The 48,127-nt window shown below is 59.7% G+C and carries 47 protein-coding genes (1 of these 47 running past the window's edge); 16 read left to right on the top strand and 31 right to left on the bottom strand.

Going from position 1 to position 48,127, the window contains the following annotated elements:
* The 7 genes from ACTRWK_RS15120 to ACTRWK_RS15090 form a co-directional block, all read left to right on the top strand.
* On the top strand, window positions 1–373 hold a 373-nt coding region (locus ACTRWK_RS15120), incomplete at its 5' end, for a VirB8/TrbF family protein (RefSeq protein WP_462844029.1).
* 1 nt (window position 374) lies between these two features.
* Entirely contained in the window at window positions 375–1,070 is a 696-nt protein-coding gene (locus ACTRWK_RS15115) for a TrbG/VirB9 family P-type conjugative transfer protein (RefSeq protein ID WP_462844028.1), read from the top strand.
* A complete protein-coding gene (locus ACTRWK_RS15110) occupies window positions 1,067–2,446 on the top strand; it encodes a TraB/TrbI/VirB10 family type IV secretion system protein (protein WP_462844027.1) in 1,380 nt (459 codons plus the stop codon). Before ACTRWK_RS15115 ends, ACTRWK_RS15110 begins: the two co-directional genes overlap by 4 nt.
* Window positions 2,447–2,450: 4 nt before the next feature.
* Window positions 2,451–3,437 (top strand): ATPase, T2SS/T4P/T4SS family, encoded by a 987-nt coding sequence (locus ACTRWK_RS15105; RefSeq protein ID WP_462844026.1) that lies wholly within the window; start codon window positions 2,451–2,453, stop codon window positions 3,435–3,437.
* Complete coding sequence (locus tag ACTRWK_RS15100; protein WP_462844025.1) at window positions 3,434–3,628, top strand: DUF4177 domain-containing protein; 195 nt, start codon at window positions 3,434–3,436, stop codon at window positions 3,626–3,628. The genes ACTRWK_RS15105 and ACTRWK_RS15100 overlap by 4 nt, the downstream gene beginning before the upstream one ends.
* Window positions 3,625–4,035, top strand: a complete 411-nt coding sequence (locus tag ACTRWK_RS15095; RefSeq protein WP_462844024.1) for a hypothetical protein — start codon at window positions 3,625–3,627, stop codon at window positions 4,033–4,035. Before ACTRWK_RS15100 ends, ACTRWK_RS15095 begins: the two co-directional genes overlap by 4 nt.
* A gap of 12 nt (window positions 4,036–4,047) precedes the next feature.
* On the top strand, window positions 4,048–5,124 hold the full coding sequence (locus ACTRWK_RS15090) for a TrbL/VirB6 family protein (RefSeq protein ID WP_462844023.1): 1,077 nt from the start codon (window positions 4,048–4,050) through the stop codon (window positions 5,122–5,124).
* A gap of 275 nt (window positions 5,125–5,399) precedes the next feature.
* Here the strand turns inward: ACTRWK_RS15090 and ACTRWK_RS15085 are convergent, their stop codons facing one another.
* The 3 genes from ACTRWK_RS15085 to ACTRWK_RS15075 are packed head-to-tail and all read right to left on the bottom strand — an operon-like array spanning window position 5,400 to window position 8,064.
* Window positions 5,400–6,290 (bottom strand): hypothetical protein, encoded by an 891-nt coding sequence (locus tag ACTRWK_RS15085; protein ID WP_350139636.1) that lies wholly within the window; start codon window positions 6,288–6,290, stop codon window positions 5,400–5,402.
* Window positions 6,291–6,311: 21 nt separating this feature from the next.
* The gene (locus tag ACTRWK_RS15080; protein WP_088652245.1) at window positions 6,312–7,226 is read right to left on the bottom strand and encodes a nucleotidyl transferase AbiEii/AbiGii toxin family protein; all 915 of its coding nucleotides are present in this window, start codon (window positions 7,224–7,226) and stop codon (window positions 6,312–6,314) included.
* The gene (locus ACTRWK_RS15075; RefSeq protein ID WP_350139641.1) at window positions 7,216–8,064 is read right to left on the bottom strand and encodes a type IV toxin-antitoxin system AbiEi family antitoxin domain-containing protein; all 849 of its coding nucleotides are present in this window, start codon (window positions 8,062–8,064) and stop codon (window positions 7,216–7,218) included. Before ACTRWK_RS15075 ends, ACTRWK_RS15080 begins: the two co-directional genes overlap by 11 nt.
* Before the next feature lie 111 nt (window positions 8,065–8,175).
* Here ACTRWK_RS15075 and qatA point away from each other — a divergent pair, with 111 nt between their 5' ends.
* The 4 genes from qatA (at window position 8,176) to qatD (ending at window position 13,107) form a co-directional block, all read left to right on the top strand.
* Complete coding sequence (gene qatA, locus ACTRWK_RS15070; protein WP_462844022.1) at window positions 8,176–10,122, top strand: Qat anti-phage system ATPase QatA; 1,947 nt, start codon at window positions 8,176–8,178, stop codon at window positions 10,120–10,122.
* 233 nt (window positions 10,123–10,355) lie between these two features.
* On the top strand, window positions 10,356–10,997 hold the full coding sequence (qatB, locus tag ACTRWK_RS15065; RefSeq protein ID WP_462844021.1) for a Qat anti-phage system associated protein QatB: 642 nt from the start codon (window positions 10,356–10,358) through the stop codon (window positions 10,995–10,997).
* Window positions 10,994–12,358, top strand: coding sequence for a Qat anti-phage system QueC-like protein QatC (gene qatC / locus ACTRWK_RS15060; protein WP_462844020.1), 1,365 nt, complete (start codon window positions 10,994–10,996; stop codon window positions 12,356–12,358). Before qatB ends, qatC begins: the two co-directional genes overlap by 4 nt.
* Before the next feature lie 5 nt (window positions 12,359–12,363).
* A complete protein-coding gene (gene qatD, locus ACTRWK_RS15055; RefSeq protein WP_088652251.1) occupies window positions 12,364–13,107 on the top strand; it encodes a Qat anti-phage system TatD family nuclease QatD in 744 nt (247 codons plus the stop codon).
* Between the two features lie 60 nt (window positions 13,108–13,167).
* Here qatD and ACTRWK_RS15050 read toward each other — a convergent pair whose 3' ends face one another.
* The 9 genes from ACTRWK_RS15050 to ACTRWK_RS15010 form a co-directional block, all read right to left on the bottom strand.
* Window positions 13,168–14,781 carry a hypothetical protein gene (locus ACTRWK_RS15050; protein ID WP_350139650.1) on the bottom strand — a complete coding sequence of 538 codons (1,614 nt, stop codon included), beginning with the start codon at window positions 14,779–14,781 and terminating at the stop codon, window positions 13,168–13,170.
* A 104-nt stretch (window positions 14,782–14,885) separates the two neighbouring features.
* The gene (locus ACTRWK_RS15045) at window positions 14,886–16,313 is read right to left on the bottom strand and encodes a phospholipase effector Tle1 domain-containing protein (protein WP_088652254.1); all 1,428 of its coding nucleotides are present in this window, start codon (window positions 16,311–16,313) and stop codon (window positions 14,886–14,888) included.
* A gap of 190 nt (window positions 16,314–16,503) precedes the next feature.
* Window positions 16,504–18,504 carry a type IV secretory system conjugative DNA transfer family protein gene (locus tag ACTRWK_RS15040; RefSeq protein WP_462844032.1) on the bottom strand — a complete coding sequence of 667 codons (2,001 nt, stop codon included), beginning with the start codon at window positions 18,502–18,504 and terminating at the stop codon, window positions 16,504–16,506.
* A gap of 8 nt (window positions 18,505–18,512) precedes the next feature.
* Window positions 18,513–20,846: a relaxase/mobilization nuclease domain-containing protein gene (locus ACTRWK_RS15035; protein ID WP_462844019.1), complete on the bottom strand. Its 2,334-nt coding sequence runs from the start codon at window positions 20,844–20,846 to the stop codon at window positions 18,513–18,515.
* Window positions 20,833–21,426, bottom strand: coding sequence for a transposase (locus tag ACTRWK_RS15030; RefSeq protein WP_462844031.1), 594 nt, complete (start codon window positions 21,424–21,426; stop codon window positions 20,833–20,835). The genes ACTRWK_RS15035 and ACTRWK_RS15030 overlap by 14 nt, the downstream gene beginning before the upstream one ends.
* 518 nt (window positions 21,427–21,944) lie before the next feature.
* Window positions 21,945–22,151 (bottom strand): hypothetical protein, encoded by a 207-nt coding sequence (locus ACTRWK_RS15025; RefSeq protein ID WP_007120662.1) that lies wholly within the window; start codon window positions 22,149–22,151, stop codon window positions 21,945–21,947.
* A gap of 538 nt (window positions 22,152–22,689) precedes the next feature.
* Window positions 22,690–23,619, bottom strand: a complete 930-nt coding sequence (locus tag ACTRWK_RS15020; protein ID WP_462844018.1) for a DUF2493 domain-containing protein — start codon at window positions 23,617–23,619, stop codon at window positions 22,690–22,692.
* 593 nt (window positions 23,620–24,212) lie between these two features.
* Window positions 24,213–24,698: a PIN domain-containing protein gene (locus ACTRWK_RS15015; RefSeq protein WP_462844017.1), complete on the bottom strand. Its 486-nt coding sequence runs from the start codon at window positions 24,696–24,698 to the stop codon at window positions 24,213–24,215.
* A 7-nt stretch (window positions 24,699–24,705) separates the two neighbouring features.
* Window positions 24,706–25,767, bottom strand: coding sequence for a helix-turn-helix domain-containing protein (locus ACTRWK_RS15010; protein WP_462844016.1), 1,062 nt, complete (start codon window positions 25,765–25,767; stop codon window positions 24,706–24,708).
* A 285-nt stretch (window positions 25,768–26,052) separates the two neighbouring features.
* On the opposite strand from ACTRWK_RS15010, the gene ACTRWK_RS15005 reads away from it, so the two are divergent.
* From ACTRWK_RS15005 to ACTRWK_RS14995, 3 genes are read left to right on the top strand one after another with little or no spacing between them, the layout of a single operon-like run.
* The gene (locus tag ACTRWK_RS15005; RefSeq protein ID WP_462844015.1) at window positions 26,053–27,039 is read left to right on the top strand and encodes a CBASS cGAMP-activated phospholipase; all 987 of its coding nucleotides are present in this window, start codon (window positions 26,053–26,055) and stop codon (window positions 27,037–27,039) included.
* Window positions 27,036–28,235 (top strand): nucleotidyltransferase domain-containing protein, encoded by a 1,200-nt coding sequence (locus tag ACTRWK_RS15000; RefSeq protein WP_462844014.1) that lies wholly within the window; start codon window positions 27,036–27,038, stop codon window positions 28,233–28,235. Before ACTRWK_RS15005 ends, ACTRWK_RS15000 begins: the two co-directional genes overlap by 4 nt.
* A gap of 5 nt (window positions 28,236–28,240) precedes the next feature.
* The gene (locus tag ACTRWK_RS14995) at window positions 28,241–28,717 is read left to right on the top strand and encodes a hypothetical protein (RefSeq protein ID WP_462844013.1); all 477 of its coding nucleotides are present in this window, start codon (window positions 28,241–28,243) and stop codon (window positions 28,715–28,717) included.
* A gap of 232 nt (window positions 28,718–28,949) precedes the next feature.
* Here the strand turns inward: ACTRWK_RS14995 and ACTRWK_RS14990 are convergent, their stop codons facing one another.
* The 7 genes from ACTRWK_RS14990 to ACTRWK_RS14960 form a co-directional block, all read right to left on the bottom strand.
* Window positions 28,950–29,678, bottom strand: a complete 729-nt coding sequence (locus ACTRWK_RS14990) for a DUF736 family protein (protein ID WP_462844012.1) — start codon at window positions 29,676–29,678, stop codon at window positions 28,950–28,952.
* Window positions 29,679–29,802: 124 nt separating this feature from the next.
* Complete coding sequence (locus tag ACTRWK_RS14985) at window positions 29,803–30,108, bottom strand: hypothetical protein (RefSeq protein ID WP_462844011.1); 306 nt, start codon at window positions 30,106–30,108, stop codon at window positions 29,803–29,805.
* 100 nt (window positions 30,109–30,208) lie between these two features.
* Entirely contained in the window at window positions 30,209–30,670 is a 462-nt protein-coding gene (locus ACTRWK_RS14980) for a DUF6915 family protein (RefSeq protein ID WP_462844010.1), read from the bottom strand.
* Window position 30,671: 1 nt separating this feature from the next.
* On the bottom strand, window positions 30,672–31,058 hold the full coding sequence (locus ACTRWK_RS14975; protein WP_037240036.1) for a DUF6878 family protein: 387 nt from the start codon (window positions 31,056–31,058) through the stop codon (window positions 30,672–30,674).
* 121 nt (window positions 31,059–31,179) lie between these two features.
* On the bottom strand, window positions 31,180–35,436 hold the full coding sequence (locus ACTRWK_RS14970) for a strawberry notch-like NTP hydrolase domain-containing protein (protein ID WP_462844009.1): 4,257 nt from the start codon (window positions 35,434–35,436) through the stop codon (window positions 31,180–31,182).
* Window positions 35,437–35,538: 102 nt separating this feature from the next.
* Entirely contained in the window at window positions 35,539–35,691 is a 153-nt protein-coding gene (locus tag ACTRWK_RS14965; RefSeq protein WP_462844008.1) for a StaA, read from the bottom strand.
* A gap of 548 nt (window positions 35,692–36,239) precedes the next feature.
* On the bottom strand, window positions 36,240–37,382 hold the full coding sequence (locus ACTRWK_RS14960; protein ID WP_180829211.1) for an HPP family protein: 1,143 nt from the start codon (window positions 37,380–37,382) through the stop codon (window positions 36,240–36,242).
* A gap of 204 nt (window positions 37,383–37,586) precedes the next feature.
* On the opposite strand from ACTRWK_RS14960, the gene ACTRWK_RS14955 reads away from it, so the two are divergent.
* Window positions 37,587–38,045, top strand: a complete 459-nt coding sequence (locus ACTRWK_RS14955) for a GNAT family N-acetyltransferase (protein WP_462844007.1) — start codon at window positions 37,587–37,589, stop codon at window positions 38,043–38,045.
* Window positions 38,046–38,129: 84 nt separating this feature from the next.
* Here the strand turns inward: ACTRWK_RS14955 and ACTRWK_RS14950 are convergent, their stop codons facing one another.
* The 7 genes from ACTRWK_RS14950 to ACTRWK_RS14920 all read right to left on the bottom strand — a co-directional run bounded on the left by ACTRWK_RS14950 (window position 38,130) and on the right by ACTRWK_RS14920 (window position 43,769).
* A complete protein-coding gene (locus tag ACTRWK_RS14950; RefSeq protein ID WP_462844006.1) occupies window positions 38,130–38,786 on the bottom strand; it encodes a DUF6927 domain-containing protein in 657 nt (218 codons plus the stop codon).
* A complete protein-coding gene (locus tag ACTRWK_RS14945; RefSeq protein ID WP_386176698.1) occupies window positions 38,786–39,379 on the bottom strand; it encodes a regulator in 594 nt (197 codons plus the stop codon). The genes ACTRWK_RS14950 and ACTRWK_RS14945 overlap by 1 nt, the downstream gene beginning before the upstream one ends.
* A 76-nt stretch (window positions 39,380–39,455) precedes the next feature.
* Complete coding sequence (locus ACTRWK_RS14940; RefSeq protein ID WP_462844005.1) at window positions 39,456–41,438, bottom strand: ParB/RepB/Spo0J family partition protein; 1,983 nt, start codon at window positions 41,436–41,438, stop codon at window positions 39,456–39,458.
* Between the two features lie 156 nt (window positions 41,439–41,594).
* Entirely contained in the window at window positions 41,595–41,984 is a 390-nt protein-coding gene (locus ACTRWK_RS14935) for a DUF3768 domain-containing protein (protein WP_462844004.1), read from the bottom strand.
* 87 nt (window positions 41,985–42,071) lie between these two features.
* Entirely contained in the window at window positions 42,072–42,281 is a 210-nt protein-coding gene (locus tag ACTRWK_RS14930; RefSeq protein ID WP_007120641.1) for a DUF6330 family protein, read from the bottom strand.
* Between the two features lie 23 nt (window positions 42,282–42,304).
* Window positions 42,305–43,258 carry an ArdC family protein gene (locus ACTRWK_RS14925; RefSeq protein WP_462844003.1) on the bottom strand — a complete coding sequence of 318 codons (954 nt, stop codon included), beginning with the start codon at window positions 43,256–43,258 and terminating at the stop codon, window positions 42,305–42,307.
* A 40-nt stretch (window positions 43,259–43,298) separates the two neighbouring features.
* Window positions 43,299–43,769: a hypothetical protein gene (locus tag ACTRWK_RS14920; RefSeq protein ID WP_237273230.1), complete on the bottom strand. Its 471-nt coding sequence runs from the start codon at window positions 43,767–43,769 to the stop codon at window positions 43,299–43,301.
* A gap of 367 nt (window positions 43,770–44,136) precedes the next feature.
* On the opposite strand from ACTRWK_RS14920, the gene ACTRWK_RS14915 reads away from it, so the two are divergent.
* A complete protein-coding gene (locus ACTRWK_RS14915; RefSeq protein ID WP_007120638.1) occupies window positions 44,137–44,430 on the top strand; it encodes a hypothetical protein in 294 nt (97 codons plus the stop codon).
* 28 nt (window positions 44,431–44,458) lie between these two features.
* Here the strand turns inward: ACTRWK_RS14915 and ACTRWK_RS14910 are convergent, their stop codons facing one another.
* From ACTRWK_RS14910 to repA, 5 genes are all read right to left on the bottom strand, one after another.
* Complete coding sequence (locus tag ACTRWK_RS14910; RefSeq protein WP_462844002.1) at window positions 44,459–44,875, bottom strand: hypothetical protein; 417 nt, start codon at window positions 44,873–44,875, stop codon at window positions 44,459–44,461.
* Window positions 44,868–45,158 carry a type II toxin-antitoxin system prevent-host-death family antitoxin gene (locus ACTRWK_RS14905; RefSeq protein ID WP_237273908.1) on the bottom strand — a complete coding sequence of 97 codons (291 nt, stop codon included), beginning with the start codon at window positions 45,156–45,158 and terminating at the stop codon, window positions 44,868–44,870. Before ACTRWK_RS14905 ends, ACTRWK_RS14910 begins: the two co-directional genes overlap by 8 nt.
* Window positions 45,159–45,822: 664 nt before the next feature.
* Complete coding sequence (locus ACTRWK_RS14900; RefSeq protein ID WP_462844001.1) at window positions 45,823–46,872, bottom strand: helix-turn-helix domain-containing protein; 1,050 nt, start codon at window positions 46,870–46,872, stop codon at window positions 45,823–45,825.
* Between the two features lie 155 nt (window positions 46,873–47,027).
* Window positions 47,028–48,098 (bottom strand): plasmid partitioning protein RepB, encoded by a 1,071-nt coding sequence (gene repB / locus ACTRWK_RS14895; protein ID WP_462844000.1) that lies wholly within the window; start codon window positions 48,096–48,098, stop codon window positions 47,028–47,030.
* Window positions 48,098–48,127, bottom strand: the 3' end of a protein-coding gene (gene repA / locus ACTRWK_RS14890) for a plasmid partitioning protein RepA (protein ID WP_037930882.1). It continues 1,158 nt past the right edge of the window; the window shows 30 of its 1,188 coding nt (coding positions 1,159–1,188); the start codon falls outside the window, past its right edge — the gene reads right to left on this strand; it ends in the stop codon at window positions 48,098–48,100. The genes repB and repA overlap by 1 nt, the downstream gene beginning before the upstream one ends.

Below are 48,127 nucleotides of genomic sequence, written 5' to 3'. Positions count from 1 at the left end.
GGAGGTCTATAACCAGCTCGACAACGATCTGCGCATCCGCAGCGTCCTGCGCCGCTCGGACGGAGCTGCCGAGAGCGGGCTGCGCCAGATCTGGAACAGCGCCAACGAGAATTACCCGCCGACCGTCTATGGCCCCAATGCTCGGCTCGACGTGGAAATCCTCAGCATCAACCGGATCGGAACCAACCGCGCGACGGTCCGCCTGCGCAAGCGCCTGACGTCCATTAACGGCACCCAGACCGGCCTCTTCACTGCGACGCTTCTCTTCGAGTTCCGCCCGGAGACCCGCCGCTCCATCGATGAGGTCTGGACCAACCCCTTCGGCTTCACCGTGCGCGAATATTCCATCCGCTCCGACAGATTGGAGAATTAGTTTGATCAATAAGTTCTTTGTTGCTGCCATATTTGTTTTGCTGCCTGCCCTTGCATTTGCCGAAGCGATCCCGCGCGGTGGTCCAAATGACAGTCGTGTGCGGCTGGCCACCTACCAGGAAGGCCAGGTCTACCGGATCAGCGTCTCGCTCACCCATGTCACCACCATCGAGTTCGGGATCGGCGAAAGCATCCGCTCGATCATCGCGGGCGACACTGAGGGCTTCGAGATCGACGGCGTCCCGGGCGGTCAGGCCTTCGCGATCAAGCCTGTGGCGCGCGGGGTGCATACCAATGTGACAGTCTATACGAACCGCCGGAGCTACTACTTCAACGTCGAGGAGGCCCGCAGCCCAACCTTCTACGTGGTGCAGTTCCGCTACCCTGACGACGCTGCGCGCCCGACCCGGGCCATCGCGGCCCGAGCGCCGAACTACAACTACGGTGCCAGCGCGCGGACCGAGTTTACGCCAACCCGCATCTGGGATGACGGGACGTTCACGTATTTCGCCTTTCCAAGAAACGCACCTGTGCCAGCGATCTTCCGCTACGCGGGCGGCCGTGAACGCACGGTCAACACGCAAACCCCTGAGGACGGCGTAATCCGAGTCAACGGCGTGAACCGCCAATGGGTCCTGCGACTTGGCGAAGAGGTGGTCTGCATCGAGGCGATCGCGCCCGCGGAGGCCGCTTCATGAGCGATACCGAGAACACTGAGCTGGAAAAGCGCCTCGCCGCCCTTGAGAAAGGCAGTGCCCGCGCCCCCACGGCCGCGCAGCGCCGGTCGCCCCTTCTTGCGCTGATCGTGGTCCTCGTCATCGGCGCCGGTGGAGCCCTGCTTTATCTCCTCTCACAGCCCGACGAAGAGGAAGTCTTGCCGACGGCCACCCCGGACGTCTTCCAAAACGAGGGGGACGGCTTTGGCACCATCGAGACCTTGCCCCCGCCCGAGCCCGAGGTCGTGTTCGTTGCGCCGGATCCGGTCGCGCCCAACGCTGAGCTTCTGGCGCAGATCACGGCCCTGCAGGCTCAGATCGAGGAATTGCGCAACGCCCCCGAACCGGTCGTCGAGGAAGACACCGCCGCCGCAGAGGCGATCGACGCGCTGACCACTCAGATCGCGGCGCTGCAAGCTGCCTCGGAAGCCGCACAGCAACGGTTCCAGGACGAACTGACGGAGCGGGATCGAAGTCTCGAGCAATTACGCATGGATCTGGAACTGGCCCAACTCGAGGCCAGCCGACCGCAACCCGCGCCATCAGGCCCCACAGAAGATGAGCTGCGCGCACGCGAGCAAGAGCGACTGCGCCGCGAGGAAGAGGCCCGGCGCATGGCCGAGCTGGAGCGCCGCGCAGCGGAGGAACGCGCCTTTCAGGAGCGGCGCATCGCCTCGCCCACCATCGCGTTTGGCGGTGCCTCCGGAGCGAATGAAACGGCTCTGACCGAACGCACTTTTGGAGAGGTGACGGATTTCGTGCTGAACGGGGCGCTGCCCTCGACGGTGACGCAGGCCGAGGTGATCGCCAATCCCTCCAACACGATTCTACAGGGTACCATGATCCAGGCCGTGATGGAGACCGCCCTCGACAGCTCCCTGCCCGGCCAGACCCGTGCCGTGGTGTCCGAGGATGTCTACAGCGTGGATGGCACGCGCCTTTTGATCCCCCGCGGATCCCGTCTCATCGGGCGCTACCGCGCCGGCGTCGATATCGCGCAGCGTCGCGTCACCATCGCGTGGGACCGGATCATCCTGCCCGACAACCAGACCGTCCAGATCAGCTCCTTCGGGGGCGATGAACTGGGCCGCTCCGGCGTCACCGGTTTCATAGACACGCGCTTCGCCGAGCGTTTCGGGTCGGCCGCCCTGATCTCGCTGATTTCCGCCGCGCCAAGTGCCGCCGCCTCCGAGGTCCAGGATGAGACTGCCGCCGACGTTCTCGAAGACGTTGGCGATGCTCTGGCAGATGCGACGGACAGCGTCATCGGTGACTATCTCTCAATCGGCCCCGTCATCTATGTCGACCAGGGCGCCCGCGTCACCGTCATGGTCGACCGCGATCTGGAGATATTCTGAGCCCATGTCACTAAGCTATCTCGAAACCTCGCTCGACCGGATCGATGCCGCCGCCCGCGAAGATGTCATCGAGATCTGCATCAACCCCGACGGGACCTGTTGGGGCGAATTCCAGGGCGACCACTTCATGCGCGCGCTGGACCAAAGGCTTACGGGCGTTCAGGTCAGGGACCTCGGCAACCAGATCGCCTCCTCGGCCAATACAACGATGAGCAAGGACCGCCCCATCGTCTCGGTCTCGATCACCTATAAGGGTCGCCCGATCCGGGCACAGGTCATCACCCCGCCCGCCGTGCTCTCGGCAATGTCGATCAGCCTGCGGTTCTTCTCGAGCCTGCCGCTCGAGGGTATCGCGCTCGATTTTCTCTACGGCAAGGAACGCAAGCTCGAAGACCTGCGCGTGGAAAAGAAGCGCGCCTTGCGCTCCGTAGTGGCCGCGGGTTTGATCGATGATGCGCTCACCTTCTGCGTCGAGAACAAACTCAACATGATCGTCTCGGGCGGCACCTCCACCGGCAAGACCGTGGCCGCGCGCAAGATCCTCTCTCACGTACCGGCCGAGGAACGCATCGTGACCATCGAAGAAGCGGCCGAGCTTCTGCCGACCCAGCCAAATGCCGTGAACCTGATCGCCAATCGCGACGCGGAATTCCAGACCGCCGATGTGCTTCTCACCGCCACGCTGCGCATGCGCCCCGACCGGATCATCCTGGGCGAGGTGCGCGGCAAGGAGGCCATGACCTTTCTGGAAGCCATCAACACCGGCCATGGCGGGTCCATGACCACGCTGCATGCCGAAACCCCGCAACTCGCCGTGCAGCGGCTCGCGATCGCGGCACTCAAGACCGAAATCCCGATGACCTATGCCGACATGATCCAGTACATCGAGAACTCCATCGACGTGATTATCCAGGCCGGTCGCCATGACGGCAAACGCGGCATCACCGAATTCTACCTCCCCGGCGCAACTGAGATTGGAACTTCCCCATGAAGACCTTTGAATACGATATCCTGTCCTTTCCCATGACCCGTAAGACCAGCCTCTCCGACATGCAGGCCAGCCTGAACGAGAAGGGTGCAGAAGGCTGGGAGGTGGTGTCGATCAGCTCCTCGGAATTCGCCAATATCGGGCACACCGTTTTCCTGAAGCGCGAAACCACAGCCACTGGAGCCACGGCATGAGGCAAGCGCAGCACCTCGCCTTGGCCGCGCTGGCCCTAAACCTGACACCTACCTTCGCCGTTGCCGAGCGCAACCTAGTGCCAACCCTCGATCGCAGCTTTGACGTCTGTCCGGACCGGCCCGCCGAGCCCGTCTGGATGCAGGAGATCCCCCTGCGCCAAGCCTATCAGCGGGTTCTGGTTCAGGACATCTACCGTGCCCAAAACCTTGAGCGCATCGTCGAGACTGGCAGCTGCGATTGCGAAATCCGGTTCCCATCTTGGGACGCTGCCGAAGCGGTGTTTCGGGAGAGCTACGCGAGTGACGAACGATGGGAAATGCTGCAAGCCTCGGATGGCTACAACCGCCGCGCCAACGCCGCCCGTCTCGAGGCCAAAGCGATCTGCGAAGCTGCGGGCAACTGGTGAGGCACAACCCCAATGAGCGTCGTCACCTATTTCGTTGAAACCTCACAGGGCTATCTCGACACCGCCGCTGAAACCCAGTTCGGATCTGTCGCGGCGACGGTTGGCACGCTGCTGGTGTTGGGCACAACGCTAGTGGTGATCCTCGTCTTCCTGAACATGATCTACCAGTACAAGGCGATGGACGGGCGCACGGCCTTTTGGCTCGCGGTCAAGATCGGGCTCATCGGGATATTTGCGACAAACTGGGTGCAATTCAACGCGTTCTCGTCTGCCATTCTCTATGGGATAGACAGTATCGCGGGCGCGCTTGTAGCTTCCGTCGGCGGCGGCAGCCCGGGGCCCTCCGGCACGTTCGCGGAAGAGTTCGATCGGCTGATCGCGGAACTGGGCGACTATCTGAACGCTGCCGGGTCCGAGCTGAACTGGATGGCCGGCGCCATGCTCGACATCGTCGGTGTTCTTCTGCTCTCGATCCTCGGCGGGCTGGCCGCCTTCATCCTCGTGGCCTCCCGCCTGATGATCGCGCTCCTGATCGGGATCGCCCCGGTGATGATCTTCCTGACCCTCTTCGAGGTCACCAAGGATTATTTCGCGCGCTGGTTATCCGCGCTTATCTCCTTCGCGATCTACCCTATCGTGGTCGCAGGGGTCTTCGCGACCGTCACCGGGGTGGCCTCGGCTCTCATAGGCGAGTTGGGTGATCCGGAAGGGGCTTCCAACATCGGCGCGCTCATACCTTTCTTCATGATGGTGCTCATGGCCAAGGGGTTCATAATCGCAACACCCTTCATCGTCCGCGCGATATCCGGCAACATCATGATGCCCGCCCTCTCCGGAGGTCTCGGCGGCGGCTACAGCTTTGCCCGCGCCGCCATGGGAGGCCAGCAGGCCTACAATCGCTACCTCATCGGCGGGGCCAGTGGCGCAGAATACGCAGCCCTCAGGGCGCGGCAGTTCTTTGGCGTGCAGCAAATGCCAGTGCGGCAAGGCATGGGGCAGACGGGTTCCGGAGGCGGCACAGGATCCGCAGACTCGGGATCAAAAATGCTGGCGCAGCTGGCTAGATTGGGACGGCTTGGGCGACGGTGACGGCCCAAGCGGCTACTCGATTTTGCATCACAATGCTACGTTGCGGCCTTTAATTACCGGTGCAAGATCGGATTCAGGACGAACTCACGCTAAGTGAACAATGTAGGCGTTGTGGGAGTTGTGACACTCTGCCTTACTCCACATTCGTTGACGCCCGGATGGGACGCTACAGAGGAACTCGCCGCCGGTGTTTTGGCCATCCTAGGTGTAGAGTTCCGACTACTTACCCCTTAGATTGTACTTCTGTCAGCTCGCTTAAACAAATCACGTGCTCTTCATAGAAGCTCTGACTTGATATTTTCGCCCGCGATGAAGCGCGGCAGGTATGGTCGACGTCGCACCATGTTTAGCAGATCCCAGTGCATAGCTTTAGCGAATGATTGGTTCAGTCCGGCTGGCGGTTCGAATTTGTACATCTGCATGTGCATCTTCTCATCAAACCAAAATACCGTTGAACGGTCATATTCCGGTTGGAGATAGTAATGTATCTCCCAGATTATGGCACTTAGAAACTCGGCGATTTGGCTGGATTGATACACGAATGCGTGGTCGTAGAACCACTCTTGGAACTCCGGCAATGCCAGATAACATTCCTCCATTGTTTTGACGTGGCCGTTTGCTTCTAGCGTTGATTGGAAACTTTTCACGACGCCCTCTAGGCGGGTGAAATTATGCTTCCCAATGTCACCTGTCATCTTCAGAGCCTTGATGCGTTGAACTTTCATATCCAACTCTAGGTCCATGGAGGAGAACCAAACCTTCTCGATGATGGTATACCCGTCAAGCCAAGATGCGAAGGCGCTTACAGCTTCGCTTAGTTGGGCAGTCGCCGGGGCGAGTTTCGGGTCGTCACATACCGATTTTAGGAAATGAAGATATGTCCGATGGGAACCGTCCCCGTCTTCCGGAGGCGGAGGGAGGTCGAATGGCATTAGCCCACCCTTTTTGGGATTTGGGATCGATAATAAGTCGCCCAGAAGGATGTTGAACAGTCGCGAATGCGCGCCGGTCCGGAACATGATGTTGCTCCAATCAGGCGACCATTTCTCGACCAACATGCCATAGTTGAGCATGTCGTCGATCAGATGACACACCGCGTTCAGGATTATCGCCTCCCGCTCAATCTCATTCAGGGAAGGAACATTGAATGCAAGTTCTCGTTTCATCGGTGGTCTTTCTGTCAGGCCCTAATCCCAAATCGCCGCTAAGTTGGCGGCAAATGTCTCGCGACGGTCTGGGCTGACCTTGTCGAGATTTGACAGTTTCCATCGGACCGCGGGCAGTTCGGCAACCTCCTGTAGGTCGGCAAGCTGCCATCGCACGTTTCCGCGTTCGACACCGATCAAAAATTCTCGATGGTCCTGAGGCATCTGACCGACGACGATCTCGATCATTTCTTCTCGTGTAGATATCAGATCTTCGATCCGTACCGGGGCGGCCGTCATACCCACGAAGTTGTTCTGGAATTCCTGTTCTATTTCTTTTCGTCTGGGGGCCAAAACCTCGGCGGCGGGGCGATTGTGGCTCAAGATGTAGACGAGGAAGGCTTGTCGCAATGTGTCGCTTATGCCTTCATGTGCCAGCAGATCCCGCACATCGAAAAGGTCGCGTGGGTGCTGCCTGTCGAGAGCGGCCACAAGTTTACCTGCATATAGATCGTCACGTGATACGACTAAGGTCTCGGCGAAGCTGAATTGGTCCTCAACTTTCTCAGAAACGGCCATGATCGACGGCTCAAAAACACATCCGCGCATGACTGGCGTCACTTCGATTTTTATCTGTGCTTGTGGTGATCGCACTATCAATCGGTTAAGCGTTCGTTCCTTGGCCAATCGGCTCGGAAGGACCCGTAAGTCTGGTAGGGTTTCTGAGATCGACCTGCCGATCCGTTCAAGTGCTTCATCAATTTCCGTCAGTGACTCACCACGCGGTTTGACCGGTAGGTACGTTAGGTCGATATCGACAGACAGACGTGGTAGGTCGCGCACGAACAGATTGATCGCGGTTCCGCCTTTCAATGCGAACACATCCTCAGACGCGACGGAGGGCAGTGTCCGTACCAATAGTTCGACCTGCTGGCGATAGCGCTCGTCAATGGCCATCCAAGTTCTCCGGAACCGTAATCTGGTATTTGGAGTCTAACCGTCCAGATTTTGCGATCACCCTCTTTCCACTCCCGATAGCGATCTCTGCCAGGTCTAAATGCTTCAACCACGTATGCTGATATCGCTCTGCGAACCAGAGGAAGAGGCGCGTGGCCTTAACGCTGTCACATCGTTCGAGGAGCTTTTGAAGTCGTCGGGGACTCAAATCCGTAAGTCCGGTGAACAGGTCAGCTGCGTGTTCAAAGGATTGTCTGTTGGGGATTTCATCCAAGAATTCCAGAGTCGCTCTCTCAGGGCTTGAAATGATCATTGGCCATTCCCGATCACCCCACACAAATCGTTTTAGCCCACCTGATACATGCGATGCTCCGGTATGGTTGGCAGGGAACGTGAGATCGGGAAGTTCCGTGACTGCGTGTTCGATGTCGGCCTCTTTAAACAGCCTGTTTGCATTTCGTTGCTCAAATTGGATTGACGGATCGACTTCGCGAACCCATTTGGCAAGGCGGGCCTCGGTATAGAGATAGACGCGGTGCCCCTTGCCCAGCCGGACATAGTGGCCGTACCCTTGTAGTTCGAGGGCGGATAGGCCGCCTACCGCGACGGGCTGACGCATCAACGACTGCAGGGATATAACCAGATGTTGCCATCTCGTTTCCGCACCCGGACGTGTGTAGATTCCGCGCGCTGGCTGTTTCAACCAACCGTTGGCGACATACTTTCCGCGCAAGGCGCTGGAGTAGCCTCTGTCCTCGAGCCAAGCGGCACTGACCACCAAACCTTCAGGAAGGATGTGTTGAAGCGAGTTTAGCTTTTGACCTCGTTGCGTACTCATGGTTGGTTAATTGTGCCTTTTGTAAACATGAGATCGGTTTGATCTTGTCGATATTAGATAACCTATGGTACGTAAAAAAACAAATACATAAACTGAAAGCCGAAACCCGCCATGATCGTCGCCGACAATGAGACAGCAGTCGACCTGCTCTATTATGAAGCGGTCGCAAAGACGGTCGTACGCGTCGTCTCCGAAAAGTCAGACGAACCGCTCAGCGTCGGGGTCCACGGTGACTGGGGGGCTGGCAAATCCAGTATCCTGATGATGGTTGAACAGACGTTTAAGGATGAGGAGCGTGTCCTGTGCATACGTTTCAACGGATGGCTGTTCCAAGGGTTTGACGACGCGAAAACGGTGCTTATCGAGACGATCGTCGAGGAGTTGATGAAGAGCCGTTCGGGCTCACAGAAAGTTATCGACCAAGGAAAAAAACTGTATCGCCGCATCAACTGGATGAAGATGGCGCGCAAAGCCGGCGCATACGGGATGACGGTTGCGACAGGGATACCCCACCCGGATACGCTGTCAGATCTCTACGCGGCTGCGACATCCGTCGTCAAAACCGGGGCCGAAGCCATTTCGGTGGACAGCTTGAAGAGCGTAGTCGACAGCGCCGGCGCGTATCTCAAAGACGCCGAGGCCGAGAGCACACCGCAACAGATGCATGAGTTCCGCCAAGAGTTCGAAACACTACTCGAGGTCGCCGACATCGACAGGCTCGTCGTCTTGGTCGACGACCTTGACCGATGTTTGCCCGAGACAGCGATCGGGACCCTAGAAGCAATTCGTCTCTTCCTATTCGTCCCGCGAGCAGCTTTCGTTATCGCCGCCGACGAGGGCATGATCGAATATTGTGTCCGGCAGCATTTCCCAGACTTACCGACGGCCACAGGTCCCGCGACCTACGCAAGAAACTATCTCGAAAAGCTTATCCAGGTTCCGTTCCGTCTACCCTCGCTCGGCTATACCGAGACGCGCATCTATGTGGCGTTGCTGCTCGTCTTGAACGAATGTGGCGATGACTCCGACACCTTTAAAAAACTGGTTCCGATAGCGCGTGCCGCACTCCAAAAACCCTGGATTGGCCCCGGATTGGACCGGACCAGCTTGAAAGTGGCTTTTGAAACGATACCGGACGCCGTAGAACGAGCCCTCAACATAGCCTATCGAATCGCCCCGATCCTGACTGACGGCTCGCGTGGTAACCCTCGACAGGTCAAACGGTTCATCAACACGATGGCGCTGAGACTCGCAATCGCCGAGGAACGGGGATTTGCCGATGAGTTGAATATGAGCGTCCTCGCCAAAGTGATGCTTGCAGAGCGGTTCGCGCCGGAAGTCTTCGACGCACTAGCGAGGGGCGCGGCGGACACCGGTTTTTCAGACGAGTTGATCGCCTTAGAATCGCACGCGGCATCGGACGGCACAGAGACCGTCCCTGTCAAAGCCAACGGAAAGGCGTCTTCGGCGAAGAAAGCGCCCAAGGCCAAGGAGCCTGTTCAACTTCCCGACTGGCCAAACATCGAATGGGCTAAGCGGTGGGCAGGTATTCCGCCGACTCTCGCCGAAGTCGACCTGCGTCCCTACGTGTTCGTAAGCCGTGACCGGCGTGGTGGATACGGGTCACAAACACCACTCGGTGAACTTGACGAGATGCTCGGCAAGCTCATGGGCCCGCCGTTACAAGTCAAACAGATCACGACGGAGATCAAGAGATTGACCTCTGTCGAGGCCGAACAACTCTTCGACGCATTGCGTGCCAAGGTTGCCGACGCCGAAGACCTTGTCGAAGAACCAGACGGCATGCACGGGCTGGCCGCCATCTGCCAGCATCATCCGTTCCTGCAAGCGTCGCTTGTCGGCTTCTTCAGGGACCTGCCAGTGACCAAGGTAGGGACATGGGTCATGACGGGCTGGGCGGGTGCCATCACAGAGGCAGAGGCAAAGGCCGCGTACGACGCTCTCAAGTCAGATTGGGCCGAACAGAGCGATAACCCGGCCCTGAGCGCCGCGGCGAAGGCTGCCGCAAGCATGGGCCGCAAGCGAGGTGAACGCTGATGGGCACGTCGGGAAGTTTCGGAGGGGGAAGGCCCATGGTTCCGTCATGGGTGAGTGATCCGGCTCCGGGTCCCGCGGCACCGCCGCAGAATCCGCCACAAGACGGTCAGGGTGGAACACCGGATGATGGACAGGGATCGGACACCGCGCCGCCCGCGCCAGCCGCCCCCACCCCCTATCCAGCAATTCAACCGCCCGCGCAGGGGTCCAACTACGGGTCCGCGCGTAGCGACATGACTTCGGGCACCAAGAATGGAAGTTCCGGATCAATCCGTCGTGGTGCCGGCAAGTACGTTGCTGCCAGTGGCGGCGGTCGGGCGGCCGCACGGCAGCTGGGAAGTTCACGCGCGCTCGCGGGCGGTATTGCCGGTCTGGCGAGTGCGATTTCGCGGGATGGTCCGGCAGAGGCGCTTCGTCGTTTTAACCTCGAAAGTCTGGCCGGGGCTCCGGCTCAGGACGTGTTCGTCGCACTCACCGACGCGCTCTGTCCCCCAGGGGGGACGATCGACGAGGCGATCGCACGCGACGCCTTGTTGGAGACGATCGCGGATCTCGCCGCCAAGGGTATAGGAAACTTTGACGAGCTGACGCAGGACGATCTCCAAGAAATATTCATCGGCGTCGTTTCCCGTTCTATCGAGGGAAGGATACTGAACGAGGTAGGCACCAATTCGATTAAACTCTCTCCAGACATAGCCGCCGTGGACCGTGCCCAGAAAATGTTGCACAGTTTCGTTGTCGGGTGCGTTAGGGACAGGTTCCAGGCTTCCGGTGAGTCCGTCTCATCGCTCGATAGCGGGCAGATAGATGGCTTCGTCTCCGACCTCTACGCAGCGTCCTTCGATCTCATGCAAACGATGGGAGAGGCGGAATGAAACGTTTCAGCCTGATCACGCGTCTCGGTAAGACCGAAGCCGCCAAGGTAAACGTCCTGCAGCGTGACTCGTCGGTGCATGAGTTAGACTTTCTCGATGGTGACAACCGCCTAGCCTATGGTCTGGGCCAGGCGTTGGCCCAGCTGGCATCTCTCGGCCTCACCACGCCCGAGACCGCGATCGACCTCGCGCTCCTCGCCGGACTGGTGAACGCCGCTGACACGCGGGTATCCCGTGACATCAACGCCCAGGGCGGATGGACGCGGGAAATTGATCTGTACCTGCCTGTCAGCGATCCTGACCGCTGGTCCGCACAGGCAGACCATATCGGCAAGATGCTTCGTTTCCTGACCGGAGACCGTTGGCGGCTGTTCTTCAGGCTACGACCGAAGGAGGCATCCTCTCTCAGCGTGGCTACAGACAAACTTCCGTTGCACGGGCTAGACGAAGTCAGTCTCTTCTCTGGTGGCCTCGACAGTTTGATTGCGGCAATAGACTCGCTTACAGAAGGGACGCACCCACTGTTCGTCAGCCATTACTGGGACGCGGAGACGGCCAAAGCGCAGTCATATCTGTTAGAGCGTTTGGAGACGAAGTTTGGTGACGAAGCCTTCAAATCGATGCGTGTCCGTCTGGGTTTCGACCGAAACGCGCTGGACACGGGTCAGACCGAAGACACGCAGCGAGGACGGTCGTTCCTGTTCTACGCCTTGGCCTCTCTGGCAGCCGCATCGTTCGGCACGAAGACGACCGTGAATGTGCCAGAGAACGGGCTGATCGCGCTTAACGTCCCTCTTGACCCACTCAGGTTCGGTGCGCTTAGTACCCGGACCGCGCACCCACACTTCATGGCGAGCATGCAGCGTTTGCTGGATGGACTCGGCTTACAGGTAAGTCTCAACAACCCCTATCGACACCGGACCAAGGGGGAGATGACCGACGATTGCGCGGACAAGGCCTATCTGAGAACTATCGTCGGCTCTTCGATGTCCTGTTCCTCCCCGGCCAAGGCCCGCTACAAAGGCCTCTCGCCGAGACATTGCGGCTATTGCGTCCCTTGCCTAATCCGCCGAGCGTCACTCAAGGCGGGGCTCGGATCGGACGACCCGACACTCTACACCGTCGAAGACCTATCGGCCCAGACGCTTCGCAGCGACAGGGCGGAAGGGGAGCACGTGCGCTCCTTCCATATGATGGTCGCCCGCCTACGCGAACGGCCGGAACTCGCGGGCATAATCGTGCACAAACCTGGACCGTTGATTGACGCTCCAGCGGAGATCCCCGCCTATGCGGAGGTCTTTCGTCGTGGCGTGCTCGAAGTCGCCTCAATCCTCGGCGATGTCAACGTCAAGCCAGGTTGATCCTTATGAAACCTGATTTCGTCGACTTCCATGCCCATCTCGATCTATATCCGGACCTCGCAGAGGCGATCCGAATATGTGACTCCTCAAGGACCGCAACGTTGGCCGTCACGACCACCCCAAGAGCATTTGCACGTAACAAGGAGTTGGCGGAGCACAGTCCGTTCGTGCGCGTCGCCCTCGGCCTGCATCCGCAGCTCGTCGCAGAACGCGCCTCTGAACTGGCTCTCTTCGCGGACCTGCTGCCCCAGACACGATATGTTGGTGAAATCGGACTCGACGCAAGCCCGCGCCACTACCGATCTTTTGAGGCTCAAAAGGAAGTGTTCGGAAAAATTCTAAAGCTCTGTGCTGAAGCTGGTGATAAAGTCCTAAGTCTGCATAGCGTCCGGTGTGCGAAGCACGTACTCGACATGGTAGAGGCCAGCTTACTTATGGGCCGTGGCGCTGTCGTGCTGCACTGGTTCACAGGTAGTGCCAGCGAGGCGCGAAGGGCCGTGGACATGGGGTGCTACTTCTCAATCAACGAACGCATGTTCGCAACACCGAAGGTTGATGCGGTGCTCAAGGGCATACCGACCGACCGATTATTGACGGAGACCGACGGACCATTCGTCGAACGTGACGGTGTGCCGGTTCAGCCAGGTGATGTTTCGAAGGTCGTTGACCTATTAGCGTCAAGTATTGGCGACACACCTCTCGAAATCCGGAAACTTCTAGCTCGAAATCTACGCAACTTAGTTTCCTAGAAAAGAAGCTGCAAAGACTCTCTCAAACATTGGGGTGCTGTATTGTTCGTGAGGTTTCACCTACCCCGTCAACTGTTTGCCAAGCCGCTTCAATGCGACACGGTCCTCTGCGGTCATCGTGAAGTACCTCGCCGGATAGTCAGGCGAGTATGTGCGGCTCACACGACCTTCGCCAATCTCTGCCACGATCATCCCTGCTGCCGGGTTGAACCGCCTTTGGTCCATTCCGCTTTGATCATGTAAGTCGGATAAGCTCACTGAGCCATCTCCCGCCAAAACGAGATCGACGAGATGCAAAGCGTCTGTGATCGGGCTCGACTTCAAGACAAGGGGGTCAAAAACCAGAAAGAGCTCCTCTGCCGTTTGGATGCGTGGGAGGCGCGTTCCAATTACATGCGACAGCACGACACAGCCCTCCATTTCAAGCTCAGCTAACGCCTCCTTCAGCTCGCCTTCTTCCATATCCGAAAATGCCGTTAGAATGCCCTCCTCGTCGATATTGTCAGGCATACCAGAAACCGAATGTTCACAGAGCCAACGGCCAATCCTGGATGCCAGACTACCAAGATCCCCAACTGTGCCTTCCTTAGTCTCGGGTTCGTTCCTGCCGCCCGTTTCCTCCTTAGCCTTCGGGGCAATCGGATAGCTTAAGTCCCCAAGCCAATCATCCAGCGCTGAAATCACTAGTTGGCACAACCTGGCGAACTCTCGAATGTCAGACCCAACTAGTTCCACGGTTTCACCCAGGCGCGCGTCTCGTGCGTTTTCTGCGAACTTGGCATCAACCACACCGAGATTGTGTCCGATCACATGCCGCTTCTGAATATTGAGATTGAGCAGCTCTCGCTCGTCCTCGGACAGCACGCAGAACGGATTGAAGCCAAATTCAGCATAGCGTTTTTGAGCCCTTTCGACATTCTGAAAATCGTTGCGCACAGGTTTGGCAGGCACAACACCTGATTCTTCCTTAGAAACCCTGTGAACGTAGACTACCTTTTGCACCGCTTCAAAGGCGGTCAGAACATCTTCATGCGCGTTACCCAAAAGACGGTACGCAAGTTCCTGTCGGTCTTCACCCAGATCCTCTGCTATCCGGGCTTGCTGCAAGACGAGCTCGACTTCTCGCCCGAAGTGAAGTGCGATATTTGGGGCACCGCAGTCCGGACAGTAGAGCGCAATCGCGAAGACACCATAATCCCGCCCGCAGCAGTCACAAATAAGAAGGCGCATGAGATCACGTCGACCAAATTGCGGGTTTGGGCGACGTGTACGTGTACCTGGTTTGATAGTGATCCCACCGCGGCTTTTCTGAGCAACGCCTTTGAGCATTTCCGAAAATGCAGATTCGACGTCTTGCATTGCCGCATGTTTGACGATCTTGATCGCGGCCTCCTGGTCCTTTGGATGCGTGAAGTCCCCGTCATCGCCGATGACACCACTGTAAGGACATACAGTCTTTGTCGTCCCTGGTTCCTGCCTCATCCGCTCACGCTTGTGCTCTTCGACGAAAAAACCGGCTTCCCTATTGCCAAGAACGAAGTGTCGGGGATGCGCGATTTCATTCGGAGAATAGCGGTAAACGCGTCCGTCCGGTGTTTGAGGCAGCGGAATAGCTAGCTGCATTTTGGATCCTGTGCCGCCCACCTTGTATTTTTTTAGGCTTTTCATTTTCATCAGTCAGCCCCCACTCGTTCGAATTTCTTGGAAGGAAACACACATCATTTCGCCATTGTACGTCACATTCTGCCTGTCCTGCACCAAGCTGACTACTGGTATCATCAGTCCTCGAAGTACTTCTTAGCTTGCGGGTGCTCCCTAAGCTGTTCAGGCCGGTAGGGCTTCACTTCACCAACTTGAGGCACAGAGTCAGCCTTTAGCCGCTGAATTACCGATGGGTGCAGCTTGAAAATTGGATCGACGATACGTGGTTTGGCCGGCCACTTCCTCTTTAGTGGGCCGAACTTGAACATGTATGTTTCTTCGTGTTGAAGAGCGACTGGATCCGGAGATCGGAAAAGAATGCTTTTGTTTATCTTTATCTCAGGTACGCATTCCTTCAACTCGCTGACCATCCAGTCCAACGCAATGTCACTGAGTCGAGATTCTGGTTCCAGATAACTGCCGCCCACATCGCTGTGGCACCCGGCAAACCATACTTGTTTCAACCATTCGGGCTTTCTGCCTGCTGTTTTCGCCGCCTCGGCTTTCATCGCCCACTTAACCCGTGGGAAATCTCTCCGATGCTCGTCTATGGCCAATGCATGACGGGCAAACCCAACATCGGAATCTAGCCACTTGTCATAGTTTTTGCGGTTCCAGACTGCTCTGTGACCGTGTTTCCAGATTGACCACCAATCGCGTGGATTCGAGATTCTCAATGGCTTTTCGGGATCGGGAGAAAAATACTTGAACTGCGACCAGCGCAACTTGATGTACCAAAATGAAATGACCGCCAGTAACACTCCTGGAGCGGACCAAAATATCCAATGCCAAGACCAGTACAAGGCCGCAGAGAACACACCGCCAAGCGCCACCAAACTCGCGATTATGAGATACCCAACAACTACATTTCCGAGCGCTGCAACTGTATCAAAGACGCCTATAAACGTGGGTTGTACGTTGCCTTGAACATCTTCCTCCGCACCTGGGACGAAACTACCGTACTTTCGTCGAAACCGCCTTCCGAGCTCTTCCCTTCGGGTAAAATAGGGTTCCTGACCGCGCGAGTATCCGTTCCCATGATTATAGACGAAATTGACTGCGTCGCTTGCGATCTTCCTAAGCGGCGCTCCATAGCGTGGGACAGCAGATCCATCCGGCATTTTGGTTGGGATGCCACAGAGGTTCATCACGTTAGCTACGGCGCGTGCGGTGTATGCACCACGTGAAAAACCAAACACAAGGATGCGATCACCTGGTTCGTAGTAGGAAATTATTTTTTCGTAGCAATCGATAACGTTTTCATCGATTCCTGTGCCTACTGCCGCAGAAAGCACGTTGCGCACTCGCTGAAACGTCAACCCGCCAACTTCTCCCGCCCCGAGGCCTGCGTCATAGAAGCAAACCTGTTCGGATGGCTTGATCGGGGAGGATGGACCGGGCCTGGCCGCACGATACAACTTATAGACATTTGAGAGCCGTTGGTCTGGCTTCATGCCACCGACTTGTCCGGTCCCATCCGAGAAAATTAAAATGTTCTTCGGCATGAAATTAACCCCACTTCGTTCTTAATTTGTTCCTCTAAATCGCTATTCTCTGGTTGTCGTAAAGTCAATTAAACTCGCCAGACCAAATCTGGGGATCACAGAGATCTTCACAATCAGCGCCCATGGGAATTGGATACCGTTGGCGCTAGGCTTGAGCACGCGAAAACGGACTACGAACCAATATGAATAACTAAATTCCTTCTCGTACGCCGTTCTTGCTCCGCTCCATAGTTGCCTCCAACGTATCAAGACCATCGACAGCAGAGCGCATCTGCACCTCATCAACGACGCTCGCGGCCTCGGCATCCGCGACCTGGCTCTCAAAGTCCATCTCCATCTGGCGCTGTTCCTCGGCGATAACGGCTTGAACGACAGGCGCGGTCTTCTTTGAAACGACGTCGGTTTGCCCTGACGTTTGACTGCCCACTTCTTGGCGTGTGGTCTCCACAACGGCGTCAGACCCACCTGGTCCGTTCGCGGGTGGAGTCATCGGCATGGCGCGCGCACTCAGCGGCAGCGTGCCCTGCGACCCACCTCCCCCCGGCTCCGGAAACGGCAACTCGCCCGTCTGCGCCGCATGGATCGCCTTGAACATCCGATCATCAAAATACTGGATCCGCTTTGCACGGACCGGCATCTGGGCATCGATGACCATGACAATTTCATCGAGCGGCAGGCGGCGGGCGTCATCTTCGGGCAACAACGAACTTTCCTCGGTCCGCGTGGATTGGCTGCGGCCCTCGAAGGGGTTCTTGCCGATGGACTGCGAGCGCGTAACGACGGTTTTCGTGGTCTTGCCGACCGCCTTGCTCAGCTCCTCGACGGTCTTTTCATCCGAAGGCGTGAGATAGAGCTTAACGCCCGCGTTGCCCTGCAGCGCGCGGCGGGTGTTCTCGCCATAGATTTCATCGAGGGCGGGGATCGTTTGGGTGACCACGGCCAGGTGACCACGATAGGTGCGCAGAGTCTCGATGCTCTCGACCACGATGGGCATCTTGCCGAGGCGATTGAACTCGTCGAGCATGATCATTACGGGCCAGGGCTCGTCGGGACCGGGATCCTTTTCCTGCATGGCCGAGAGGAGATCGGAGAAGAAGAGCCGGATCAGGGGTGCGAGCGGCTTCACCATCAGCGGCTGGACCACGAGATAGACCGAAAACGGCTTCTTGCGTATCGTCCGGAAGTCAAAGTCCGAGACTGCCGTCGCCTCATCGATGGCCGGGTTCTGCCATTGATCGAGCCCCGAGGTCATCAGGAGCGAGACGTAAGAGGTCAGCGTATCGTTGTTGGTCGAAGCCAGCCGCGTGAAGATCAGCTTGGCCGCCCGGTTGTCGACCTCGTGGCCACGCGCGAAGTATTCCTTCTGCTTGTTCCCTCCCGACGCCGCGATGCGATAGATCTCGCCCAAGGTGGGGCGCTTGCGCTGGAAGGCCAGCAGGCCTGCCGCCACGAAGAGATCGATCCCGCCTTTGAGGAGACCCTGCACCCGGTCGTTGTCACTCTGCAAGAAGAGCGTCGCCAGGAGCTGCAATTCCATCTGCTGGCGCGCGGGATCTTTCAGTTGATAGATGCGCAGGAGCGGGTTGTAGCGATGCGTGCGCTTACCCTCCCAATCGGTGGGGGCAAAGCGATAGACCTTGTCGCCTTGGGCTGCGCGGTGCCGGGCCGTGGCCTCGAAACATTCGCCCTTTACATCGAGCGTCACGGCGGAGCCTTGCCAGGTCAGCAGGTTCGGAATGACAAAGCCCGTGGTCTTGCCGCGGCCCGTGGGCGCCACGATCAGCGCATGCGGGAAGACCTTCGAGCAAATGTAATTGGCGCGGGAGCCCGGCGGCCCCAGCTTGCCGAGGATGAACCCGGTGCCGGGCGCCCCGAAGAAGCCATTGGCCTTCATCTCGCGCGCACTCTGCCAATGGGTCTGGCCAAAGCGTGTCAGGGCGGACCCGGAGAGGGCGAGGCTCAGCATGAGGCCGGCGGCAGCGAAGCTGCCGATGATCAGGAGAATAAGTTGCGCGTCCTCCGGGCGGCGATCGAGGATCGCCAGATAGTTCTGCGCGATATATGCAAAGTCGATCTCTGCCCCGAAGCCGAGATCCTGGTAGGTCAGCACCGCCGAGGCGATGGTATAGCCCATGGCCCCGGTCACCAGCGTCACAAGCAGGACGCCCGTGGCGATCCGCGCTTTTCCCATGCCGCCGCTCAATGGACCTGCCCGCGCTCGGTCTCGCCATCCACGTCTGTCGCGCGGTGTTTTTCATATTCGGTGTCGGCAAGATCATCGACCACCTGGCGCAAGGCCTCCGTGTTGGCCGTCGCGGCATCCGATTGCAGGTAAACCTTGGCGACATAGAGCCGGTCGAGGCGGCCCTCGAGAACCTTCTCCAGCGCATCGGCATCGCCGGATGTGAGCCTCTCAAGTTGGCGAACGTCCAGCACCCGCGCGATCTCGTCGCGAAAGGCGTCCCGCTCCGCCTCGGTTTCGAAGGGCGCGGACAACTCCCCCGCCCGCTCATGGTCCAGAACACGCGCAATCTCGTCTGCGAGGCGGTCCGTACGGTCAGACTGCGGCGCAGTTTCATCGCGGGTCGCGATGATGTCGTCGCGCGTGCCAGACCCAAGCCCGTCGCGCATCTCGTTTTCGCGGCGGACCTGATTGATGGCCTCCGTGTCCCGGATCTCGACGACGGCCGCATAGGTCGCGCCAAGCCCGCGGGCGAGGTGGGACGGCATGTCCGGATAGCGCTCCCTGAATTCATCTGTGACTGCATCTGCAACGGGCGTGCGGAGGTCGCGTCCTTCCATGATGCGGTCAACCTCGCGGGTGATCTCGCTGGCGCGGGCCGCATCGGTGATGGTCTCCCTATAGGGTTCAGACCGGTCGATCACATCGCCAGGGCGTGCGAGCAGGTCCGGATGCGCTTCGAGATACGTGCGCTGCTCCGTCTCGATCCGGCGCTCCGCCCGCGAGACAACCTCCCAGTCCCGGTCCTCGATCTGCTGCGCTGTCAGACCGTCTGCGCGCATCTCCTGACGGATGGTCCCTTCCATCGCCCGGACCGCGCCCTCATGATAATGGAACCGCTCGCTGACCGGTTCCGCTTCCATGACGCCATCCCGGCGCAGCACGTTCTCGCGCTCCAAGAGCGTGCCAAGTTCCACATGCCCATCATTGAGTATGTCGCGCGCCTGTTCCAGATCGGCGCGGCGTTCGAGGTTCAGATCGCGCGCCTCGGCCACCTTGGAGAGATCATTGGCGATCCATTGATGCTCGAGCGCGGCGCTCGAGGCCCCGGTCTCGATCCGGGCCACCACTTCCGATGTGCTGATCCCGGTGCCGCGCAGCGCGGTGTCTATGCGCGACCGCAAGTCTGGCTCGGCCAGACGGTCCACCCGGCTGGCGTCGATATTGGCATCAGAATAGACCCCACCTTCCGACGGAGCCTCGGAGAGCGTGGATGATCGCAAACCGAGAGGCTGCATGTGCTGGACCTGCGTCTGGATCTCGATGAGGCGTTTTTCCAGCACGGGACGTTCCGCGTCAGACTTCTCGGCGATCATGCCCTGCACCCGCGCGAGCTTCTCGGCATAGAGGCTTCTCAGATCCTCGAAACTTTGATCCTCGGCCATATACACATCTCCTGTTCGGTCCACCTGTCCGCCATGCGCCAGCACCTCGCCCGCGCGGAACAGCGCCGCCGCAATATCCTCGCGGGCCTCCCTCGAGGCTTCGGCGGCCAGGGAATGGTAGACGGTTCTGGTGTTGGCGATCTCCGCCAGCGTCCGGGTCAGGTCCTGCCCCACGCGCTCGCGCCCGCGGGGCGCACGCCCCTCTTCTTTCGCCGCATAGACCTCGCTTGTGCGGGCTGGGTAATGCACGACGCCGCGCTCCACCCGCCGCGTGGCTTCCAGCCGCACGCCGTACTTCTCCGCCTCCTCGACCATGGCGAGGCGGAAGTCGTCATAGTTGAAGCGGTGGTTGCGCCCCAGAAAGAAGAACTCGCCTTCCTGCGAGCGGCGGTTCAGCACCAGATGCGCATGCGGGTGATCGCGGTCCTCATGCACCGCGATGATGTAGTCGAAATGCCCCTCATCGGTCTGGAAGAACCGCTCGGCCACGTCCGTCGCGATGTCGCGCACATCCTCCCCACGCGTGCCCACGGGGAAGGACATGAGCATGTGGGTGGTCTGCCCGAGCTTGGGCTTGAAGCCCGCATCCCAGCGCTTGGCAAAGCGCTCCGTCAGGTCCTTGATGTCACCCGCCTCGAGCTTCGCCTTGCCATCCAGAAACCCGCTACTGTCCACGATATGGGTGGACTTGGTGGTGAGGTAATCGAGCTGGTTTGCGAGCTGCGATTTGGTATGCGTGCCCCCGCCCCGGATCGCCTTGAAGACCGCTGGCCGATGCCCCGCTGCCGCGCGCACAAGCTGGGTCTGCTTGGCCACGTGCAGCCCCTGCATTGAGCCCCGGACGCGGCTCCAGCCATCCCGAAAGACCTCGCCCGTGACGGCATGGACGGCATCATTCAGCCGCATGGGCAAACTCCCTCAGCGCGGCCGTGGCCTGCAGCTGCATTGCGTCCCGACGGCGGCGCAGGAGCAGATCGATCTCGTCAGCGGAATCCAGGATGAACCGCGCCAGCCCACGCATCTGGGCGAGACGCAATTCGGTGAACTCGGCACTCGTGCCCCCCACGGCCCCCTGCCCCATCCGGTTGGCCCGCGTCATCTGCTTGGCGATTTGCGCGACCCCATTGCCGACCTCGTGCAGCGAGGCGCGGTAACGCGCCATCTCGGCCGCCATCTGCGCGTCCGGGACAAACACCCCACCCGCCGCCTGAATGAGCCGCCGCAGCCCCTCGGCCCGGCTCTCGACCCCCGCCTTCGCCAACACCGCGTCGAGCGCCGCCAGCTCCGCAGCCGTGACCTTCACACTGACTGCTGAGACCGGGATCACGGCATCGGCCTGGCGCTCGGCATCAGCTTTCAGGACGTAGCGCACGGCCCGCGATGTGACCTCGAAACGCTCGGCCAGCTCGGACGTCGACACACCCTCCGCGGCCTCGCGGACGATCTGCATCTTCTCGATCTCTGTCAGGCGTTTTGTTCGGGACATGCGGAAGAAAGACCCCCTATTTCCTGCCACCTTCCACCAAGGCTGCTTCCACCTTACGATAATATACCAAACTGTCAATTATGTACTTACGTCGCATTCAGTCTCAGGCAGCCTTGGTGTCCGCTTCACGCCGCGGCCCGCAGGGACGCGGCTCTGCCGCCCTCACCACCGGGCGACCCACCTGTCCTAAGGGTCCCGTCCACCAGCCCCGCCCGAGGGCTGGCCGAACACGCATGTGTTCGGACGGAACCGCGGGCGGGCGCAAACCCCACCGACAGGGCGGACCGGCAGGGTCAAGGAGGGCCAGATTTGGGCCCCCAAATCTCTGCCGCAAAAACCGGGAGGCCCTGGCCGATAGGTTTTTGTGGATGGCCCCCTTGAGGCTGACTGGCCGGTCTGTCGCGGCCTGATCATTCCGGGCGGAGTGCGTCCGTTGAACGCGCAGGGACCGACATCCCTGGAACAGGGATCGGGCCGCCCCAAGATCGTCCTGGGGCGGCCCATCCTCGTCAGAGGATTTAGTCCTGGGGATCTTTCGCGCTCGGCGGGAACATCACCAGCTCCGAGACCGCGACCGGGAAGTCGAGCTTGAGGCTGAAGAACTCCGAGCCGTCCCCGTTGCGGGTGTTGCGGAACATGGCGCCCACGCGCTGAAAACGGGTGCGCTCCTGGCCATCGGTATCGGTGAACTTGACGGGGACGGTGGCGACGTAGTGGTTGGTCATTTGGGTCTCTCCTTGTTGCGATGGGGATCACCCGGCACGGGGGCAAGAGGGCCGGTCGCAAGCGCAAATGCGGAGGGTCCGCGGCTAGCCGTGGAAGCCGTATTTGTGCTTGCCGAAGCGTGAGCTGAGGGCACGATTGGGCCGACCCCGTGCGATCCACATCTATGAGCAAAAAGGAGAGACCCGGATGACCCTTGCTATCACGCAGCCGCCACCATCCGCGTCCGCGTCCCGCCGAGCCTGGCCGGGGTGCTGACGGAGCCCGCCCGCGTGGATGCGATGTTCCGAAACACGCCCCGAGGGACTCGCAAGGCTTCAGCCTCAAGTGCGACGTCTCGACCCCTCGCGTCCTGCGCTGCTGACGATGTGCGTGAGGTGCGCACCATCCCGAGCCCATACCGATGCGGATGGGCCGCACTCTGACGGACCGGGTAGAGGGATAACGCTGCTGGCCGCTGCAGACTACCGATCACGCGTGACCGACCGCACGCGCCATGAGACATGACGAAAGGGCCGCGCCAAGCGCGACCCCCTCTCTTCAATCCTGCGACGCCTTCTTCGCCGGGTCCGCAACCCGCATGACCGTCAGACCTTTCGCTTCCGCCTTCTGCCCGAGGTTCAGCGCGACCCCGTTGCCGCCGAAGAGTACAACCCCCGTCGCCGCGAACTTGTCGTCCAGCATCTCGTCGTTGCACTTGAACGGAGCCGCCCGCCCATGCGCGGACCAGCGCGGATCGAAGCGCGCTTGTGCGACCCCGCGTGCCCGGGCCCACCGAGCCGCAATCATCTCCGCCCCGTGCTTGCCGCCTTTGTGGCAGAGAAAGATCTCCTGATTGCGGTTCTGCTTGATCCGCTCGCGAACCTTGTCGAGCGTATTGAAGACCACATCGACATCGGTCCAGTCAGTGGCGCCTGAGACGATCAGGGGAACCCCCTCGACTTTCGACTTCTCGGCAGTCTCGCGGTCGTGCTGCTCCAGGAGTTGCCGCGCCTCGAAGACCGCGCCGGTCTCTTGCGCCCGGACGCTCGCGCGCGACCCGGCTGCCGGGATGAAGGCGTGACCGGTCTCGATCTCGTAGCATTCCGCCGCTGCCTCGCTCATCACCTCGATGGCGCCGACGATCTCGCGCAGCTGCACAAAGCGCGCTTGCGCCTCTTCGAGCGCGGTCTCGGCGATCTCCGATCCGTCGTGGGATTTTGCCAGCGCGCCGATCTTGTCGGCGGTGCGGTCGACCTCCTTGCCAAGCGCCACCTTGCGCCGCTGGAGGATCGTCGCGAGCCCATGGGCCAGCGGTTCGATCTCGGCTTCAAGCCCGGTCCCGCGCAGCTGCCCGAGCAAAGCCTCGAAGCTTTCGCGGATGATGCGGTCGGTCAGGATGTGATCTTCCGGGATCGGCAGCTGCGCGTCCTTCTCGGTCAGTCCGAAAAGTTCGATGGTCTCGTAGGTGTTTGCGGTGTCGTAAGCCATGTTTGGTCTCCAGTGTTCGGTTCCAAGGCCACCACGTGAGTGTGGGGGCATGGCCGAATGCCTGGTTTCCGAATCTGCCCGGGTCAGGGACGGCGCAGCCGCCGGCTTGCCGGGCGCAAAAGTTTTCTGCGCGCAGCACCGGACACATGCGCGCCCTCACGCACGGGACCATCCCGCGCCACATGCCCCGCCCCCGCCGAAAAGTTTTGCGATCCTTGAGGCGGGCTGATTTGGGGGCCATCCGGAGGATATGCTTCCGCGCTCATGTGTGTGTGTTTTGACGGTAGGTTTGCCCGACCCGAGCAGGCAAACGGCCAGACCGGACGCGTGAGACGGATGGAGCGGCGGGATCGTTTTGCCCCGCAAAACAGACCAGAGCGCAATCCGGCGGAGCGGCCGGGGAGGGACGTGCTCGCGAGGCGGGCAAACCGGGACGCCGGGTGCAACGCCGCGGTGAGGCCGCATGGCCGAATGCGCGACGGACCGAAGGGCCGTTCTCCCCTGCGACACGCGAAGCCGAGCAGGGGAGGCCGCAAGGCTAAAGCGAAGAAGAGCTTCGCAACAATTTCCTTCCAGCAAGCCGAATAAACAAGCTAGTATCTCGCAAGGCGCCTATTGATTTCCCTAATGGGAAGTCTGCATCTCGGATGATCACGAACCGTTTCGAGACCCGACTTGAGGAGGGCGGGCGAACAAACCTCGTGACGTTCCATCTCATCGAAGACCCACAGGACGCCGTGCATCGCGATTTCTTGGCGCTCCGCCTCAACCCTGAGTGCTCCGTCTCCGGTAAGGAGAACCCAACCCCTCTCAGCCGCGAGGCAAAATGCAAAGACATCTGGCGTCGATAGCATAGCTTTCGCCCGCTTAAGCTCAGTCGCGCGTGCAGTTTCTTCCGGCGTGAGCTCTTCCACTCTTAGTCCCAGATCGATCAGATCAGGGCCCATCCAGTCGAGAAGTTCCGCTTCATAAAGAATATCTGGAACAACAAAATCATAGGGGAGGTCAAAGAGCCTCGCTGTCAGCGAGGCTCTCTCGATGTCGATCAGGACGGAGGTATCAGAAACAAGAACTTGCACACAGCGACTATGCCATGTGGTCCAAACGTTCTTCCAGTTCTTTTACTCGTATTTCGAGAAGCTCAGCCGCACGAGACAACCCAATCAACCCCTCGGAGAGGGCACGAAAACACAACCTTTGAAAGCGGTCCGGTTCTTCTCGTTCCCAAGGAATGGAATTCGGCTCCTCGAACGGCTCATCCCGCCAACCTCGTTGCTTATAGACCTTGAAAAGGCGCGCAAATGTTGCCTGGTTGATGATCTCCAAATCCTTGCATCGATACGTCAGCGCTTGAATGCTGACGCCAAACCGATCCTTCAGACTAATGAGCTCACCAATGCTTATGTCCGTTCTGCGGGCACCAATCTCCTGCCTTAGCACTTCTGCCGGAACGAGGAACGCACCAGCAAATCGATTTGCGGCGCGTTCTGAATCGCACCCTTCGGCGACCTTAAGAACCATGTGGCCCAGTTCGTGAGCTAAACTGAAGCGCTTCCGTTCAGACCAGGTATTCTTCTTGATCATGATCACCCGCGCGGAGTGATGCTCTTTTCGACGGACTTTGGCCGCAAGGCCATCAATCCGATCAACGTCCAAAGACAACACCTTAATCCCGTGCTCCTCGAGGAGTTCGGCAAGCATTGGGATCGGATCGTGACCCAGTTGCCAAGAAGCACGCATGTTACGAGCTGCGTCCTCGGCATCACGAACATCAGTCACCCAGTAGGGCGCTTCATGTGGGGCATCCCATTCCTGGCTCGAAAGATTCAGCAAGCTTTCGATGGCTAGGTACTTTTCAACCATATTAAGCGTCTTGGCTTCGATCGTCGCGATCTCTTTGGTTGAAGAGCTGGCTGACTTGCGAAACTCAACGCCTTCCAACTCAAGCTCATCATCGCTGAGCAAGAAATCCACAGAGATGCCGAGTGCGCGGGCAAGACTTAGCAGCACGCCCGATCCGGGCATGTCTTCATTGCGCTCGTACTTGCCTATGGCTTGAGCGGACACCTTGTTCTCCATGGCATCAGAAAGTGCACGTAGCGAGAGGCCAGATGCCGCCCGGGCTCCTTTGAGTCTCTTGCCAATCATAACATCCTCCCAGTGGGTGATTTACATTTCACCCATATGATTGATATTTTGTAAACTACAACGCTTGAAAGCGCGGCAGATTGTCCCTAAATTGTAACATGAGGCCAAAGGAAAGGCAAATTTGTAAACCGCCAAATCGCCCCAAGAGGCGCTAAACAGGCAAAGAAACGAGGAAGCAGCCATGAACATACCGTTTGCGGGCGACCTGTCGTCAAGGTTTCAGAACATCGTGGGACTGCCTGATGGTGGGCTGGCTGAGCCAACCCTCGAAAAGCGAGGTGCATCATGAGACGTATCCTAAGCATCGATGGTGGCGGCATCAAAGGCACCCAACCGGCGGCCTTTCTGGCGGGTTTGGAAGAAGACCTTGATGAACCGATTGGCCGCTACTTTGACCTGATTGCGGGAACGTCAACCGGGGGTATTCTCGCGATCGGCCTAGCCCTCGGCATCAAGGCCAAGACCCTCCTCGAACTCTACGAAAATCGCGGGCCGACGATCTTCGGGCAAGCGGGAGACAAGAGCTGGCTCGGGCAAAAGGCCCGGGATGCGCGTGCGGCCTTCCGTCACTTGGTCAAGCCGAAGCACGAAGCATCGACGCTTAGGGACGAGCTCCACGCCGTCCTTGGCGACAAGCTCATCGGCGAAGCGGAGACCCGGCTGCTGATCCCGGCCTGGGATGCCGACCAGCGCAGCGTCTACATCTACAAGACGTCGCATCATCCGCGGCTCACAAAGGATTACCGGAAGCCGGCCCTCGACGCCGCGATGGCGACGTCGGCCGCTCCAACCTATTTCGCGCGTCACAAGACGGTGGATGATGTCGGGCTTCTCGATGGCGGCACTTGGTGCAACAATCCGGTAGGCGTCGCGACCGTCGAAGCGATTTCGATGCTCGGCTGGTCTTCGCAGGAATTGCACATCCTGAGCCTCGGCTGCGTCGACGAGGTCTACATGCTGCCTGAATCCCCCGGAAAAGCCGGCCTCGGGTTGAAGGCTCTCAGCCTTCTCATGGACGGTCAGTCTCGCGGTGCGCTCGGCATTGCCCGTCATCTGACAGGTGATCCGCATGACCGGACGGCTGTTCACCGGTACTCGCCGAGCGTGCCGGACGGTTTCTTTTCCCTCGACGACACCAACAAGATCCAGAGGCTCAAGGGGCTTGGCGCTTCGAGCGCCCGGCACGCGAGCCCCACCCTGACCCCCATCTTCTTCCAGCAACCTGCCGAGCCGTTCGTGCCCGTGCATCAACTCGAACGGAACGCGGCATGAACCAGATCTTCTCGCACACCCTCACCGATACCGCCATTCAGCGGCGGGCGCAGGTCTTCACGATCCTCGAAGAAATCTGCCAGGAGCTGGAATGGACCCAAACCCAGTTCGAGAAAGCCCGAACCAGCTACGAGGCGGTCGCGGATTGGTTGGCCGGATCGAGCGACCCGATGCTTGCTTCCCTCCATGTCTACCTGCACGGCTCTGGCGCACTAGGGACCTCGATCAAACCGATCGGACGCGACGAGTTCGATGTCGACCTGATCAGTTTTATCCTTGGCCTCGGCCCAGAAATCGCACCGGCACGCCTAAAGGCTGCGATCGGCCAGCGCCTGCGCGAACACGCCTATTACGCGTCGATCCTGGAAGAAAAGAAGCGCTGCTGGCGCCTGAACTACGCCGGTGACTTTCACCTCGACATCTCCCCGACCATTGCCAATCCGAACTGCATGAACGGCGGTGAGCTGGTGCCCGATCGCAAGCTACGGGACTGGCATGCTACAAATCCTCGGGCCTATCGAGCCCTATTCGACGAAAGGGCGGCCCTGGTCCCGAGGATGACGCAGTCGATCATCGCGGCACAGCGCGATGCGGCGACGACAGAACCTTTCCCGGTACGTCAGTCCGTCAAGGGCATTCTGCGGCGGACCGTGCAGCTCCTGAAGCGTCACCGGGATCTGGAATTCCTGCATGTTCAGGAGGAGATCGCGCCGATCTCGATCGTCATCACGACCCTGGCCATGCGATCCTACGAGATGTGTGTCAGGCGTCATGTTTTCGCCGACGAACTCGAGGTGCTGATCGACACGATCCGCCTGATGCCGGTCTTCATCGAGCGGCCTCTGGTCAATGGCCGCCAGATCTACGCGGTCTGGAACGAGACCACCAACGGCGAGAATTTTGCCGAGCGATGGAATGAAGAACCCGCGCGGGTCGAAGCCTTCTACAAATGGCATAGCAAGGCGCTTGCGGATTTTGAGTCCCTTCGTGACCTCGTCGGCCTAGACGCCATTGTCGGCTCCATGAAGGACAGCCTGGGTGACAAACTTGTTGCCCGAACAATGAACCGGCGGATGGACGCGCTGAACGAGGGGCGGAAGACGGGCGCTCTCGTGCTTGGTGCGGGTGTTGGCCTCACCACCCAACAATCGGCCGCTTCGACGCCCGTTCCCAAGAACGAGTTTTTCGGGGACTAGGCGCGATGGCGGGCTCGACCACAAGAAACCACCTGACACTGCCCCAGCAGTACCTGTTCCTGCGGAAGTCCAAGACAGTAGCCGGCGAGGGGGTGCTCGGTCCGCGCCGGTTGGAATGGCATTTTCACGCACAACCTACGCCGCTTTCCCGGACGTATCAGGTCACCCTTGTCCTCGAAAGGGACGGGACGCCGGATGTTCGTGTCGTAGATCCTGCCCTGAGGTTGCTCGCCGGTGAACGCGACCTGCCGCATATCTACCATGACCCGGATCGGCTCTGTCTCTATCTGCCCGGGACCGGACAATGGGACGCCAGCAAACGTTTGGACCTCACCATCATCCCCTGGACCCACCTCTGGCTGATCTATTTCGAGGAATGGCTCGTGTCGGACGACTGGAAGGGCGGGGGAAAACACCCTGGAGAGGATGACCCAAACGAGGGCAACCGTGCGTTGCGCCGCAGCCTTCAACGACAACGTTAAAATCCGCTGTTATCCTCATTGTATGATGTGAACCAGGTTGGAACCGAGTGACTGTGGCGGATGGTCGTTTTAGACGTGAGGCAACGGCGGCGCATGATCCTGAGAACCACAGTAGGTCGGTTCGGTACTCAACAAACTCAAGTGCGTATCTACACCCTGTCAGCACAGAAAAAGGGGAACCGTGTCACCACGACTCCCCTATCGGTTCAGCTCGTTCAGTCTCAAACGCTAATCACGCGACCAGCGAGAGCCCAGCACCCGCGTCCTGCGGCTGCTCACTGCTGTCGATGAACGGGATGATCGAGAAGGTCTGCCCACCGCGCTGTTCTTCGTTCTGCACGGCGTTCACGCGCAGGTCGCCATCGGGCGTGTTGATCAGCAGCGACAGGTAGTCATTGCCCGTGCGGCTGCTTTTCGCCATCCAGGCCGAGCCGACGCGGATCGGTGTGCCCCGGGGCGAGCTGACCTCGATCCGGTAATCGGGGTGGGTCTCCTCGGATTTATAGCTGTTCTCGATCAGCATGAACTCCAGATCGAACATCATGTTGGCGATGTAGCCGGTGAAGGCGTTGTCAGCGTCCATGGCGGTGAGCTCGCCCGAGATCGAGCCGGATTTCATCAGGCCGTTCGAGACCAGCGGGATGATCTCGAATTCGCCGCTCTCGGCCGCGCGCGCCTCTTTCGTCTGCACCGCGTTGACCCGGAACGGGCCGAGGCCGACATCGATCTGCATCGAGATGTAGGGGTTGCCACTGGTATTGCCGGTCTCGTTCCAGGCCGTGCCGATGCGCACCTTGCGACCTGATTTATTGACTGCCGTCACGTCAAAATCCGGGCTGCGTTCGGACATCTTGGCCCGCGCCTCCAACTGGATGGCGATGTCAAAGCGCGTCGAGTGGATCATGCCGGTGTACTGAGCGGCTGCGGTCTCGACATTGCGGGTGAGGGTTCCTGCGAACATGGGATGGTTCCTTTTGGATTGGCCGGTGCCTGACGTCCTTGCCAGCGCATCCGGGATTGCTTTCTCGACCCCTCCTGGGATCGCAAACCAGAAAGCTCGCTTTCCTTTCTTCCCAACCTTCAGTTCAGCGCTGGCGCCTGAGAGACTGTGCCACCTCCCCGCCGAATGCTGAGCCCCTCCCCTGCCCGTCTGGTCTCAGATGGCTGTCTTGGCTCTTCTCGTCGCCCTCCTCCGATTCCGCGATGAAGAACTCTGCCTCATCCCCGTTCAGCCGCTGTCCGCTCCGGTCGGTCAGCCCGATGCAGCTGCCGTTCGGCAGATAGGTGATGAGGTACTGCCCGAGCCGGTCCTTGTGGACAACGTAGCCGGTGTTGGCCCAATGCACGGTCTGGCCGGCATCAACGGCCGCCTTGGTGTCTTCGAGTGTCATGCGAACCTCCTTACGAAGAATGGTGGGGAAACAACGCAAGAAGCCCGGTCGTTCAACCGGGCTTACATGCAGCATTTGTTTGGCCAACGGCCGAGAGCTGTCAGGCGCTTTGCGTGGCTTGCGTCGCGCGCGCCGCCATCCAATCCTTCAGGCCAAGAACCGTTCTGCCGGCGGCGACCTCGGAGGCCCAGGCGGTCCTTGGGTCGCCGCAGGGCTCATCGCCGGAATGCCGGTCGATATGGCCATTGGCCATCCATGGCTCAGGTTGGATCCGTCGCAGCCAGTCCGCCATGCTCGGAATGCGGCCCTGGCAGTCTTCGCGGACATGCTGCTCACCGATCCAGCGCACGGGAATGTCCCGACCTGCGCTATTGGTCAGCGTCAAACCGAAAACCCGTTCCGCCTCGAACAAGCCTTGCGCGTGATGGCGTAAAGCGCGGTGCGTAAAAAGCGCGAGGTGCTCTTTCGAGGCGTCAAACCAATCGTACACAGACTGATAGTCAGACGGCACCCCGCCGAATTTCCGGGCAGAGCTTTCAGCATGATGAAGCGGATGGGCCATCTCAAAGCCCCTCGTCATAGCTGTGCGAGCATTCGACATAGCGGTCCGCGTGATCGAGGATGATGCTGTCTAGTGCTATGTCCCAGGTCAGCGTGCCGTAACCGCCCTCGTTGTTTTCGAACCCCGGGTGATGGTGATAGGCGAGCGACCAGGCGAAGTCGCCAACCTCTGTGGCAAGCGCCTCCGGCAGTTGGACCTCTGCAGGCTGCACCGTCACATCCTCGACATTGCCGGAGTCGCCATAGCCTTCGTATTCGGCAGTGACCTCGCTGATGCCAAGCGCACGTAGTTGCGCGAGCAGCTCCGTTCGGGATGCCTTCAATGTGGTTTCGCGCTCTGCACGCCACTGAGCCGCCATTGCGGCATAGTCGATCTGGGGATTGGTCATGGGTCTGTCCTCTTGTCTGAATTTGGGGGGCCGGGCGTGGCATTGGTCAGCGCGCACCCGGAAAGCGCAGACCGGCCAAACCCCGATCCGCGACGTCCGACCGAAAGCCCGCTTTGACTTTTCAGGCGGCTTGTTCTGCCGCTCTAGCGGCTCGCTGCCCGACGATCCGGGCCAGAATGCGGCCCGTGTCGATCCCATGCGGCAGGAACACCCGCAGCTGGAAGGCGATGATCTCGGTGAAGCAGCCGAGGGCCTTGAGGCCGTCGATCATGTCCTTGTCCGCGCCGCCCAACTCAAGGCGCATCTCGCCTGCGACCCGGCGACGGGTCAGGGTGAGACCCCGGCCCAGATCGACAGGTGCGGTGGTGCCGAGGGCGGCGGTCAGCATCTCCTGCGGCGTTTGCGGATTGGAGACGAGGAAGCGGGCGCGCAGCGCGGCCGCCCCTTCTTCGCTCAGCGTGCGCCCGATCATGGCGGTCGCCCCGTCGGGCGTGACCCGGTAGATGCGCTCATTGGTGGTCGGAATGTCCTTCCAAATGGGCAGCAGCAGCCCGGTCAGCAGGTAGAGCTTGGTCGTGGTGGTTTTTGGCAGGGACGCAGCCTCGGCATCCCAAAGCCGTGCAAACTCGGGCCTGTCGATCTCTTCCCAAGCCGAGGACCCAAACCGCGTCTCCTCCAGATAGCTGGACCCGTTTGGCCTCACCGCCTTGCGCATCAGCGTGACAATACCCTCGTCATACATCTGCATGGGTCGCGCCGAGATGAGCGCGGCGCGACCGGAGGCGCGATTGACCATGGGGAGCTTGTCCGGATTGCGCGATATGGCCTCTTCGGCCCCAAGGACGTGGACCGGGTCGGTTACCTTGAGCCCGATGATCCGCGTCACGGCGCCGGATTTCGGGCAGGTCCAGAGATCCTCTGTGGAGACCTGTTCGATCTTTTGGCCACGCAGGGTTTCGACGCCGAGATCGAGCGTGCCCGCCGCCCGCGCGCGTTCGGTCTGATCAGCGATCCGGCGCATGAACTCGCCAAAGAGCGCGTTCTGCATGTGGATGGGAAGGGCAAGCACCCGATTGAGAAACCGCTGGATCGGGGGAAGTTCCTCGAGAAGCACACCGTCCTTGTCGATCAGTCGCAGGGCTGTCCAGTCGGTGAAGCTCTCGTAGCTCATCGCCTCGGCGCGCCCGGCGGCAAGATCGGCGAAATACCCACGCAGCGCTGCTCGCGCGATCGGGCTTTCCAGATTGTCCTCCTCGCGGAACATGCCTTGCGAGCCGGTCTCGCGCTGGCCCTTCGTCAAGGCCCCCAGCTGGTCGAGGCGTTTGGCTATAGTTGAGGTGAAGCGTTTCTCGCCATGCACATCGGAGGTGCAGACCCGGAAGAAGGGCGCGCTGACCTGGGCAGAGCGATGCGTGCGGCCGAGCCCCTGGATGGCCGCATCGGCGCGCCAGCCGGGCTCCAACAGGTAGTGCCGCCGCCGTTTCTGGTTCTTCGCCGTTTGCGCCGCGTGATAGGACCGGCCCGTGCCACCCGCATCGGAGAAGATCAGGATATCCTTCTCGCCGTCCATGAAGGCTTGGGTTTCGGATGAATTGCTGCTGGCGGCGCGCTTTTCGATGAAGAGGTGGCCATCCTCGGCCTTGAGTGGCCGGATGGACCGCCCTGTGACTTCTGCCACGGCCTCGTCGCCAAAAGCCCAGAGGATCTGATCGAGCGCCGAGGGGATCGGGGCGAGCGTCATCAACTCCATCATGGCCGCATCGCGCAGGGCGAGCGCCTCGCGCGAGACGACCAGCGCGCCAGTTTCATCGCGGAGCGGCTCGGCCACCATATTGCCGTCGATCTCGACCAGCTTTTGCGCATGAATCGGGAAGGCCTGTTCGAGGTATCCCAAGACGTAGTCGCGCGGCGTCAGCGCGCCTTCGACCAGCTCGTCCTCCGGGTCCATCGTCTCAAGCCGGCGTTTCAGCAGGCTCTCACCCGTCGAGACCACCTGAATGACGCAAGCATAGCCCGCCGCCAGATCATCCTCGATTGCGCGGATGATGGTCGGGGCTTTCATGCCCATCAGGAGATGGTTGAAGAAGCGCTGCTTCGTGCTCTCGAAGCGTGACTTGGCCGAGGCGCGTGCGGCCGACGCATTAGTTTCCCCCGAGGCATCGTTGACGCCGGTCGCTGTCAGCGCGGCCTCGAGATTGTGGTGGATCGTCCGAAACGAAGCCGCGTATGCGTCGTAGATCTCGATCTGGGCCGGGGTGAGCGCGTGTTCGAGCACATCGTATTCAACGCCGTCGAAGCTGAGGGCACGCGCTGTGTAAAGCCCGAGCGTCTTGAGATCGCGCGCGACCACCTCCATGGCGGCGACACCGCCTGCCTCCATCGCCGACACGAAGCTCTCGCGGCTTGGGAAGGGGTATTCCGGCCCCTGCCCCCAGAGACCGAGACGCGCGGCATAGGCCAGGTTGTGCACGCTCGTGGCACCCGTGGCCGAGATGTAGAAGACGCGGGCGCGGGGTGCTGCCAGTTGCAGCCGCAGGCCCGCAAGGCCCTGCTGGGAGGGCTTGACCCCCCTGCCCTGCTCGGACCCTGCCGCGTTCTGCATGGCGTGGGCCTCATCAAAAGCGAGGACGCCTTCAAAGTCTGCGCCCATCCAGTCGAGGATCTGGCTCAGTCGCGTGGTGCCGCATTTGCCCGCGGACCGCAGCGTGGCGTAGGTGACAAAAAGGATACCGTCGCCCATCGGGATGGACTGGTCCGGTTTCCATTTGGAAAGCGGCTGAATGTCGGCTGGCGAGCCGCCGAGATCAGTCCAGTCGCGGATGGCGTCCTCGATAAGCGTGGCGGATTTGGAGACCCAGATCGCCTTTCTGCGCCCGGCCAGCCAGTTGACAAGGATGAGCCCTGCGCATTCGCGCCCCTTGCCGCAACCGGTGCCGTCGCCGAGGAAATAGCCGAGGCGATAGACACGTGCCTCGGGGTCATCGTCGGCGCGCGTCAGCTTGGTCTGGTCCTCGTCGATGGTAAACCGCCCCGGCAGGTCACGCCCATGGGCATCATGCGCCATGATGATGGTTTCCAGCTGCGCCTCGGAGAGATGTCCCTTCTCGACCAGCTTGGCGGGCAGGCGCAATTCCGCATTGGCCGTGCCTGAGGGCACGGGCGGTGCGACAGAGGCCATGGCGATGCTCTCGACGAGCGGGGTGGGATGTTCCTGCGCGTCTGCGATGTCGATCCGTTGCGGCCGGTAACGCGCATAGATGTCCGAGATGGGCGTGTTGTCGCGCGGGATATCAAAGCTCGTGAACGTTAGCGGGACAACGGCATTGGCTCGGGGTTTGGAGGCGGCGACAGGCGCAGCGGCGGTCTTGCGCGGGGGAGATGATGGAACGGCCGGCCTCGCAGGAGTAACCGCTGCCGCCCCTTGGACGGGGCGCAACTCGGTCCGGGTTGCGGCCACGGCATCGACATATGCCAAGGCTTCATCCAGATCCCGCACAGGGACGCGGATCATCTCGCAATCCTCCTGCACCTTGTCGAAGACCATCAGCTGGGTTTCGACAGAGGTGCCGAGCTTGCGGTAGACCTGCCCCGGCATCGTCAACGCCAATCGTGGCGTCAGGAGACCGCAGGCGCGTGACCATTGCGCGGCATCGCGTTCGGGCGCGAATCCCGGCGGCATGATCGCCACCAGCCGCCCACCGGGCGCGAGACGCTTGGCAGCCGCGACGAGATGCTTGGCGGCGATGTGTTTGTCCCGGGAGCGGTCGACCGAGGAGGCGAAGGGTGGGTTCATCACCACAACGTCGGGTAGAACCGGCGTTTGCAGCAGATCATCGATATGCTCGCCGTCATGGCCTGTGACCTCGCCGCCGAAAACCGCGCGCAGGAGGCTCTGGCGAAAAGGGTCGATCTCGTTGAGCAAAAGCGTGGCACCGGCCCGGGCGGCGAAAGTAGCCAGGGCACCGGTGCCAGCCGAGGGCTCCAGCAAAGTCTCGCCCTTGCGAACGGCTGCCGCCCGCACGACAATTGCCGCGAAAGGCAACGGCGTGGAAAACTGCTGCAGCCGGATCTGCTGCTCTGACCGGCGGGTTTCCGTCAGCAGCCGCGAGGCAAGCAGCTTTGCAGCGGCGATGTCATCTGCCGCGCCGTCCCCACGCAGCAGCATTTGGACGGCAGCGGCCTGCATCAGGTCATAGGCTATGCGCCAGTCCCAGGCACCGCCGGCATCGCTGCCATGAAACGTCTCGCGCATGATGCGCGCCAGCGCTGAACTGCGCAGGGGTTGGTGGTCGACCTCCGCACCGATCTGCACGAGGGCAGAGGCGAGGTCAGTGTCGGAGATTGAGAGAGCCGGATTTGCCGGTTTGGGCTTGGACATGGGGGTTTCCTTTGGATCAGGGTCTGAGTTCCAAAGGACAAAAAGCCCGCTTTCGCTTTTCAGGGTGACGGGGGTCAGACCGCGCTGACCTCCAAGGCTTGGTCAGGACTTGGGTTCGACCTGCCGCTTCGCATCAATCAATGCCTGTGCGGCCTGCATCACCTGAACCTGAGATGTTCCCGAGCGTGCATCCTCCAGCGCGGCCTGTACCTGCGCGTAAAACCAGGCGTCATACGCATTCGCTTCAGCAGCCACGGAAATGCTCCTCGAGGCCCATATCCAGAAGCTTTCCAAGGTCATCGGGCATGTCTGCAACGCGCACCGCAAATTGGCAACGCTTCCGTTTCATCCGAGACGCGCCTTGCTCATCGGTGCCGAGGTGCGGCCCTTCCTTATCCGTTGGATCCATTGCGCTTTCTCCGACTGTACTCTGGGTCGATGCTACATCACCCAGAGTGGCGCCGTAAATGGCAATGCTATTGTGGTCACATCAAGTCGGGCCACTTAGGAATCCAATGCCGGAGGTGGCAGAATCCTACCTGAAGCTCAAAGCCGCCGTTCATTGAAAGCGCGGCGAACTCTGACTCAGAGCCCACTTTGCCGCTTTTCGACAGCGCAGCTAAAGTCTGTTACCGTGGTGAGAGGCGACGATGATCAAAAGCGCCTTGGATATTAAACAGGGTTTATTGAAGCGCCAAACGAAGAATTTGTGAGCTCTCCAATGTTTTTTTTCGGGAGGCGTGCGAAAATCTACTTGGTTAATGCATTTCATAACTCATGCGAGAATTTCGTAATTCTATAGATTATTTATCCAGACTTTTCCGCGCCAACGCGCTGATCAGATCCGTGCGTGTGACGATCCCTATTAGTTGACCGCGCTCTAAGACGGGGACGGCGTCAACAGCTCCGTCAGCCATCTGGGGAAGCAGCGCCGACAAGGGGGTGTCTGCGGTTGCACGTGGTCCGCCGACGCTCATGATATCAGTTGCTTGCACAGGTATTTCACGGCGGCGGTCAAGCAGTCGGTGTAATGCCTTCCCGAAGCCGCGCTTGAGGCGCAAACTATCCTCACGAGCCCGGTCGATGAGATGTATTTGAAAGATAACCCCCAGAAATCGGTCTGCACCCCCTACGACCGGCAATGCTGTAAACCGGTAACGCCGGAACAAATCTGCTATCTCTGTTAAAGGCGTTTCCGGCTGAACCGTAATCAGATTGTGCGACATGATATCAGCGGCGACCGTTGGCCCCGACCTTTGGGCTGCCACCTGCATTTCCGCAGCACCAAGCAAGCGCGCTAGATCCTCGACTCCAAGATTGAAAGATTGTTTATAGCGGCCCAAAATGTCGGACAGTTCTGCCTCAGTTAATCCAAGACGCTTCATTGGCTCAAGGTCTTGCGTCCCATAACGGTTAGGATCATCGAACTGGCGGAATGGATAGTGTCGCCCTGTCATGCGTCCGTATACCATGGCAATGAGGACCAAAACGACCGTGCCGATCCCAATCGGCATAAGGGCAAAATAAAACCCTAACTCCTGCACCGCGTCAGGGCTCATTGCTACTGTCATCGCGACGGCACCAGCCGGTGGGTGTAACGCACGACACAGTATAGTCACGGTAATTGCCAAGCCCACAGCTAAAGCAATACGTAGAACGGGGTCCTGCACGACCAGACATACCGCAACACCGACCAAGGCGGCGGTAACGTTGCCGATAATCGCCGACCACGGTTGAGCCAGCGGGCTGTTCGGAACGGCAAAAAGAAGAACCGAACTCGCTCCGAACGGCGCGACCAAATATAAGCCAAGCGTCAAATCAATCGTTGGTGCGAGAACAAAGGCTCCAGCCAAAGCAAGCCCGACGAATGCACCAAGGCCCGCTCGAAGGGCTTCGACAGGCGAACTTTTCGCGACGGCAGGACCAAATGAACCAAGATGAGACAGAGCAAGAACTTTCAGTTTGCGGTAGGCTCGCTCTTTCAGAAATTAAGAAAATTGGCAACGCCTGCTAAGTCTGCACTACGAACCTAAAACCCCTATAACGTCTGATCCTCTATCTGCAGCTGTGGCGAAGGTCAGCTGTGAGCCCATCTTGCAGGTTGCTGCGCCGCAATAGTAATCTCGGCTTGATGATGCAGGAGCTGGCCATTGACGCATAATTTTGAAATCAGAAAAGCAACGCCAGGAGATGAGAACAGCGTTCGTTTGTGCGCTGAGGATGCCTATGAGCAGTACGTTGCCGCCATCGGCAAGAAACCGGCACCCATGGTGGCAGACTTCGGTTCGCTTATCGCATCCGGTTCAGTCTACGTCGCAGCGGAAACGGATGCGGAGTTGATCGGATTTATCGTATTTTATCAAGAAGATGATCACTTCATGTTGGAAAACGTTGCCGTGCGTTCAAGTGCGGCGGGCAAGGGCGTCGGAAAGCTCTTGATTGCCTTTTGCGAAGAAAAAGCAAAGCAATCCGGTGCAAAGCGGATCAAACTCTACACAAACGAAAAAATGTCAGAAAACCTGTCGATCTATCCGCACCTTGGCTATCAAGAGACGGATCGTAAAACGGAAGACGGTTTCAACCGCGTGTTCTTTGAAAAGTCGCTGTAGGCAACGGCAGCAAAGTCCGCACAGCTGCCTCTCGATTGATTGATGATGAAGGTCCGCTCAGACCCGCCGCCGGCTGGTTCCATTTCATTCCCCCTGCCCCGCCATAAACTCGGCCAGCACAGGACTTGCCGCGCCCTTTGCGGAGCTAAGCAGCTCCGAGCCCGTAAGCGAGGCCTTCGACAGGCGTACGAGCCCACCGGTTTCCTCGATGCGGTAGCAGCGGCGTTTTTGCCGCCCCCGCCTGTAGTGCGTCGCGGTGACGATCTGGCAGGTGCTGCCATCGGTGAGCGTCACAGGGGCTGCGAGCTTGATCTTGTCGCCTTCCTCGTAGTCCGGGATTGCAGCCCAGTCCCGGCAGCGCTGGCGCCAGGCATGGGCATAGCTGTCAGGGTCTTTCAGGTCGGAGAGCAGCGCCAGAAGGCTGAGCGGAGCGCGCGACTCGACGGGCCCCGCGCTTTCCTCCATGTCCTTGTAGCCCCAGCAGCCGTCATCATATCGGGTGAGGAAGACAGCCCCGAAAGTGATGGAGCCATCCGCATCGGTCACATAGGTCGCGTCTTCGACCGGCGAGCCATCGATACTTGTGATCTTAGCCGCCGCGTACCAAGTCGAACCCACCTTGCAGGCTTTGACCAGTTCCGTCTTTCGCGTGTCGCTCTCGAAGGTGCAGAGCCGGGCAATCTCCGCTTTCTCATCCGCGTAGGTCTGGACGCGGCGATCGGTGTAGAAGAGCCAACCCATCACGCCGCCCTCCGGTCATCGATTTCCATCAGCGCATCGAGCGGCACGCGGTAGGGCTGCATGGCGTCGAAATCCTCGCAATTGCCGCAGTTCTGCACGATCGCGAAGGTGTCGCAGGCATCCTTGAGGATTACCCGGAAGGTGCCGCCGAGGCCTGACGGCACCTCGTAGGTCCCGCCGATGAGATAATCCGAGGCCCGGCGCACGAAGACGCGGATGCTGTGGCCATCGGTGGCGAGCCGGATCGCACCCCGCCCCCGGTCGATGAGCACCTGCACGTCATCCAGGATGTCGGTGTAGAACTGGCCGGTCAGATCGCGAAACGCCATGCGGCGCTGCGCCATCCAGTCGGTGTCCCGAAACGGGTTCATGCCGTCGGCAAAGGCGAAGGAGGGATCGGCCTGTTCGGTGGTGACGATACGGGTGGTCGTGCCATCGATGCCGTTCGAGCGCAGATGCACACCATTGCCGACGATCAGGATCAGGGCGGGCCTGTCCACGGGCCCGTTCCAGTTGGGCAGGAAGGTTTTGCAAGCGCGCGCATGGGCGATTTGCGCCGCAACTGCGGAGACAGAGAACTTGAGAATAGCCATGGGGATGTCTTTCCGTTGGGTGTGGGAGGGTCGACCCGCGCGGGTGGCATGGCCCACGCGCGGGTCGCGTAATGGCTCAGGCCGCTTGCGCGACCTCGCTGTCAGGCTCCGGAGATTCCGCGATGGGCTCCGCCTCATCAAAGGTGACACCGTTGGTCTGCATCATCGGCGGGCACCAGGCGGCCACGGCAGCGCGCTGCGCGTCGGTGAGCGTGGCGAAGGGCTCTGCAAAGAGCTTGTCGCAGAAGGCGACGATCTCCTTCTTGCTCGACGAGGCCAGCGTCACCGCCTCCTGGGCGAGACCCAGATCCTCGCCGAGGATCTTCAGGAGCCAAGCCTTCTTGAAGCGATTGAACAGCGCCGCGTTCGGCGTCCAGTGGGCGCGAATGTCGGGCATAATCTCGATCTCGAACGCATGCATCAGGCTGTCGCGCTGGCGGTCCCGCGCGAAGCAGGACTGCGTGGTGCTGGCCGTGGCATAGGCGACGAGCTTGGCCTTCTCGCCTGCCTCCAGCGCGCGAAACGCCGCGAACTGATCGGCGGGCGCGCGGGTGTCATCGAGCCAGGAGAGGTCAAGCACATCATGCGCCGCCGCCACCTGCTCGAGCGAGGTCTCGTCGATCTCGCCCATCTTGGCATGACTGCGGTATTCCTTGCGGGCATCGATCTTGATCGCCTGCGTGACACTCATGCCACTGGCCAGAACATCACTGACCAGCTTGAAGAGCGTCAGATCAAGCGTGGCTTCCGGATGCAGCGCCATCGCGGCGCCAAGGGCCATGGCCCGCTCGGTCTTGAGGTCCTCGGCCAGCGAGGCTGGATAAGTGATTTCGCCGGCGTCCGGGGCCTCCTCCCCCGTCGGGTTACTTGAGGAGCCGCGTGCGCCCTCCTCTTTCACGGTGTCCTCGGGGCGCACGAGGCCCACATGGAGGGTCACCTGACCACTCGACCACGAGGCGATTACCCCGGACCGCGCCAGGTCCTCGGCGCTGTTGGCCTCCTGCAGATCGCGGGCTTCCTCTTCCAAGGCGTCAACGCGGTCGTAAAGGGCGTTGTAGGCACCGTCCTCGAGCCCCTCATCCTCCATCTCGAGCTGCAGTTTCTCGAGTTCGGCGGTGATTTCATCCACGCGCTTTTGCGCAGCCTCATCAGGCTCGATCGGGCCGGGATAGATGCGGCCATAGTCGGCCATGGTCGCGTAATCATAGCGCACCATCGCATCGGCCCAGGCAAAGCCCAGCTTTATGCGAGCCTTTTCGGCGGCGGCACCGAGCTTCTCGAGCAGGATGGTTTCGACCAGCGCTGCATCCTCGAGCACGGAATGCTCTTCCAGAAGGTCAGCCGCGACGGCACCGCCACGCGCCTCGTAGTCCACGCGCACGAAAGCCCCGATATCATCGCTGACCTGCACGCCGCGGGATTTGAGGGCCTGACGGACGGAATAGGCCTGCAGATAGCCGCCGTCCTTCGTGAGCGCCTCGAAAACCTCGCGCTGCGCCTCCTGGCTCGGGTGCTCAGCAAAGGCCTTCATCGTGTCGAGCGTGATCACCTTGGCCCGGGCCGCGGCGCGGATGTCGGGGTGGATAAGGCCATAACGCAACCGGCCTTTCACGGCGGCCACCGTGGTGCCGAAGGTCTTTGCGATGGTCTCGGGCGTCTGGCCGTCGACCTCCATCATCCGGGCGAAGGCCTCGAACTCGTCGATTGCGTTCATCGGAGCCTGGGTGATGTTCTCGGCGAGCGACAGCGCCGTGGTGACATCGCAATCCTCTGGCACAAGGCGGCAGTCCACCTTGGTCTTCGCCGTGAAGCCCTTGATGGCCTTGTCAGCGACCAGCTCCTTCAGCGCGGCATGCCGCCGGCCACCGGCCAGCACGGCGTATTTGCCGTCGAGCTTCTGGACAAGGAGCGGCTGGAGCAGGCCCAGCACAGCGATGCTGGCCTTCAGATGCGCGATGTTCTCGGGCTCATAAGTTTCCGGCGCGTTGCTGCGCACATTGGCGGGATGCGGGACCAGATCGCCGATGGCGACGGTGAGAGGGGCAAAGCTTGTGGTCATGGGATATCCTTCCAAGTGGGTGAGGTGTGGCCCGCGCCTTCACGCGCGTGACCAATCCCCGGCTTCAGGGATCACCACGACAAAGGGCCCACTTTCCCTTTGAGGGGTCAGTAGGCCTTGAGTTTTCGGATCGACACTTTGGAAAGCCCTCCTCCCCTACCAGTCGCGCGCCAGCATGATGGTCAGCACGCGCATGGTGGTGGCAGGATTGTCCGGGGTCTCGGCCCCGTAGCAGAAATCGGAATCCGCTTCATAGAGATCGATTTTCCAGAACACGGTCTCGCCCCGGATCTCGACCGCCCCGAAATCGTGCCATCCTTCGGGATCATTCTCAGGCTCGAATGTGGCAAACTCACCGGTGGCCCTCACCGCCTCGGCCATGAAGCCGTCATCGGCCTCCATGAGTGAGCGGGTGACATGCATCCGGCCCTGGATGGACTGTGCGGGCGGCACTCCAAGGCACGCGAGCTTGCGAAACGCGTCGTTCTGCGCCGCGATCACCGTCGGATCCGGACGGTCTGGCTGGGGTTGAACGGTCATGGACATGGGGATCTCCTTTGAGAAGTTGAAACACCCTTCCCAAAGCCTGCTTTTTCTTTTCCGCTTGGCGGCAGGGCCGAAGGAGAAGGTGCCCTACCCGAACAGCCCCTTGGGTCTGTAATTCGGGTTGGGAATGGTTGCGATCCAGCCGCCCTGGTCCGTGATGCTCTCGAGCGCTGCCGAGAGCGGATAAGCGCCCTCGGACCGGCTCCACCAATAGGCACTGCGTTTGAAGGTGATGATCTTGCGGCGGCCGTCTTCGAAGCAGGCCACCCGCAGCGTCTTGGGTTCCTTGCGTGACATGGACGACTCCGTTCTCCGTGTGGTCACGCGGCCTCGGCGCTGCGCCCTGCCCTACCCGCTTCAGATCTGGCGATCAGATAGTCGCAGGCCCGCTGCGCGTCCACGGCGTGCTTGAAGATCGCCCCCTTGTCCGACCGAAGGACGCGCAACCAGTTGTGAAGATAGGCGGCATTCATCTCGAGCGTATGCGCCGTGAAGCCGAGAGTCTGACCCAGGAACACCGAGGTCAATTCCGCGACGATCTCCTCGCGCGCATAGGACGTGTTGCCAAACTTCGAGAACCCGAAATCACGGTTCAGTCGATGGGGGGCCTTCGTGGCATGGGCCAGCTCATGCGCCCAGACCCCGTAGAAATTGCGCGGATCCTGGAACCGCGTGATGGACGGCATGTAGACCTTGTCCACGGGCGGCAAATAGTACGCCTCCGTGCCCGTGAAGACGGTTGTGATGTCGATGGCATCGAAAAACGCCTGCATGTGCGTGACGGGCTCGGACGGCGGATGCTCGGACGGCGGATGCTCGGGCACGGGTTCCGGATCGGGGAAGAAGCTCTCGGGCAAGCCCTCGATCTGGCAGGCGTTGAAGACGCGGTAGGATTTCTGGAAGCGGAAGATGCGGGCCTCCTCGGAGCGATCATCTCCGTCGCTGCGGTCGTCCTCGCCATCGGCGTCTTTCCGACTTTGACCGTAATAGATCACGACCGAGGACTTTTCGCCCTTGCGGACCTTTGCGTGCAAGGCATTGGCCTGCGGCAGCGTCATCCAGAAAGGCGAGCTGTGGCCTGCCATCACCGTTCGCATGGTCAGCAGGAAGTTGTTGACCCCCTGGTAGGGCTCACCGCCCACGCGCAGGGGACGAGAGCTGCCGCCTGCGGTCCAGGGCTTGCGCCACGGCAGAACGCCGCGCTCAATGATGCGGACGATTTCGTTTGTGATGACCTCGGAGGCATCGAATTTGGGCGTGCGGGATCGGGCCATGGCTGGCCTCCTTTCGAGTTTTGGTGAGAGGAAATGGTGATTAGATTGACTGACGGGGCCGCGGATCGTTGATGATCCTGGCACCGAGGGCTTCGACCATGTCGATGTAGGTGGTCAGCGACACGGACCTGCCGGGACCCCAAGGTTCAGAGTCGTCCGATCCGTCCCGCGCCACCCGCGGCAAGTTTGCGAAGGCAATGACATCGGTGACGGGCCGGACATCGATGAACGGGGTCCCTCGTGCGACCGCAAGAGTGGCCAAGGGAAAGCGCTCGATCGGCGCGAAGGTCGACACGGTGGTCCAACCAAGATGGATGAATGTCCCGCCCTCTCCGCAGATCACATGCGCGTTTGGCAATGACGCCGCCTGCTTCAGATAGCCGAGGTCACGCAGGACAGTCTCGCGCTCGCGCCGTTGTGACTGCCCCGTCTGGCCGGTTCGGCGTAGTTCCTTGTGTCGCCACGACGAGGCAGCGGTCGCGCGCAACACGCGCAAGACACCTGTTTGCATGGGAATGCCCTTAATCAGGAAAGACAGACCGGAATCCGGCCCGGACCCATCTGAGGGACCCCAAAGGCCCTCATCCGTCAGTCACAAAACCCGAAGGACACTTTCACTCTTTAGGGATCTGATGCCGGAGATTGTTAAATGCGAAGCTCATGAGAACGCAGGATCCTGCACTTTCCGGCATCAGACCCGGATGAGGAACAGGATCAAGCCGGTTCAACCCTCTTTCGGGCACCCTCTCTCCGACACCCTCAGGCCTGACCCTCCCCGGCCCTCCTCTTCCTCTCAAACCCCATGATTTCCGGAGGTGGCTTGTATTTGTTCCCGTTATGTTCTTTTTTAAGAACCGAGCTAAGAAGGGAAATCCCCGATGGAAAGCACTACTTACGCCCTGCCCGCGACGCCAAAGCAGATTGCCTATGCGCGGTTGCTGGCCCTGCGCAACCAGACGCTTCTGCCGTGGGAGGTTCAGCAAGATCGGCGCTCCTTGAGTGCCTGGATCGACGCACAAGCCAAGTTGAACCCGGGCGCGCAGGACAGCCGCCCGACATCGAAGCAGGTCGCCTTCGCCGAGCGTCTCGCCCGGATCAAACGCCGCGCCGTCCCGGATGAGTGTTTCCGCGACAAGGGGCTGATGTCAAAATGGATCGATGGGAACAAATGAAGCTGGGTAGCCCCTGCGGTGATTGAGACTACTTCAGCCGATCAACAATCGATGCCCCGCCCGACCTGGCAAGCGCGATCAGGCTGGACTGGATTTTGAATGTGAAGACGGAACTGAACGCGCCGATGGGCGTGCGGTCCTCCCAGACATAGGACCGCTCCAGAATATCGGTGTTGATCTCGTCCAGCATGACCCATTTGCGGACATGGGTCTCCAACCCCACACGCTGCGACTCGATCTGTGGCACCTCGATGCACTTGCGCGAGGGCAAGGGCGGTTGCGTCGTGATCGGCAGGATGAACACCACGGTCTCGCTATCGGACTTGGCGACAGTGACGGCGATACAGACAGGCCGTGTCTTGCGGCCCTCGGTCTCGCCCGCCATCTGCTCGCGTTTCCATAGGAACGGGTAGCGGAAAACCTCTCCCGCACTCGGCTTAGTCATCCGCCCGCGTCAAGTCCCGCTCGAGCCCTTCAATCATCAGCGCCTTGAGATCCTCGGGCATCTCGTCAACCATATGAGCCTGTTGCGTGGCCCCCCGCGCGAGCTGCTGGTACTGGTCCATGCTCATCAGCACGAATTTCGGCTTGCGATGCTTGGTGATCGCAATCGGCGACCGAATGGCCGCGTCAAACAGGTCACTTGTGTGCCGCGTCAGGTCGGCCGCCTTGAACTCGGGAAGCTCATGCATGATCTGGGTCTCCATTCGTGCAGAATATACGTACATTCTGGATATTCTGCAAGAGATGGGTTGAGCCCTCCCATGTGTCATCCGAACCGCCGCACGGTCCAGTGTAGGCGTACTCTTAGGCGGTGTTGCCGTCTTCAACGGACTCGTCCGAGGTCAGGTGGTCGTAGCCGCGAGAGACTGCCAGCGCGCCGTAGCGGTCAAACATGACGAAGGCCCCTGCCCGCCCGATGTCTGTCGGATTGAAGGCTAACGGCCGGATCTCGATCTTTTGGATCTCTGCTTACAACACGCCAAGCTGAGTATCGATCTCGGGGGGTTCATCTTGTCTAGCGTACTCTTCTTCCAAGGCCTGATACTCGGAGAGTAGTTTGGTATGGGTCGCTTGTTAATCCGTCACCAGCCAATCGAGCAGCATTGTATCACCCTCAGCGTTATAAGCATTAACACAGACAAACACGACGGTAAGGTTGGCCACTTGGGCCGAGGCGTCTGTGAACATCTAGCAAACCTAGAATGGCTTCTTGTTCCATGATAAGCTACAACATTCCAGACTTGCACCTGACGCGGGTGATCTGGGTTCACCTTCAAACCAACATTCTTCTTCTTGATGATCGTATGGTTTGAAGTGTGCCGCAATTGTCTCTTGATCTTCGATGGCTATGCAGACTCACCAGCCGGTCGAGTTTATGTGGCAAGAGCATCAGTTTCCTTGCCTCATCATAGCATCAAGGTAGGCGTTGTTGTTTTTCACCTGTCCTGTGCTGGCTCTCAAAATTAATTCGTCGAGTGCAATAAGGAGCTGCCCTGGACCTCGTTCTCTAAGGTGTTTCATGATCCTGCCCTGTTCTATTCTTAGCAATCTTCCGACATCGGCCAATATTTCGAGAACTGATTGATGATCTCTTGGTTCATGCGGGAAGAAATCCGATATGTTTTTCAGGTCCGTCCATGCCATAATTGTTGGATCTCGGCGTTCCTGAAAACCAGAGGTGCAGTGTGCATCTGCTCTATCTTTTTTTATATTCAATCTTGTGGGTTCTACGTGCCGGACATTTTGTCCGGCGACGACGGACATTTGGTCGGGCATTGTTTCCTGAGCGTTATGGTTTCCGGCCGGAAACTCTCTGATGGTCGCTCCGACCAACTCTGCCAGCCTCTTGATAAGCTCTATGATTTCGTCGGCTTTGAGAGTTGCACGGCGTAGGATGTTTCGTACGTTCTGGAGAAATGAGACAGTCTCAACATCCTTTGCTTGGCGCAAAGCCTCGACACGAAGGGCCAGTGCCTCCGCCTTGAGTGACCGTAGCTTTTCCTGATCGCCCACAAGCTGTTCTGCGTGTTCGGTGAGCTCTCTTTCCCGATCATACATTGGCTGCAGATCGAAGCCAAAGGCATCTCTGATCAATCCACCGTAGCGAAGAGGGAACCGTTTGCGGGTTGCGCTATCCCTGCGCTGGATCAGCCCGGCATCCACGAGGTGTCCGATACACCGTCGAATCGTTCTCTCGTTCAGGCCGTTCGTTCTCTCAGACAATGATGCGTTTGAGGGAAAGACGATAGTCATTGGAGCTGTTTGTCCGGCCTTCTTCGGCATGAAGCTGATCAAGGCCTGCAGTGTTACCAGGTCATTTGGTGTCAGACCGAGTTCTTTGCGAAGCGCTCGGATTGGCTCGATTACCCTGTACGGGTTCGTACCGGGTACAGAAGATCGTTCCGCCAAGGCGGGTGTGTGAGAAAATACCTGTCTCATGATGATTTCGGCTGAAAAAGCTTCCCCGTTCACCGCGAACGGTGTTGAAAACGATTCGGCTTCGGGGTATCAATCAGGTGTCTAAGCTAATCGAGGCCCTTCGGAAGCACTGCTTTCGGGGGGTCTTTCCTTTTCTGGCCTGTCCTCCTTTCTGCTCAGTTTTTGTTATCGTCTATGTCAGGACCATCAAGATCCTGATCCCTGCCGGAGACTGGGTTACCTATGGGTTCCATTTTCTCTGGGGTAATGATCTGCCCTGGACCAGCGGCCTTCGCGTTCGCCAACGCTAGAAGAGCGGCCTCTGGATTCTCAGAGATCCACTTATGAAGCCCGTCATCTCCGTTCTTGACGGTGATGATCACATTTCTTTTGGTGACCTTCACCATCCCGAGTTTTGTCTTGATTGCCGATGGGGCAGGGGGCTTGTGCTGTTTTAGGAGCCCTTCGAAGATCGCAAAGCGTTCGTCGGAGGTCTTGCCTGAACCTCTGGATTCCATGAGAGCATCATGGAATTCTCGGTTTCCGGCCGGAAACCCTTCATCTCCAGAGAAGCCAAGGCTCTCATAAGCCTTGGCGGCAGCATACCAACGATCCCGTCCAACCCCGGGTGCCGCCCCGATCTTTTGGATGAGTTCAGTCGGAATACAGGAAGTGACTTGTTTCATGCGAGCAAGTCCCGTGAGCTTGTCACCGGCTTTCCTGGCTTTCTGATCGATGTTGAGGGCGTCACAGACCAGTCCCTCATCCTTGCCGGACTCTATGAGAGAACGTGCAAACAGGGCTTTCTCGATCCAGCTGAGGTCTTTTCGGAAGCTGTTCTCTTGGCCTTGTGCAAGAATCGCTTGATCCTCATCCAAGCCTCTGATGAGAGCCTTTGCGGGCTTGCCGATAAGTCGAAGGGCGGCTAATCGCCTGCGCCCATAGATGATCCTGTACCGCCCCCCTTCGGGGCTCAGAAGTATCGGGATAAGCTGTCCCTGCTTGTCAATGCTTTCAGCCAGTTCCCTGATGTCATCTTCGTCATCCAGGGCCAGACGATCCTGGAACTCGGAATCATCAATAAGGTCGGTACTGATTTCTTGAATTGAAGATTGTGCCGCATCCTGAAGAGAACGGGCCATTCCCGAAAGGGCAGGGGCTCGTGACTGGGTTCGAGTCGGAGAAATCGACGAGCTCTGCTGCTTTTCTTCATCCTCGGGAATGTCGAATGTGACTTTGCGGGCCATTACTTACGCCCCCATGCCGTTTTGATGAG

The organism is Sulfitobacter sp. G5_S2_6_S6 (assembly GCF_054968505.1).
Note: the sequence above shows the minus strand (reverse complement) of the source record. Positions and strands in the feature narration are given on the sequence as shown.

Coding starts and splice junctions, on each gene's coding strand:
- qatC (WP_462844020.1), top strand. CDS start 10,994: ATGAAACGTTTCAGCCTGATCACGCGTCTCGGTAAGACCGAAGCCGCC.
- repB (WP_462844000.1), bottom strand. CDS start 48,098: ATGGCCCGCAAAGTCACATTCGACATTCCCGAGGATGAAGAAAAGCAG.
- ACTRWK_RS14905 (WP_237273908.1), bottom strand. CDS start 45,158: ATGTACGTATATTCTGCACGAATGGAGACCCAGATCATGCATGAGCTT.
- ACTRWK_RS14990 (WP_462844012.1), bottom strand. CDS start 29,678: ATGTTCGCAGGAACCCTCACCCGCAATGTCGAGACCGCAGCCGCTCAG.
- ACTRWK_RS15080 (WP_088652245.1), bottom strand. CDS start 7,226: ATGGCCATTGACGAGCGCTATCGCCAGCAGGTCGAACTATTGGTACGG.
- ACTRWK_RS14995 (WP_462844013.1), top strand. CDS start 28,241: ATGGCGGGCTCGACCACAAGAAACCACCTGACACTGCCCCAGCAGTAC.
- qatD (WP_088652251.1), top strand. CDS start 12,364: ATGAAACCTGATTTCGTCGACTTCCATGCCCATCTCGATCTATATCCG.
- ACTRWK_RS14925 (WP_462844003.1), bottom strand. CDS start 43,258: ATGGCCCGATCCCGCACGCCCAAATTCGATGCCTCCGAGGTCATCACA.
- ACTRWK_RS14920 (WP_237273230.1), bottom strand. CDS start 43,769: ATGCAAACAGGTGTCTTGCGCGTGTTGCGCGCGACCGCTGCCTCGTCG.
- ACTRWK_RS15110 (WP_462844027.1), top strand. CDS start 1,067: ATGAGCGATACCGAGAACACTGAGCTGGAAAAGCGCCTCGCCGCCCTT.
- ACTRWK_RS15045 (WP_088652254.1), bottom strand. CDS start 16,313: ATGCCGAAGAACATTTTAATTTTCTCGGATGGGACCGGACAAGTCGGT.
- ACTRWK_RS15030 (WP_462844031.1), bottom strand. CDS start 21,426: ATGTCCCGAACAAAACGCCTGACAGAGATCGAGAAGATGCAGATCGTC.
- ACTRWK_RS14915 (WP_007120638.1), top strand. CDS start 44,137: ATGGAAAGCACTACTTACGCCCTGCCCGCGACGCCAAAGCAGATTGCC.
- ACTRWK_RS14970 (WP_462844009.1), bottom strand. CDS start 35,436: ATGTCCAAGCCCAAACCGGCAAATCCGGCTCTCTCAATCTCCGACACT.
- ACTRWK_RS15000 (WP_462844014.1), top strand. CDS start 27,036: ATGAACCAGATCTTCTCGCACACCCTCACCGATACCGCCATTCAGCGG.
- ACTRWK_RS14950 (WP_462844006.1), bottom strand. CDS start 38,786: ATGGGTTGGCTCTTCTACACCGATCGCCGCGTCCAGACCTACGCGGAT.
- ACTRWK_RS14910 (WP_462844002.1), bottom strand. CDS start 44,875: ATGACTAAGCCGAGTGCGGGAGAGGTTTTCCGCTACCCGTTCCTATGG.
- ACTRWK_RS15105 (WP_462844026.1), top strand. CDS start 2,451: ATGTCACTAAGCTATCTCGAAACCTCGCTCGACCGGATCGATGCCGCC.
- ACTRWK_RS14900 (WP_462844001.1), bottom strand. CDS start 46,872: ATGAGACAGGTATTTTCTCACACACCCGCCTTGGCGGAACGATCTTCT.
- ACTRWK_RS15005 (WP_462844015.1), top strand. CDS start 26,053: ATGAGACGTATCCTAAGCATCGATGGTGGCGGCATCAAAGGCACCCAA.
- ACTRWK_RS14980 (WP_462844010.1), bottom strand. CDS start 30,670: ATGGCCCATCCGCTTCATCATGCTGAAAGCTCTGCCCGGAAATTCGGC.
- ACTRWK_RS15075 (WP_350139641.1), bottom strand. CDS start 8,064: ATGAGTACGCAACGAGGTCAAAAGCTAAACTCGCTTCAACACATCCTT.
- ACTRWK_RS15020 (WP_462844018.1), bottom strand. CDS start 23,619: ATGGCTTACGACACCGCAAACACCTACGAGACCATCGAACTTTTCGGA.
- qatA (WP_462844022.1), top strand. CDS start 8,176: ATGATCGTCGCCGACAATGAGACAGCAGTCGACCTGCTCTATTATGAA.
- ACTRWK_RS14945 (WP_386176698.1), bottom strand. CDS start 39,379: ATGGCTATTCTCAAGTTCTCTGTCTCCGCAGTTGCGGCGCAAATCGCC.
- ACTRWK_RS14975 (WP_037240036.1), bottom strand. CDS start 31,058: ATGACCAATCCCCAGATCGACTATGCCGCAATGGCGGCTCAGTGGCGT.
- ACTRWK_RS14930 (WP_007120641.1), bottom strand. CDS start 42,281: ATGTCACGCAAGGAACCCAAGACGCTGCGGGTGGCCTGCTTCGAAGAC.
- ACTRWK_RS15095 (WP_462844024.1), top strand. CDS start 3,625: ATGAGGCAAGCGCAGCACCTCGCCTTGGCCGCGCTGGCCCTAAACCTG.
- ACTRWK_RS15025 (WP_007120662.1), bottom strand. CDS start 22,151: ATGACCAACCACTACGTCGCCACCGTCCCCGTCAAGTTCACCGATACC.
- ACTRWK_RS14940 (WP_462844005.1), bottom strand. CDS start 41,438: ATGACCACAAGCTTTGCCCCTCTCACCGTCGCCATCGGCGATCTGGTC.
- ACTRWK_RS15085 (WP_350139636.1), bottom strand. CDS start 6,290: ATGAAACGAGAACTTGCATTCAATGTTCCTTCCCTGAATGAGATTGAG.
- ACTRWK_RS14985 (WP_462844011.1), bottom strand. CDS start 30,108: ATGACACTCGAAGACACCAAGGCGGCCGTTGATGCCGGCCAGACCGTG.
- ACTRWK_RS15035 (WP_462844019.1), bottom strand. CDS start 20,846: ATGCGGCTGAATGATGCCGTCCATGCCGTCACGGGCGAGGTCTTTCGG.
- ACTRWK_RS15090 (WP_462844023.1), top strand. CDS start 4,048: ATGAGCGTCGTCACCTATTTCGTTGAAACCTCACAGGGCTATCTCGAC.
- ACTRWK_RS14935 (WP_462844004.1), bottom strand. CDS start 41,984: ATGTCCATGACCGTTCAACCCCAGCCAGACCGTCCGGATCCGACGGTG.
- ACTRWK_RS15050 (WP_350139650.1), bottom strand. CDS start 14,781: ATGAAAATGAAAAGCCTAAAAAAATACAAGGTGGGCGGCACAGGATCC.
- ACTRWK_RS15010 (WP_462844016.1), bottom strand. CDS start 25,767: ATGATTGGCAAGAGACTCAAAGGAGCCCGGGCGGCATCTGGCCTCTCG.
- ACTRWK_RS15100 (WP_462844025.1), top strand. CDS start 3,434: ATGAAGACCTTTGAATACGATATCCTGTCCTTTCCCATGACCCGTAAG.
- qatB (WP_462844021.1), top strand. CDS start 10,356: ATGACTTCGGGCACCAAGAATGGAAGTTCCGGATCAATCCGTCGTGGT.
- ACTRWK_RS15040 (WP_462844032.1), bottom strand. CDS start 18,504: ATGGGAAAAGCGCGGATCGCCACGGGCGTCCTGCTTGTGACGCTGGTG.